Here is a 56,810-nt window from a genome sequence, read left to right on the forward strand (position 1 = left end):
GCCGCCCGCCCGAGGCGCTGGCCCGTGCAACTGGTGCTGAACACCCGCCGCATGGCCCGCCGTGCGCGAGCTGTTCGATCAGGGTCCGCCCTGCCTCTTGCCCCGCATTTCGCTGGTCACCGATCTGGGCGAAAGCGTCGATCTTGATCGTGTACCGCCCGCCGTACCGCCCTTGCGTCGCCGGCTGGAACTGACGCAGCTGGTGGCGCGACTGCTGGACCAGCAACCGGACCTGGCCGCGCGGTCATCGCTGTTTGACCTGTCCGACAGCCTCGCCGCCCTGATCGAAGAGATGCAGGGAGAAGGCGTCCCGCCCGAGGCGATCCGGCAGCTGGACGTGACCGACCTGTCGGGCCATTGGGCACGGGCGCAGGCCTTCATCGGCATCGCCGACCAGTTTCTGAAGACCGAGGATGGCAGCCTGGACGTGCAGGCCCGCCAACGCCGCGTGGTCGAGAACCTGATCGCCCGCTGGCAGGACGCGCCGCCGCAACACCCGGTGATCCTGGCCGGGTCCACCGGCTCGCGCGGGACCACGCTGATGCTGATGCAGGCGGTGGCGCGGCTGCCGCAGGGGGCGCTGATCCTGCCGGGGTACGATTTCGACCAGCCCGCCCATGTCTGGGAGCGGCTGGATTCGGCAATGACCTCGGAGGATCACCCGCAATACCGGTTCCGCAAGCTGATGACCGAACTGGGGATCGGGCCGGCCCAGATTGCAACCTGGACCCCGGACCAGCCCCCCTCGCCCGCGCGCAACCGTCTGGTTTCATTGGCATTGCGCCCGGCCCCGATCACCGATGCCTGGATGAGCGAAGGCCCGCAGATGCGCGATCTCGATGCCGCGACTCGCGACATCACCTTGGTCGAAGCGCAATCGCCGCGGGCCGAGGCGCTGGCCATCGCCCTGCGCCTGCGGCAGGCGGTCGAGACCGGCCAGACCGCCGCCCTGATCACCCCCGATCGGATGCTGACCCGCCAGGTCAGCGCCGCGCTGGACCGCTGGAACATCCTGCCCGATGACAGCGCCGGCCTGCCGCTGCAACTGTCGCCACCGGGCCGGTTCCTGCGCCATGTGGCCGGGCTGTTCGCGCGCCGTCTGGATGCCGAGGCGCTGCTGACCCTGCTGAAACACCCCTTGTGTCACAGCGCCGGCGACCGCGGCGCGCATCTGTTGCACAGCCGCGATCTGGAACTGCGCCTGCGTCGCAATGGCCCGCCCTTCCCCGACAGCGCCAGCCTGACCGGCTTTGCCGTTGAAAAAGACATACCCGACGCGTGGGTCCAGTGGTTGATCCGCCATTTCTGCGACCAGCAGATCAGCGGCACTCTGCCCCTGACCGGCTGGGTGCAGCGCCTGCGCGATCTGGCCGAGGCGATTGCCGGTGCCGGAACCGACGGCGCAGGCGAGTTGTGGGAGAAAAACGCTGGCCAAACGGCGCTGGCGGTGATCTCGGGCCTTGCGGACGAGGCCGAGCACGGCGGCGAGATGACGGCGCTGGATTTCGCCGATCTGCTGGGTGCGCTGCTGGCCGGACAAGAGGTCCGCGACCGCGACGCCCCCCAGCCGCGGATCATGATCTGGGGCACGCTCGAAGCGCGGGTTCAGGGTGCCGACCTGCTGATTCTGGGTGGGTTGAACGAAGGCAGCTGGCCCGAGGCTCCCGCGCCAGACCCCTGGCTGAACCGCCAGATGCGCGACCGTGCCGGCCTGCTGCTGCCGGAACGACGCATCGGCCTGTCGGCGCATGATTTCCAGCAGGCCATCGGCGCGACCGAGGTCTGGCTGACCCGCGCGGTCCGTTCGGATGATGCCGAAACCGTTCCGTCACGCTGGCTGAACCGATTGACCAACCTGTTGCAGGGCCTGCCGGATCAGGGCGGCCGCGCGGCGCTGGAACAGATGCGCGACCGGGGCAAGACATGGCTGCGCTGGTCCGAGATGCTGGAACAGGCGCCCCGGATCGCCGCCGCACCGCGCCCCTCGCCGCGCCCGCCGGTGGCCGCGCGCCCGCGCCGCCTGTCGGTGACCGAGATCAAGCGGCTGATCCGCGACCCCTATGCGATCTATGCCAAGCACGTTCTGCGCCTGAAACCGCTGGACCCGCTGGTACAGGCGCCCGACGCCCTGCTGCGCGGCATCGTGATCCACGAGATCCTGGAACATTTCGTCAAGGACAGCGTGTTGGACGGCGCGCTGCTGACCCGTGACAACTTCCTGAAACGGGCCGAGGCTCTGCTGGATCAGCATGTCCCCGGCCCACCGCCCGGAAACTGTGGCTGGCGCGGCTGGAACGGATCGCCGACGACTTTCTGCGCGCCGAGATCACCCGCCGCAGCGACGGCGGCCCGATCGCGTTCGAGGCAAAGATGCGCCTGACGCTGGAACCGCTTGGGTTCACCCTGAATGGCCGCGCCGACCGGATCGACCGCAACAGCCGCGGCGCGTTGACCATCATCGACTACAAGACCGGCACGCCGCCCTCGGAATCGCAGCAGGCCAAGTTCGACAAACAGCTGCTGATCGAGGCCGCGATGGCCGAACAGGGCGGGATCGACGGATTTGACCCGATGGCCGTGGCCAGCGCCGTGTTCATCGGTATGGGCGGCACCTACAAAGAGGTCCCGGCACCCCTGGACAAAGAGCCGCCCGACAAGGTTCTGGCCGAGCTGAAGGAGCTGATTTCCACTTATTTAGAGCCTGATCAGGGGTTTTCGTCGCGCCGGATGATGCACAAGGACAGCGACGTGGGCGACTATGACCACCTGGCGCGGTTCGGCGAATGGGACCGCACCGCCGAAACCAAGCCCGAGGATCTGACATGACCCCGCGCGACGAAGCGACCGAACGGCAGGTTCAGGCGGCGCGGCCCGATGCGTCGACCTGGCTGGCGGCCAATGCGGGCTCGGGCAAGACGCGGGTTCTGACCGACCGCGTGGCGCGGCTGCTGCTGGACGGCGTGCAGCCGCAGCACATCCTGTGCCTGACCTACACCAAGGCCGCCGCCAGCGAGATGCAGAACCGCCTGTTCAAGCGGCTGGGCGAGTGGGCGATGCTGGACGACGCGGCATTGCTGCGGCAACTGACCGAGCTGGGCGTCGAAGGGGTGATCGACCCCGACCGCCTGGCCCGTGCCCGCACCCTGTTCGCGCGCGCCATCGAAACGCCGGGCGGGCTGAAGATCCAGACGATCCACTCGTTCTGCGCCTCGTTGCTGCGGCGGTTCCCGCTCGAGGCCCGTGTCAGCCCGCAGTTTTCCGAGATGGAAGACCGCGCCGCGGCCCTTCTGCGCGAGGAAATCGTCGAGGATTTCGCCGAGGGCCCGCAGGCCCGCCTGATCGAGGACGTGGCCCGCCACATCACCGATACCGGCTTTGACAAGCTGACCGCCGCAATCGCCCAGAAGCGCACCCTGTTCACGCCCGCGCTACAATGGCCCGACCTGCTGGCCCGTTTTGACCTGCCCGAGGGGTTCGACGAGGACGCGCTGCTGGTGCAGGTGTTTCTGGGCGGCGAGGTCGAGTTGGTCCGGTCGATCCTTCCGGCGCTGGCGGGCGGCGGCAAGACCGACGCCAAAGCGGCCGAGAAACTGTCGGGCTTCACCGAACCGGCCTTGGGTCAGTTGCCGGTGCTGGAAGACGTGTTCCTGACCGGCAAATCCGCCAAAGAGCCCTTTACCGCCAAGATCAACAGCTTTCCCACCAAGGCGCTACGCGAGGGGGTTCTGGCGGGGCAGATGGATCCGCTCGAGGCATTGATGCGGCGGGTCGAAGCTGCAAGGGAAGGGCGACTGGCGCTGGCAGCCGCACGCAAATCTCTGGTGCTGCACCGCTTCGCGGCGGCCTTCCTGCCGGAATACGAGCGCCGCAAGCAACTGCGCGGCTGGCTGGATTTCGACGACCTGATCCTGCGCGCGCGCCTGTTGCTGAACGATCCGGCGGTGGCCGCTTGGGTTCTGTACCGGCTGGATGGCGGCATCGACCACATCCTTGTGGACGAGGCGCAGGACACCAGCCCCGATCAATGGGATGTGGTCGAGAAACTGGCGCAGGAATTCACCAGCGGCGAGGGCGCGCGGTCCGGGGTCGAGCGGACGATCTTCGTGGTTGGCGACAAGAAACAGTCGATCTATTCCTTCCAGGGGGCAGACCCGCAGGCCTTTGACCGGATGCAGGCCGAGTTTGGGCGGAAACTAAAGGAATCAGGCTCTAAACTGTGGGATTGGACGCTGGAATACTCGTTCCGCTCCTCCAGCGCCATCCTGTCGCTGGTCGATATCCTGTTCGAAAACCGCGCCGATGCGGGGTTTCAGAAAGAGTCCCAGCACCGCGCCTTCAAGGCCGATCTGCCCGGCCGGGTCGATCTGTGGCCGGTGGTGGAAAAGGTCGAGGACGCGGACGAGGGCGACTGGACCGACCCGGTCGATCGGCCCGCGGCGCAGCATCACACGGTGATCCTGGCCAACCAGATAGCCGCGCGCATCAAGGCCATGATCGACGCCGGCAAAACCATCCCCGAAGACGGCCCCACGCGCGGCACATTCGTGCGCCGCAAGGTGCGGCCGGGGGATTTCCTGATCCTGGTTCAGCGCCGCTCGGACCTGTTCGCCGAGATCATCCGCGCCTGCAAGGCCCAGGGTTTGCCGATCGCAGGGGCCGACAGGCTGAAGGTGGGCGCGGAACTGGCGGTCAAGGATCTGGCCGCGCTGCTGAGCTTTCTCGCCACGCCCGAGGATGACCTGTCACTGGCCACGGTGCTGAAATCGCCGCTGTTCGGCTGGTCCGAGCAGATGCTGTTCGACCGGCTCATCGTCGGCAGGAAAGGTACCTGTGGGCGGCGCTGCGCCAACGAGCCGGGGATTTTCCCGAAACGCTGGCGGTACTGAACGATCTGCGCGGGCAGGTGGACTTTCTGCGCCCCTATGACCTGATCGAACGGGTGCTGACCCGACATGACGGACGCCGCAAACTTTTGGGCCGTCTGGGTGCCGAGGCCGAGGACGGCATCAACGCGTTGCTGTCGCAGGCACTGGCCTATGAGCGGTCGGACATTCCCAGCCTGACGGGCTTCCTGGTGTGGATGCAGACCGACGACCTTGAGATCAAGCGCCAGATGACCGGCGTGGGCGACATGATCCGGGTGATGACAGTGCATGGCTCGAAAGGGCTGGAGGCGCCGATCGTGATCCTGCCGGACACCGGCAAGCGGCAGCCGCCCCGCGATGCCGAGATCATGGTCGCCGACGGAACGCCGCTGTGGAAGGTGCCCGCCGACCTGTCGCCCGGCCTTGTGGCCCGCGCCCGCGAAGACGCGCGCCAACGCGAGGAGAACGAGCGGCTGCGGTTGCTGTACGTTGCGCTGACCCGGGCCGAGAAATGGCTGATCGTGGCGGCTGCCGGCGATCTGGGCAAGGACGGGTCCAGCTGGTACCAGCTGGTCGAAGAGGCGATGGGCCGGGCAGGGGCCACCGAGATCCCCGGCACCGGCGTCCGCCGTCTGGCGCATGGCGATTGGGAGGATCTGCCACTGGACCATCGCCCGACCCCGGAACCGGTGCAGGATACCCTGCCGGACCTGTTCCACCGGCCCGCGCCCGAGCCGACGCCCGATCCCGAGACGCTCAGCCCGTCCGATCTGGGCGGGGCCAAGGCCCTGCCGGGCGAGACCGGACTTGAGGAAGAGGCCGCCAAACTGCGCGGCACCCGCCTGCACCTTCTGCTCGAACATCTGGCCCAGGCGCCACGCGACCGGTGGGATCAGCTCTGCGCCCGGCTTCTGCCCGATATGCAGGACGGTGACCGCCGCGACCTTCTGGCCGAGGCGGCGGGCGTACTGACCGCGCCGGACCTGGCCCCCGTCTTTGCACCGGCCGCGCTGGCCGAGGTGCCCGTCTCGGCCACTCTGGACGGTCGTCGGATCCACGGGGTGATCGACCGGTTGATCGTGACGGATGACGTGGTGCAAGTCATTGATTTCAAATCGAACGCCACGATTCCCGATCGGGCCGAGACCTGCCCCGAGGGCCTGCTGCGCCAGATGGGCGCCTATGCCGCCGCGCTGTCGCAGATCTATCCTGGCCGCGAGATCCGCACCGCGATTTTGTGGACCCGGACGGCGCGCCTGATGTGGCTGCCACACGATCTTGTGACAGATGCGCTGGTGCGGGCCCAGATATCTTGACCTCCCCAATGGGCGCACCTACGTTCGACTCCCAACCGCATGTCATTCAGGAGACAGAATATGTCGACCGTAGCCGTAACCGACGAAACCTTTGACGCCGAAGTCAAGAACTCGGACGTCCCCGTCGTGGTGGATTTCTGGGCCGAGTGGTGCGGACCCTGCAAGCAGATCGGCCCCGCTCTGGAAGAGCTGGCGGCTGAATATGGCGGCAAGGTCAAGATCGCCAAGGTCGACGTGGACAGCAACCCAAACTCGGCCGCAGCCATGGGCGTACGCGGTATTCCCGCGCTGTTCATCTTCAAGGACGGTCAGGTGGTTTCGAACCGCGCAGGCGCTGCCCCGAAGGCCGCCCTGCAAAGCTGGATCGACGAATCCATCTGATACCGAACGGAACTCAACAAAAAAGGCGCTCCTCATCGGGCGCCTTTTTTTGTGCATGGTCTGCGCAAAAATAAAAAGCCGCCCGGAAATCCAAGCGGCCATTCGTCTTTAGTCGAATTCGGTCTGAATTCAGATCTTGGCGATATCTTCGCGGACCAGACCGATATCTTCCAGCTGGGCATCGCTCAGTTGCGACAGCAGCTTGCGGGTCTTGCGGGCGGTGTTCCATTCGGCGACAGCTTCGAAAGCGTGCGAGATGCCGTCCACTACACGCAGGATGGTAGCTGCTCCGAGCGGCGCATGGATGTTTGCGGTGGTTGCCATTTGCGCATTCCTTTTTTGAAACAGCCGACCCTGTGTCGGTTGTAAGCCTCATCTAGTCTTGCGACAGGCGACTCACAATTGCTGGTCCGACAACCCCGTGATGCACGGATTGCATATCTTTGGGCAGTTTGAGAACGGGTTGCGCGGATCGCGCCTCCGGCCCATATAGGGCATCAACGGATACGGAGGCTTGAATGGCGGAGAACGACTTTCCCGGTTGGCACGGCACCACGATCATCGGCGTCAAGAAAGGCGGCCAGATCGTCATCGCGGGTGACGGGCAGGTCAGCCTGGGCCAGACCGTGATCAAGGGCACCGCCCGCAAGGTGCGGCGCCTGTCGCCCGGCGGGTTCGAGATCGTCGCCGGGTTCGCCGGCTCGACCGCCGACGCCTTCACACTGCTGGAACGGCTGGAAGCCAAGCTGGAGGCCACGCCCGGTCAACTGGCCCGCGCCTCGGTCGAGCTGGCCAAGGACTGGCGCACCGACAAGTACCTGCAGAAGCTTGAGGCGATGCTGATCGTCACCGACGGCCGTGACCTGTTCGTGATCACCGGGGCCGGGGACGTGCTCGAACCGGAACATGACGTGGCGGCGATCGGGTCGGGTGGCAACTTTGCCTGGCAGCCGCGCGCGCGATGATGGACAGCGACAAGTCGGCCGAGGAGGTTGCCCGCGAGGCCATGGCAATTGCCGCCGACATCTGCGTCTACACCAACGGCAACCTGACGGTTGAGAGCATTTCGGGCTAGGGGTCAGGCCAGCAGGGCCGAAATCTCCTTGCCCTTCCACCGCCGGTGCATCCCGATCAGCCCCAGAATGGCCGAGGCGATCACGATGTAATAGGGCAGGCGGATATCGATGCTCATCAACCCGCCGCCGATCAGCGACATGATTCCACCCGCCAGGCAGAACACGGCCGTGGTTACGCCCATGACCCAGCCCTGATCCGCCTCGCTGACCGACGAGGAGAACAGGCCCAGAAGGGTCGGGTAGGCCACGCCGAACAGGAAATAGAACAGGAACACCGGCACGTAGCTGAGCACGCCGCTGGGGCTGAAGGCAAAGGCAAAGCCGCAGATCACCATGACGATCAGCGAAACATATATGATGTTGTGCTTTCTGAACCGTTCCTGCGCGGGTTTCACGAGAAACGTACTGGAGAAGGCCAGCGCCACACCAATGACGACCATGGCCATGCTGCCGCCGATCACGCCGTAACCAAAAGCGCTGGTCAGGAAATTGTCCACAAACACGTAGAAGGTGACGTTCGCGATCATGAAGAACGCGTAGACGGGCAGGATCTTCAGAACCATGGGGTGGCCACGCACGGCGACCAGGCTGTCGGTTACGTCGCGTGGGCGAAAGACGAAGGGTTCGCGTTCGGTTCGGGTATCCTTGAAAAAGAACAGCACCAGCAGGATTGCGATAAGCACCAGGACAAACGCGCCGTAGAATGGGGTCTTGAGCGTGGCAACGCTGCCCAAAAGCGCCGCATCCGACAGGACCGCTCCGATGATCGGGCCGCCGACCAGGCCAAAGCTGACCCCTGTCACGATATAACCCATGTTCCGGTCACGATCGGCCGCATCCGTGCTGCCGTCGATCATGGCCGCCTGCGCAATAGGTTGGTTTCCGGCCGTGAACCCGGTGATCGACCGGCCCACGATCAACAGGATCAGGCTGTTGAGATACAGCGCCGCAATCGTGATCGCATAACCGGCCAGCGCTCCGCCCAGGCAGACCAGAAGTGCATTCTTGCGCCCGATGGAGTCCGAAACTTTCGAGACATAGACGACGCCCAGAAACCAGGACAGGAAGAAACACCCGATCACCAGACCGTAGTAGAAGTGACGGCTGCCCATGGACGTGCTTGCCGGCAGAAAGCCCGATTTCGTCTCCATGATCAGCGAGTTGATGATCGGAAAAACCAGCCCTTGGCCGATCAGGTCCACGAACACCACGAACAGCAGGGTAATCTTGGCAATCTTGGTCATTTCACGCTCCGGGTCCCGCGCACATTCCGCCAACCCTATCAGAGGACACCGAAATCTCCCAACACGGAGGTCAGGAAAAATTGCATTGGCGCCGGGTCATTGTTAACCAACGCGGCCAAATGTGCGGTCTCGGTTGTTTTTGCCGACCCCGTGCTTACCTAAGCCGCAGCTGACTGCCGACCATCGAAAGGACTGCCCTGTGACCGACCTGACCCCGCGCGAGATCGTCTCGGAACTGGATCGTTTCATCATCGGGCAGAAGGATGCCAAGCGCGCTGTCGCCGTGGCCCTGCGCAACCGCTGGCGGCGCAAGCAGTTGGCGGATGACATCCGCGACGAGGTCTATCCCAAGAATATCCTGATGATCGGGCCCACCGGCGTGGGCAAAACCGAGATCAGCCGCCGCCTGGCCAAGCTGGCCCGCGCGCCTTTCATCAAGGTCGAAGCGACCAAATTCACCGAGGTCGGCTATGTTGGCCGCGATGTCGAACAGATTATCCGCGATCTGGCCGATGCCGCGATCATCCAGACCCGTGAATACATGCGCGAAGAGGTCAAAGCCAAGGCGCATCAGGCTGCCGAGGACCGCGTGATCGAGGCCATCGCCGGCTCGGACGCCCGCGAGAGCACCCGAGAGATGTTCCGCAAGAAGCTGAAATCCGGCGAGCTGGACGACACGGTGATCGAACTTGAATTGGCCGATACGTCCAACCCGATGCCGATGTTCGACATTCCCGGCCAGCCGGGTGGACAGATGGGCATGATGAACCTGGGCGACATTTTCGGCAAGGCATTCGGCGGGCGCACCGTCAAGCGCCGCATGAGCGTTGCCGAAAGCTATGACATCCTGATCGGGGAAGAGGCCGACAAGTTGCTGGATGACGAGGCCGTCACCCGCGCGGCGCTGGAATCGGTCGAGCAGAATGGCATCGTATTTTTGGACGAGATCGACAAGGTCTGCGCACGGGCAGAAACCCGCGGAGGGGATGTCAGCCGCGAAGGCGTGCAGCGCGACCTGCTGCCGCTGATCGAAGGCACCACCGTCTCCACCAAGCACGGCCCGGTCAAGACCGACCACATTCTGTTCATCGCCAGCGGCGCGTTCCATATCGCCAAGCCTTCGGACCTGTTGCCGGAACTGCAGGGGCGTCTGCCGATCCGGGTCGAGCTGCGTGCGCTGACCGAAGAGGATTTCGTTCGCATCCTGACCGAGACGGACAACGCGCTGACCCGCCAGTATACGGCTTTGATGGGCACCGAAAACGTTACCGTCAGCTTTACCGAGGACGGGATCGCCGCGCTAGCCCGGATCGCCGCCGAGGTGAACCAGAGCGTCGAGAATATCGGCGCCCGGCGCCTGTACACCGTGATGGAGCGCGTTTTCGAAGATCTGTCCTTTGTCGCGCCGGACCGTGCCGGCGCGGAAATCGTGGTCAACGCGGCCTTTGTGGATGAAAACCTTGGTGAGCTGACCAAATCCACGGACCTGAGCCGTTACGTTCTGTAACATGATCAGCCGGTTTTTGCCGGTTGGTCCTGCGCAATTATCTGGACGCGTCGGCAGGTTACGCTATGCGTAGCACGTAACTGTTGGTCTGGGATCGTTCCGTGCTGCGCTATCTGATCATTTTCGTCACGGTTTCCGTTTTGGGAGGCTGCGTTGACCGATCCATCTCGGTCACCTTGCCCGAAGCGTTGGACGTCGGCACCGCGCAGACCGTGTTCGCGGCGACCACCCGCGCACGCGAGGCCGATGGCTCTTACGGGTATCGTCGTGCAGACCGCCTGCAATTCCTCGAAACCACCGTCTCGATCCCGCCGAACCACCGCCCCGGGACGCTTGAGTTTTCCTATTCGGACCCGAACCCGAGCCGGCAGTTCGTTTTGGCCGGTGTGCGCGAATTTCCGTCCGAGCAGGATCTGAAAGCACGGCTGAACGGCGCCAAGGAAGTCACAATCTTTGTTCATGGCTACAACGCCACCCAGACCGAGACCGTTTTTCGCGCGGCTCAGTTGGCTCACGATATCGGCCTGCCTGGCAAGACGTTGGTCTATTCCTGGCCCAGCCGAGGGTCCGGATCGGGCTATGCCTATGATCTGGACAGCATGCTGTTTGCCCGCGACGGTCTGCAACAAACCATCTCTACGCTGAAATCCCTGGGCGTCCCGCGCGTGCTGATCGTTGCGCACTCGATGGGAGGCGCGCTGACCATGGAGATGATGCGCCAAGCCGAGCTGCGCGAGCCGGGCTGGTCGCGGCGCAATCTGGAAGGTGTGTTGCTGATCTCGCCCGATCTCGACGTTGACGTGTTCCGGTCGCAGATGGCGGTAATCAAATCTCCGCCCGAGCAATTTGTGATCATGGTCTCGCGCAAAGACAAGATCTTGAACGTGTCCGGACGCCTGCGCGGAACTGCCAAGGGTGAGCGGCTGGGCAACATCAGCTCGACCGAGAAGCTGGCGCAGTACCCGGTCAGCATCATTGACACCACGGCCTTCAACAAGGATGCGGAATCCTCGCATTTCGTAGCCGCCACATCTCCGGCACTTCTGTCGATTCTCAACGCGGCGGGCCGGGTCAGCAGGACCTTTGGCCGGGATCAGGGTGGTATTGATCTTCTTGTGCCGCCGGCCGTGCGAAACGATGCCGGCGCGACTGAGGTTGTTCTGACCGAAACCGGGCAGGTGCGGGTCAGCACCCGTGATTGGGCGCGGGGTCCGCCTTTTCCTTGCGGACAATGCTCCGTGGTTGGGCGCGGGGTCTTGCTGACCTTTATGTCCAGTTTCGGGCAGACCTTTTTCATTTCGATCTTCGCCGGTCAGATCCGGGCCGAGTTCGGCCTCAGCCACGGCGCATGGGGCGGTCTTTATTCGTTGGGCACGACTGTTTCTGCGATCGTCATGATCTGGGCCGGAGGGCTGACAGACATCTATCGTGTCCGAGTGCTGGGCCCGGCTGTCCGGTTGGGCTTGCGTGCGCCGCTGGCGATGGCGGTCAATCACTGGGTGATCCTGTTGCCCGTAGTCATCTTTCTGCTGCGTCTGTTCGGCCAGGGCATGTGCAGTCACATTGCCATGGTTGCGATGGCCCGGTGGTTCACGGCCACGCGGGGCAGGGCGCTCTCTATCGCAACGCTGGGATTTGCCGTTGGCGAGGCCCTGCTGCCGGTGCTGTTCGTCGCCGCCATGGCCTTTGTCGACTGGCATTTTCTTTGGGCGCTCTCCGCCGCCATCGCGTTGTTGGGAATACCGGCGTTGATGCGAATGCTGCGTCAGGAACGGACACCACAAAGCCTAGCCCGGGAAACCAGCGCGACCGGGATGCTTGGGCGGCACTGGACCCGGCGCGAAACGCTATTGAACCCGCTTTTCTGGTTCATGATGCCGGCGCTCATGGGACCTTCGGCATTCATTACCGCGTTCTTCTTTCACCAGGTCCATCTGGCGCAGACCAAGGGCTGGGCCCACATCCAACTGGTTGCGTTGTTTCCGGTCTACACCGGAGTGTCGATCTTGGCGATGTTCGCCTCGGGCTGGGCGTTGGACAGATGGGGAACGGCGCGGATGATGCCGTTCTATCAGATTCCGATGGCTGCCGGGTTTGCCTGTTTGCGTTTGTCCAGACAATCCCCGGCGCCGTAATCGGTTTGTCCTGTCTTGCCATTTCGGTCGGCGCCAACAGCACGCTGCCCGCCGCGTTCTGGGCCGAGTTCTACGGCACCCGTCACATCGGCGCGATAAAGGCGATGGCTGCCGCCGTCATGGTGCTGGGGTCTGCTGTCGGGCCCGGCCTGACTGGCGGGCTGATCGATCTGGGCGTGCCACTCAGCACGCAGTTCCTGTGGATCGCCTGGTTTTTCGTGGCAACGTGCGGCATAGTCTGGATCGGTATTCACAGGGCCCGGCGGCTGCTTTAGCGGACCCGCCTCAGATACACGTAGTAAGCCCCATCACCGCCATGGCTGATATGGGCGGGACTGACCTGAAGAACCGCTTGGGCCAGCGGTGGCAAATGCAGCCACTGAGGCACCTGGTTGCGCAGCACGCCGCGGGGCGTCGGGATCGGGCCGGGTTCGTCTCTGTCCTTGCCTTTGCCGGTGACCACCAGAACCAGTCGTTTTCCCGATGCCTGCGCCGACAGGATGAACCGGATCAGAGCAGGATGGGCCGTATCGACCCGCATTCCGTGCAGATCCAGCTTGCCTTCGGGCTTCAGCTTGCCGCGTTTCATCCGCGCAAAGGCCTTGCTGTCCATCTGTACGGGTGCGGCGCGCAGGCTGTCGCCGATTGCGGGCTTCAAGCTGTGGCCGCGCCCATTTGTCGGTGCATTCTGACCCAGTTCAAAGGCGTCTATCCGCGCTTTTGGGGTTTTTCGCGGCTTGGGTTTCGGCAAGGTCGATGGGTGCACGGATTGGGGAATCTCCGGGTGCAGCCGCTCGGTCTGCCGGGTTACCTTGTGCCACAATTCGATCTCGTCTTCGGTCAGCTTGCGGCGGGTCATCAGAACTCATCCGGCAGCATGGCATAGGCGCGCTGGATCGGCAGCAGAACGATCATGCGACCGGGATCCTTGAGCTGGCCCGCCGCCTGTCCCGCGGCGTCCCCGGTTCCGAAAAAGATGTCGGCCCGTTGTGCGCCCTTGATTGCCGAGCCGGTGTCCTGTGCGATCATCAAGCGCCTCAGCGGAGTCTTACCGTCTTTTTCGACCCAGACTGGCGCGCCCAACGGGGTATAGGCCGGGTCAACGGCGATGCTGCGCATTGCGGTGATCGACCGGTTCATTGCGCCCAAAGGACCGCGGTCTGCAGCCACCCGCGAAACCTCGCGGAAAAATACGTAGGACGGGTTGTGCATCAAAGCTCGGCCCCAATCTCGGGGTTCTTGCGCACCCACGACTGGATCATCCGGGCGCTCATCATGCGCACCCAGAATACCGCGCCGGACCAGTTCAACCCCAACCGACCGATAGGGGTGGCCGTTGGCCCCGCCATATCCGACACGCACCGAACTTCCATCCGGCAAACGGATGCGCCCCGAGCCTTGAATCTGCAGAAAAAACAACTCGACCGGGTCATCGACCCAGGCGATTTCCAAGCCGCGGCCATTCATCACGTCACTGGTCAGCAACTCGCGTCGACTGAGCCATTGCCCAGCCGCCCGCGCCTCGGGCGGCATCTTGTAGACCGGGTATCTGTAGGTTTCAGTCCGCGTCCGCGAGCCGTTCAATTCCGGTTCAAAATATCCGGTGAACAGCGGGGCCTTTTCATCCTCGATCAGGATGGGCCGGAAGAACAGTTCGAAAAAGGCGCGCGCGGCATCGGGCTCGTATGTGCGGCTGCACACAACGAACGCCAGTCCGGATCGTCCAGATCCCCGCAAGTGTCCAGAAAAACGGACAAAGCCGCGCCGTGGTCATCCTCGGCCCAGCCATCAAGGTCAGCAAATGACAGGATGGATCGCGTCGCCTCAGCTCCGGCGGCATTGGCGGCGGTCAGAACCGCCACCAGCATCAGCGACCGGAGCGTTCCGATCATGCGTCCGTTGCGACAAGCAGCCAGTTCGGATCATCCGCGCCCATGACGCGGGCAAAGGTCCAGCTGTCCTTTTGGCGCTTGATCGTGTTGGGGCTGCCTTCGATGATGTCACCGCCCCGGTCACGCACGACCGACGTCAGCTCGCCGACGAACCGCACGGTGATCTCGGCGCGGTTTGAATCCTTATCGAATTGTGCATCCACCAGGCCCATCTCACGCACACCGATGAACTCGGCCTCGATCGTCAGGCCCTTGTCCTCGCGATCGGCGACAACCGAGACGAAGGTTTCGAACACTTCCTCGGACAGGAAGGGCTGGATTTCATCCAGGTTGCCCCGCTCGAACCCCATGACGATCAGCTCATAGGCGCCACGTGCGCCCTGCAGAAACTCGCTGACCGAAAAGCTCGGCTCGACACGCTTCATCGCAGCCAGCGTCTGCGCCAATTCGCTGTCTTCGGGAACATGGTCGGTAATGTCACGATCCGGACCGCCGTCGATCACTTCGAAATCACGACGCGACTTCCCGGTGTCGGGTTGCTGCGGCACCGGTGGTTTTCAAAGCCTTCGCGCGTGCCCAGCACGCTTCTGAGACGCAGGATCAGGAAGATGGCTATGCCAGCCAGCACCAGAAGCTGGATCAGGGGTGAATTCATTTCGTCCTCTTTTCAGCACCGAGACTTTGTACACGCGGCCTCGTGCCACTATGTAGGTGACAGTTGGTGGCAAGTCCACAGCCCGGCCTATGGGAAAGGATAGCGCATATGTATCTGTTCTTGGCATTTTTATTGGTGCCGATCATCGAAATCGCCCTTTTTATCCAGGTCGGCGGTCTGATCGGCCTGTGGCCGACGCTGGCGATCGTGGTTTTGACCGCCGTTCTGGGTACTGCGATGGTGCGGACACAAGGTCGCATGGCGATGGGTCAGCTGCAGCGCGCCTTTTCCGAACTGGACGACCCGACCGAGCCGCTGGCCAATGGTGCAATGATCCTGCTGTCGGGCGTTCTGCTGATGACTCCTGGGTTCTTCACCGACGCAATCGGCTTTGCGCTGCTGGTTCCCGGGGTGCGGGCCGCGGTTTTTCGGTATCTCAAATCACGGGTCACGATTACCCAGTTCCAGATGGGCCCCGGCCCGCAATACGGGGCGGCGCGCGATCCGTTCGGTGGGGATGACATCATAGACGGAGAGTATTCGGAAGTGCGCACAAAACCCGCACAACCGTCGAAATGGGTGGAAGGGCCGCACCAGCATTGAGGTGCCCGGCCCAACTTGATAAGCAGTGGCGAATTTAAATTTTGGAGCGGATCCATGACCGAAGAAACCGCCGCCGGCACAACCCAGCCCCAGGCAGCCCCCCAAATCCAGATGCGCATTCTGGGACAGTTCATCCGGGACATGTCCTTTGAAAACGTGATGGCGCAAAAAGGCGTCTCGGGCGACGTGCAGCCCGAGATCTCGGTCCAGGTGAACCTGGATGCGAAAAAACGCTCGGCCGACCACCAATACGAGGTGTCGATCAAGCTGAACCTCAAGTCCAAGGCCAAGGGTCTGGAGGACATCCTGTTCCTGTGCGAGATCGATTATTGCGGCCTGTTCCACGTGGAAGGCGTGCCGAATGATCAGTTGCACCCGTTCCTGATGATCGAATGCCCGCGGATGCTGTTCCCTTATCTGCGCCGCATCGTCAGCGACATCACCCGCGACGGTGGCTACCCGCCGGTCAACCTGGACAACATCGATTTCGTCGGTCTGTACCGCAACGAGTTGATGCGCCGTCAGGCCGAGGCGTCCGACAAGGCCGAAGCGTAATCAGGCAACCCGCATCTGACCCGGGTCAGGTGCGGGACCACAGGGCGTTTTCGCCCAGCTTTTCGACAAATGCATCATGCGCAGCACGCTCATCCTCGGTAATCCGGGGCTGCAGTGGGCTGGGCCGTGGACCGGGGCGCCAAATGTCGCCACCGGTTGAGCTTTCGGCAGACGCCGAAGACAGGCCAAAATCTGGTTGGCGTCCGCCGATCAGCTCCAGATAGACTTCTGCCAGGATTTCCGAGTCGAGCAACGCACCGTGCAGAACCCGGTTCGAATTGTCGATGTTGAACCGCCGGCACAGCGCATCCAGCGAGGCGGGCGAGCCGGGAAACCGCTTGCGCGCGATCGCCAGCGTGTCCAGCGCCTGCTCCATCGGAATCGGGGGCAGGCCCATCCATCCCAACTCGGCATTGAGGAACTTCATGTCGAATGAAGCGTTGTGGATCACCAGCCGTGCATCCCCCACGAAATCGCGGAAGGCCTGCCCGACCTTCGCAAAGACAGGTTTGTCCTTCAGGGTGATCTGGCCCGGTTCGGCAGGTTGCGGCGGCTCCAGCAGGTCAGGGCCGATGCCGTGCACGCCGAAGGCCTCGGCCGGCATCGAGCGTTCGGGGTTGATGTAGACGTGATAGGTCTCGCCCGTGGCGACGTGGTTCCACAGCTCGATAGCCCCGATCTCGACGATCCGGTCGCCGCTTTCGGGATCGAATCCGGTGGTTTCCGTATCCAGTACGATTTCACGCATCTGCCAATCCTGCCCTGATCTGCCTGACCACATCCTGCACCTGTGCGCGGGCATGGTCCAGAGTGTCGGTGACGATCACGAACTCCGACCGCGCGCATTTTTCGTCATTCGGCATCTGCTTGGCGCGGATCTGCTCGAACTGCGCCTCGGTCATCGTGCCCCGCGCCATGACGCGGCGCTTCTGCTCGTCTGGGGGAATTGACACACAAGCCACCGCATCCATCTGCGCCTCGCCGCCAGTTTCGAAAAGCAGAGGAATATCAAAGACAAGGATGTCCGACTTGGCCGCCTGTCGAAACGCTTCCCGATCTTGGGCCACCAGCGGGTGGACGATGGATTCGATCCGTTTCAACGCGGTCGGATCGGCGCTGATGATCCGTTTCAGGGCGTCACGGCTGACGGCCCCATCCTCGATCGCGTCGGGAAATGCCGCGCGGATCGGCACGACCGCCGCGCCGCCTTCCGCATACAGCCGATGCACGGCGGCGTCTGCATCCCACACGGCGCAGCCTTCCTGTGCGAACAGGTCGGCGGTGGTGCTTTTGCCCATTCCGATCGACCCGGTCAGACCCAGAGAGAAACTCATGCCAGAACCGCTGCGCGGGTTTCTTCCGTAACCTCGGGGCGCAGGCCGAACCACCGCTCGAACCCGGGCACCGCCTGATGCAGCAACATGCCCAGCCCGTCGACGACCGTGCAGCCCGCAGCCTCGGCCTGTTCCAGAAGGTGGGTCTTCAATGGCGTATAGACCAGATCGGTCACCACCGTTCCCGGCTGCAACCCGTCCAGCGGGACGCGCAGCTCGGGCTGACCCTGCATACCCAGCGACGTGGTGTTCACCACCAGTTCGGCGTTTTCGATCACGTTTCCGGCCTGCACCCAATCGACCACGGAGATGCGCTGGCCGAATTCCTCTTTCAGGTGGTCGGCGCGCGACCGCGTGCGGTTGGTCAGCAGGATTTCGGGCACGCCGGCCTCGGCCAGCGCCTGCAGCACCGCCCGCGCAGCACCGCCCGCGCCGAATACCACCGCCGGCCCATCCTGCGGCACCCAATCCGGCGCGCCCGCGCGCAGGTTCTGCATGAACCCGTACCCGTCGGTATTGTCCGCGTGGATCGAGCCATCGGCCCGGAACACCAACGTATTCGCCGCCCCGATCACCGAGGCACGGTCCGACACGTGATCAGCCAGGCGCAACGCGGCCTCTTTGTGCGGAACGGTGACATTGGCCCCGACGAACCCGGCTTTGGGCAAGCTGCGCAGGACCGTTTCAAGATCGGCGGGTGCAACATCCATCGGCACATAATGCCCCGGCAAACCATAAGTCTTCAGCCAATAGCCATGCAGGGCAGGCGATCGGGAATGGGCAATCGGGTGTCCGATGACTCCGGCCAGTGGAATGCGGTTGTCGGTCATTGTTCGATCACCCCTCGGACCGCAAGAAAATTGAGCAGCTCCAGCAGGGGCATACCCAAGACGTTAAAATAGTCGCCGTCAATGCTGCTGAACAGGCGCACACCTTCTTCTTCCAGCTTGTAGGCCCCGACCGCGTGGCGAATGCTGTCCCAGTTGCGCGCGACATAGCCCTTCAGATAGGCATCCGAACTGGCGCGCATCCGCAACCGCACCTGCCCGACATGGCGCCAGACCGGTTCGCCATTCTGATAGATCACCGCCGCCGACAGCAGCATGTGACGCTTGCCGCGCATCGCCTTCAATTGCGACAGCGCTTCTTCGGGCGTTTCGGGCTTGGACAGCAGACGTCCGTCGAAATCCAGAACCTGGTCACAGCCCAGAACCATCGCCCCGGGCGTCTTTTCACTGATCTTGCGCGCCTTGAGCTCGGCCAGTGCATCGGCGATGTCGCGGGGCGGGGCGCCCTCGGCCACAAGCGCGCGTTTGGCGGTATCCTCGTCCACGCGGGCGACCTGGACGGAAAACGGCACTCCGGCGTTCCGCAGCAACTGCGCGCGGATCTCGGACCCCGAGGCAAGAACGATGGGGACAGTCATGTGGAAAACCCCGTGGGCAAGTCGATCATTAGTCTTGAACGGTTTGTATGGTTTTCCGGTTGACACGCAAGCCCGCGGTTTCGGCCTGAAACTTCCCTGAGTCGCTCAAAGACTGTCCGATCGGGACAAGGATAACTCGGGATCTTGGGATTTCCTGTTCATCAAAAGATGTCCCTTGAGTTATCCCCAAGTCAGATCCGCGGTATTTAACTTAACTTCTTGTTTTTATTATGTAAAAGCTGAAATCACCAGAATCAACCAGTTTTGGAAATTATTCATCCACCTGGGGAAAACTGGCGGACAAAACAATAATCCACGGATTTTGCCCACCCTACAAAACCATCATCCTTTCTCTTTTCTATTTTTTTTATTAGGGAGGGTCCGACCAGTGCCGGGAAACCCGATGACCGATCTTCTCTTCACACTGTACCCTTGGGTGAAATCGCTGCACATCATGGCGGTTATCTCGTGGATGGCAGGGCTGTTCTATCTGCCACGCCTGTTCGTCTATCACGTCGAAAAGGCACAAGCCGTCGACGGCGCGCCTGAGATCTTCTTTGAAATGGAAGAAAAGCTGCTGCGCGTGATCATGCGACCGGCGATGATCGTGGCCTGGGTCTGTGGCCTCATCATGGTGTTCACTCCCGGCATCGTCGGGTGGGACTGGGCCTGGCCCTGGGTCAAGGGCGCCGCGGTGATCGGCATGACCTGGTTTCATCACTGGCTGATGGCCCGGCGCAAGGATTTCGTCGAAGGCCGCAATACGCTCACAGGGCGCCAGTACCGCATGATGAACGAGGTTCCGACCGTTTTGATGGTCATCATCGTTCTGGCGGTCATTCTGAAGTTCTGAGGGCTATTTCCGCACCGGTTTGACTCGGACGGCGACCGGCCTTATGGGGATCAACCCATCCGTCCGGATGGAGCATCTTCCTGTTTGAAATTCAACGCTGTGCCGCACCCTTGCGGCCAAGGTCCGTATCATCATGACAACCGAATCCCTGAATCTGGCCGATCTGAAGGCCAAAAGCCCCAAAGACCTTCTGGCCATGGCCGAAGAGCTCGAGATCGAAAACGCCTCGACCATGCGCAAGGGCGAGATGATGTTCCAGATCCTGCGCGAACGCGCGGATGAGGGCTGGACCGTGGGCGGCGACGGTGTGCTTGAGGTGCTGCAGGACGGCTTCGGCTTTCTGCGCTCGCCCGAGGCGAACTATTTGCCCGGCCCGGACGACATCTATGTCTCGCCAGAGATGATCCGCCAGCACTCACTGCGCACCGGCGACACGGTCGAGGGCGAGATCAAGGCCCCCGAAGAGAACGAGCGATATTTCGCGCTGACGAAGGTGACCAAGATCAACTTCGAAGACCCGGAAAAGGCGAAACACAAGATCGCCTTTGACAACCTGACGCCGCTGTATCCGGACGAGCGGCTGAAGATGGAGATCGAGGACCCGACCATCAAGGACAAGTCGGCCCGGGTGATCGACCTGGTTGCGCCGATCGGTAAGGGCCAGCGGTCGCTGATCGTGGCACCGCCGCGGACCGGTAAAACGGTGATCCTGCAGAACATCGCGCACTCGATCGAGCGCAACCATCCGGAGTGCTACCTGATCGTCCTGCTGATCGACGAGCGCCCCGAAGAGGTGACCGACATGCAGCGCTCGGTGAAGGGCGAGGTGGTATCTTCGACCTTTGATGAACCGGCGACCCGCCACGTGGCCGTGTCCGAGATGGTGATCGAAAAAGCCAAGCGCCTGGTCGAACATAAACGAGATGTTGTTATTCTTCTCGACTCGATCACAAGACTTGGTAGGGCATTCAACACCGTGGTCCCGTCATCCGGCAAAGTTCTGACCGGTGGTGTGGACGCCAACGCACTGCAGCGGCCCAAACGGTTCTTTGGTGCAGCGCGCAACATCGAAGAGGGCGGTTCGCTGACCATCATCGCCACCGCGCTGATCGACACCGGCAGCCGGATGGACGAAGTGATCTTTGAAGAATTCAAGGGCACCGGCAACTCGGAGATCGTTCTGGATCGCAAGATCGCAGACAAGCGGGTGTTCCCGGCGATCGACATCCTCAAGTCCGGCACCCGCAAAGAGGACCTGCTGGTCGACAAGGGCGATCTGGCCAAAACCTTCGTTCTGCGCCGTATCCTCAACCCGATGGGCACAACCGACGCGATCGAGTTCCTGTTGTCCAAGCTGAAACAGACCAAGACCAATTCCGAGTTCTTCGACTCGATGAATACCTAATACGGTCTTGTAACCGACGCGAGGCCTTCGAATGGAAACGATATTCGCCTTGGCCAGCGCGCAAGGCAAGGCAGGGGTTGCTGTGATCCGCCTGTCAGGACCGCAGTCGCACCACGCGGCAAAGGTTCTGTCGGGTGGAGATTTGCCGTTGCGTGGCATGTGCCTGCGTGAGTTACGGGCACCTGACGGGTCGCGTCTGGATGACGGGGTGGTCCTGACCTTCCACGGTCCGTCCAGCTTTACCGGCGAAGATGTGGCCGAGTTGCAGATCCATGGCAGCACGGCTTCGGTCAACGCGGTTCTTCGTGTCCTGTCCGAAATGCCGGATCTGCGACTGGCTGAACCGGGTGAGTTCACCCGGCGAGCTCTTGAAAATGGGAAGATGGACCTTGCCCAGGTCGAAGGCCTGGCCGATCTGATCGACGCAGAGACCGAGGCACAGCGCAAGCAGGCCCAGACAATCCTCGCCGGCGAATTGGGCGACCTGGCGGAACGGTGGCGGCGGGATTTGATCCGGGCGGCCTCGTTGCTGGAGGCCGTCATCGATTTTGCAGATGAAGACGTGCCAACGGATGTGTCACCCGAGGTCCGATCGCTTGTAACTGCTGTCATGGCGGATCTAGAGCGGGAGGCGAAGGGCGTGAGGATTGCCGAGCGAATTCGCTCCGGCTTTGAAGTGGCTATCGTCGGCCCACCGAACGCGGGCAAGTCGACCTTGCTGAATGCGCTTGCGGGCCGAGAGGCGGCAATTACTTCGGAATATGCAGGCACCACCCGCGATATTATCGAGGTGCGGATGGACTTGGCAGGTCTGCCGGTCACGCTGTTAGATACGGCCGGGTTGCGCGAAACCGAGGATCACGTAGAGGGTCTTGGGATCGCTCTGGCTAGAAAGCGGGCGGAAAATGCCGACCTTCGCGTATTTCTGACCGAGGACCCGAAAGCTTTGGGAATCGATATGCAATCCGGCGACATCCAGGTTCTGCCGAAGTCCGACCTTCGTTTAGATGGGACAGAAGGCGTGTCGGGAAGACAGGTCGAGGAATCGATCGCCTGATTCACAACATATCGGTAGTTTTGAGAGACAGAACCGCAAGTTCTGGTATTGCCACCCGGGAACGCCACCGTGTTGCAATGCTGAAATCCTCGGCCGCTCTCTCCGAAGCACTCAGGGTTCTGGATTCCGGCCCGGACCTGTACGATATTGCAGCAGAAGAGCTGCGGACCGCCATCCGCGCGTTGGGGTCTTTGGTCGGTCGAGTAGATGTGGAAAATCTTCTGGACGAAATATTCGCCAGCTTTTGTTTGGGTAAGTGAGGAGTGTTTCACGTGAAACATTCGGGTTTGACGTCGTCGTTATCGGAGCGGGGCATGCGGGGGCAGAGGCGGCTCATGCCGCCGCGAGAATGGGCGCGAATACGGCGCTGGTCACGCTGTCCGAGACGGATATCGGCGTCATGTCCTGCAACCCGGCAATTGGAGGGCTGGGCAAGGGTCATCTGGTTCGTGAGATCGACGCGCTGGACGGCGTTATGGGGCGGGTCGCAGACCGGGCAGGTATCCAGTTTCGCCTGCTCAACCGCCGCAAGGGGCCGGCCGTTCAGGGGCCACGCGCTCAGGCTGACCGGGCATTGTACCGGGCCGCCATGCAGGCGGAAACGCGGAAGCGTCAAAACCTGACCGTCGTGACCGGCGAAGTCGTTGATTTTCGGATGGACGGAAAGCGTGTTGCCGGGGTTGTGCTGGGCGATGGTTCGGAGATTCCTGCGAAGGCGGTGATTCTGACGTCAGGTACGTTCCTTCGGGGGGTGATTCATATCGGCGATGCCCAACGCCCTGGCGGACGCATGGGTGACCGGCCCTCGGTCAGGTTGGCCGAACGTCTTGACAGTTATGACCTTCCGATGGGCCGTTTGAAGACCGGAACCCCGCCGCGTCTGGATGGGCGTACAATTGACTGGAGTGGTCTGGAGCGCCAGGAAGGGGATGCCGATCCCACCTTGTTTTCTTTCCTGTCGAAGGCGGTAGAAGCGCCTCAGATCGCGTGCGGGATCACCCATACCAACAGCCGCACCCATGACATCATCGAGAAAAACCTGAAGCGCTCGGCCATGTATGGTGGTCATATCGAAGGCGTTGGCCCGCGCTACTGCCCTTCGATCGAAGACAAGATTGTTCGGTTTGCGGACAAGGACTCCCACCAGATTTTCCTGGAGCCTGAAGGGGTTAATGACCACACGGTGTATCCAAACGGGATTTCGACTTCGCTGCCTCAGGATGTACAAGTTGAGTATGTCCGATCCATCAAAGGCCTTGAGGCTGCAGAGATCCTGCAGCCGGGTTATGCTATCGAATACGACTATGTGGACCCACGTGCGTTGAACGCGTCCTTGGCCTTGCCGGAGATCCCAGGACTATATCTTGCGGGGCAGATCAACGGAACCACAGGGTATGAGGAAGCGGCCGCTCAGGGTCTGGTCGCGGGCCTGAATGCGGCGCTGGAAGTTCAGGGGCGAGACGTAATTCATTTTACCCGAGCCAATAGCTATATTGGTGTCATGATCGACGATCTGACCACACGGGGCGTAGCGGAACCTTATCGGATGTTCACCTCGCGCGCCGAGTTCCGTCTGTCCTTACGCGCCGACAATGCGGATCAACGCCTTACGCCGCAAGGCCTGGAAATTGGGTGTATATCGGATCATCGCCGCCTGGCTTTTGAAACAAAAATGGAAAAGCTGGGCGCTGCGAAGTCAGTACTAACCGAAAGGACTTATACCCCCAAGGAAATTCGCGCAGCTGGCATCGAAGTGAATCAGGATGGTAACCGCAGGGACGGAATGGCAATCTTGGCTTTTCCGAACGTGTGCTTCGAGGACCTTGTGCCGCTGATCCAGCAGCTGGAGGATGTCGACCAAGACACCCGTCGGCAGATCGAAAGGGACGCGCTATACACCAACTACATAGCTCGGCAACAACGAGATGTCGAAGCCATGAAGCGCGACGAAACCCATGCCATACCTGCGGATTTTGACTATTCCTCGCTCACAGGCCTTTCGAATGAGTTGAAGCAGAAGCTGTCAACCGCGCGACCAGCAAACATTGCCCAAGCGAGCCGCGTGGAGGGTGTTACACCTGCTGCTTTGACCTTGGTACTGGCGAAACTCAGAAGCAGTCAGAGAGCAAAAAAGGCATGAACGGCGACTCGTGCGCTTCGCCCGATGGCTTGAATGTTTCACGTGAAACATTCGAAAAGCTGTCAATCTTTGTCAATCTACTGCGAAAGTGGAATCCGAAGATAAACTTGGTTTCGCGCAGCACTCTGCCTGAGGTTTGGTCGCGGCACGTAAAGGACTCGATCCAGGTCTTTCATTTGGTTGAGCCAAAGAATCACTGGGTCGATCTGGGTAGCGGTGGCGGATTTCCCGGGCTGGTCTGCGCGATACTGGCCTCTGAAACATCGCCCGAGACGGAATTTACCCTGGTTGAGAGCGATCAGAGAAAATCGGCGTTTTTGCGGACCGTCATTCGAGAAACCAAGGCCAACTGCTCGGTGATTTCAAAGCGGATCGAGGTTGTGGATCCCTTGGGCGCTGATGTCCTGTCCGCAAGGGCGCTCGCGGACCTGACGACCTTATTGTCATTTTGTGACAGGCATTTAAAGGAAGATGGAGTGGCCGTGTTTCCCAAAGGCGCCACCTGGAAAAAAGAAATCGACGCGGCACAACGGGAATGGAGTTTTACCACGGAGCCGGCTAATAGTTTAACTGACCCCCAAGCTGTCATCCTGAAGATCAAAGGAGTCTCACGTGGTTGATCTGTCGCGCCCTGCAGGACCTCGTATCATGGCGGTTGCCAATCAGAAGGGTGGGGTCGGCAAGACTACGACAGCAATCAATCTGGCGGCGGGTTTGGCCGAGGCAGGATGCAAGGTTCTGGTCGTGGATCTGGACCCGCAGGGAAATGCGTCCACCGGGCTTGGGGTCGAGGATCGTGATTGGACCACGTATGATTTGATCCTGGACGAGGCGCCCTTGGAGGCCGTCGTGCAGGAAACCGAAATCGAAAACCTCAGTATCGTTCCGGCCACGGTTGACCTCAGCTCGGCCGATATTGAGCTGATCTCGAATGAAAAACGCAGCTACTTGCTGCACGACGCGCTCAGGCAACCGGCGATCGACAAGTTCGGTTTTGATTTCGTTCTGATCGACTGCCCGCCGTCCCTCAATCTGCTGACAGTCAACGCGATGGTGGCGGCGCACTCGGTGTTGGTTCCGTTGCAAAGCGAGTTCTTTGCGCTGGAAGGCCTGTCGCAACTGATGCTGACGATTCGAGAGGTTCGCCAGTCTGCGATCCAGACCTCAGAATCGAAGGTATTGTGTTGACCATGTATGACAACCGCAACAACTTGTCCCGGCAGGTCGAAAAGGATGCGCGTGACAATCTGGGAGAGATGGTATTTAAAACCAAGATACCCAGAAATGTCCGGGTCAGCGAAGCGCCGTCATTTGCACTTCCGGTCCTTCAATATGACTCGGGGTCTCTGGGGGCGATGGCGTACCGGCATCTGGCACGCGAAATCATGCAAAAGAACAAAAAAGTGGCTGCCTGAGCGGCTGTCAGGAGGGCGAAGTGAGCGCCAGAAAAGGAAAACCTCGCGGATTGGGGCGCGGCTTGTCCGCCTTGATGGCGGATGTATCACAGGATCCTGAAGGCCGGGTCACAGCTGAACCACGTCGGCCAGACATGAAGGTTCCGATCGAGAAGCTGCGGGCAAACCCGAATCAGCCGCGCCGCACATTTTCACAGGATCAACTGGACGAGCTTGCTGCCTCGGTCAAAGAGAAAGGGATCATCCAGCCCCTGATCGTTCGCCCGGTCGGCGGCGGCGAATATGAAATCGTCGCGGGTGAGCGCCGCTGGCGCGCCGCGCAGATGGCACAGTTGCACGACATTCCGGTCGTCGTGCGCGAATTTGACGACACCGAAGTACTTGAAGTCGCCATCATCGAGAATATCCAGCGCGCTGATCTAAACGCAGTGGAGGAGGCCGCTGGCTACAAGCAGTTGATGGATCGGTTCGGTCACACCCAGGAAAAGCTGGCCGAAGCCCTGGGTAAGAGCCGCAGCCATATTGCCAACCTTCTGAGGCTGCTTTCACTGCCAAGTGACGTTCAAGCCCTTGTTATTGAAGGTAAAATTTCGGCCGGACACGCGCGCGCCCTTATCACGGCGGATAATCCGTCCGAACTGGCGAAAATTGTCGTGAAAGACGGCTTGTCAGTCCGCGCGACCGAGGCGCTGGTCAAGAAGCAACAACAGGGCGACAAGGATCGTCCCGCACCGCGGTCGCGGGACCTCAATGCAGGTAAGGACGCGGATACGCGGGCTTTGGAAAAAGACCTTTCTGCGATTCTGGCGATGAAGGTGGTCATCAACCACAAGCCCGGAACCGAGACCGGGCAGGTGGTGTTGACCTATGAAAACCTGGATCAACTGGATGATCTGTGTGCCAAGCTCAGCCGTTAGGGCGTGACCAGATAAAGATCATCACCGCGCCCAAGGTCACGGCCTGAATAATCAGGACATGGCTGGGCACAGAGACCAAAACCGACAAACCAAAGACGGCGGCAACCGACAGGGTCGCCGCCTTTTTTGCGGCTGGCCGGATAGCGCCCGAGGTTTGCCAATCAAGGATCAACGGGCCGAAGGTTCGGTGAGACATCAGCCAGTTGTGCAGCCGGGAAGAAGAGCGCGCGAAACAGAAGGCGGCCAACAGTAGGAACGGAACGGTGGGCAGCAGGGGCAGGGCAACACCGATCATGGCCAACGCGACGCAGAGCAATCCCAATGTGGCCCACAAATAGTGCATGACTAATCCAGCAACTCACGGATCACCGCATTGAGAACCGCGCGGCCGTCAGCAGTGGCGGAAACGCGGGGGCCGTCTTGGGTGATCATTCCGATGTCTTGCAGATAGTCCAGTTTGGGTTGAGGCAAAGGGTGCCCGGACAGGCGATTGAAGCGGTCCATATCTAGACCCTCAGTCAAGCGAAGACACATCATGAGGTATTCATTCGCTTGTTCTTCGGCGGTCAGCGGGGTCCGCAGCTTTTCGCCATTTCCTTGCGTGGCGGCATTCAGCCATGCGGTCGGTGCCAAATGGGTTTCGGTTGCGATCCGCTGGCCATCCAACGTGATCCGCCCATGGGCGCCCGGTCCGATGCCGACATAATCGCCATAGCGCCAATAGATCAGGTTGTGCCGCGACTCGGCCCCGGGGACGGCGTGGTTCGACACCTCGTAGGCGGGCATGCCGTGGGCTTCGCAGATCTCTTGCGTGGCCAGATACATGTCGGCGGCGCTGTCGTCCTCGGGCAGGCCGCGCAGCTTGCCGACAGAATAGCGGTCGCCGAATGCGGTGCCGGTCTCGATAGTCAGCTGGTACAGCGACAGATGGTCGATCGCCATCGACAGCGCCTCGGTCAGCTCAGCGCGCCAGGCCTCAAGCGTCTGGTACTGGCGGGCATAGATCAGGTCAAAGCTGACCCGGTCGAAACAGGTGCGGGCAATGTCGAAGGCGGCGCGGGCCTCGGCCACGCTGTGGATGCGACCCAGCCGCCGCAAATCTTCGGCATTCATCGCCTGAATTCCCATCGAAACCCGGTTCACGCCCGCATCGCGATAGGCGGCGAACCGTCCGGCCTCGACCGAGCCGGGATTGGCCTCGAGCGTGATTTCCATATCATTGGCGGGCCGCCAAAGGCTGCGGGCGGTGTCGATCACGGCGGCGACGGTTTCGGGCGCCATCAGCGATGGGGTGCCGCCGCCGAAGAAGATCGTGTTCAGAACCCGGTCGGGGGTTTCGGCGGCCGAGCGCTTCAGCTCGGACAGATAGGCATCAAGCCATTGTTTTTGATCAATACTTCTGGAAACATGGCTGTTGAAATCGCAATAGGGGCACTTGGCCTCGCAAAAGGGCCAATGCACGTACAGGCCAAAGCCCCCGTTGCGCCAATCATCCGCCAAAGCAGCCTTTCACGAACAGTTCCACCGCGCGACCACGATGGCTGATCTTGTTCTTTTCCCAGCGATCCATCTCGGCAAAGGTAATGTCGAATCCATCAGGGACGAACATCGGATCATAGCCGAACCCGTCCTTGCCACGGATCGGCCAGACCAGATGACCGGGTGCGACGCCCTCGAACACCTCGTCATGGCCGTCGGGCCAGGCCAGAACCAACGTACAGCGGAACTGAGCGGTGCGTGGATGCGGAGCGTTGCGCGCCTCAAGCTCGGTGTGGGCGCGAGTCATGGCCATCAGGAAATCGCGACCATTTCCGGTTTCGGCCCAGTCGGCGGTGTACACGCCCGGCGCGCCATCCAGCGCATCGATGGTGATTCCGGAATCGTCGGACAGGGCCGGCAGGCCAGTGGCCTGTGCGGCCGCGTGGGCCTTGATGCGCGCGTTGCCGACGAACGTGTCCTCGGTCTCTTCGGGTTCGGGCAGGTTCATCTCGGCCGCGCCCACGACGGTCACGCCAAAGGGCTCGAGCAGATGGGCCATCTCCTCGAGCTTGCCTTTGTTGTGCGTGGCCACCAGCAGCCGATCACCTTCGAACCGGCGGGTCATGCGGTGGCGGCCTTTTGCGCGGCCACCAGCTCGGACACGCCTTTTTCTGCCAGTTCCATCAGCTGATCCATCTGCGCGCGGCTGAAGACCGAACCTTCGGCGCTCATCTGCACCTCGATCAGCTTGCCCGAGCCGGTCATGATGAAGTTTCCGTCAACGCCGGCCTCGCTGTCTTCGGGATAGTCCAGGTCCAGAACGGGCTGGCCGGCATAGATGCCGCACGATACGGCGGCGACCGGATCGACCAGCGGGTCCGTGATCACGTCGCCGGCCTTCATCAGCTTGTTCACCGCCAGCCGCAGCGCGACCCAGCCGCCGGTGATCGAGGCGCAGCGGGTGCCGCCATCGGCCTGCAGCACGTCACAATCGACGGTGATCTGGCGTTCGCCCAAGGCGACGCGGTCGACCCCGGCGCGCAGGGCGCGGCCGATCAGACGCTGGATCTCGACGGTCCGGCCACCCTGTTTGCCGCTGGCGGCCTCGCGCCGCATCCGGGTGTTCGTCGCGCGGGGTAGCATGCCGTATTCGGCGGTGACCCAGCCCAGGCCTGACCCCTTGATGAAAGGCGGCACACGATCCTCGATCGTGGCAGTGCACAGAACATGGGTGTCGCCGATCTTGATCAGGCAGGAACCTTCGGCGTGTTTGGTAAACCCGGTCTCGATTGAAACCGGGCGCATTTCGCTTAAATCTCGTCCAGAGGGTCGCATGAGATATCCTTTGTCTGCTGGCTTGGGGATAACGCCCGGCATGGCAGCGATGCAACCCCGATTGACCTTTCTGTTGGCAGCTATTTAATGGCCACCCAGCAAGGGAACCACCGATGAGTGAAGCGAGCAAAATTCTGGACGAGTTGAACGACCGGTCGCGGGAAGTGTTTCGCCTGATCGTCGAAAGCTATCTGGAAAGCGGTGAGCCTGTCGGCAGCCGCACCCTCAGCCGGTCGCTCAGCGAAAAAGTCAGTGCGGCAACGGTTCGCAATGTCATGCAGGATCTCGAATTTCTGGGCCTTTTGGGCAGTCCGCATGTCAGCGCCGGCCGGGTGCCCACACAGGTCGGGTTGCGCATGTTCGTCGACGGCCTGCTTGAAGTTGGCGACCTGGGCGAGGACGACCGCAAGAAGCTGGATGAAACACTGGGCAGCAATTCCGGTGATGTCAGCGGTATGCTGGATCGCGTCGGGGCTGCCTTGTCGAACGTCACGCATGGCGCGTCGCTGGTGCTGACACCCAAGCACGAATCCGAAATCAAGCATATCGAGTTCGTTTCCCTGGGTCATGACCGGGCCCTGGTGGTTTTGGTTTTCGCAGATGGCCATGTGGAGAACCGGCTGTTCACGCCACCTCCGGGTCAGACGCCCAGTTCAATGCGTGAGGCCGCCAATTTCCTGAACGCCCTGATCGAGGGACGGAAACTGTCTGATGTGCGCCGGATGATCCAGACCGAAATCGCAGCGCGCAGGCAAGAGATCGACGTGCTGGCCCGCGAGCTTGTGGAAAGCGGCCTTGCGGCCTGGGAGGGTGAGGCGTCGGACTCGGCGCGTCTGATCGTGCGCGGGCGGGCGAATCTGCTGGGCGAAACCGGTCAAGAAGAGGAGCTGGAGCGAATCCGGGTCTTGTTTGACGATCTGGAACGCAAGCGTGACATTGCCGAATTCCTCGAATTGACCGAGGAAGGCGAAGGTGTGCGCATTTTTATCGGTTCCGAGAACAAACTTTTCTCACTTTCGGGTTCCTCTTTGGTGGTGTCTCCTTATATGAACGCTGATCGAAAGATAATCGGCGCCGTTGGCGTGATCGGGCCGACCCGTCTGAACTATGGGCGGATCGTGCCGATCGTGGACTACACGGCGCAACTGGTTGGGAAGCTGATTTCCGATCGGAGCTAGAGGGTAAAAGATGGCAGAGCCGAAGAACGAAGACTTTCTGGACGACATTGCAACTGCCGAGGCGGAAGAACTGGCCGAGGAGATGGCCGAGATCAGCGAAGAAGCGCTGGAACTGGATGCCCTGAAGGCCGAGCGCGACGAGTTGCGCGACAAGTTCATGCGCGCCCTCGCGGATGCGGAAAACGCACGCAAGCGTGGCGACAGGGCCCGCCGCGAGGCCGAACAGTATGGTGGGTCCAAACTGGCGCGCGACATGCTGCCGGTCTACGACAACATGAAACGAGCGCTCGAGGCGGCTACGGACGAGCAGAAAGAGGTCGCAGCCGGCCTGATCGAAGGTGTCGAGCTGACCATGCGCGTGTTGAAGGACGTATTCCAGAAACACGGGATCGAGGTCATCACACCCGAGGTTGGCGACAAGTTCGACCCGAACCTGCACGAAGCCATGTTCGAAGCCCCGGTGCCGGGCACCAAGGCGGGCGAGATCATCCAGGTCTCGGCCGAAGGTTTCATGCTGCATGACCGCCTGCTGCGTCCGGCGCAGGTGGGGGTCAGCTCGACCCCGGCCAGCTGACGGGCCAGTGCTTCAGTGACAATTGAATGGGGCGGTCAGGATCTGGCCGCCTCTTTCAGTTTGTAGATCAGGTCCAGTGCTTCGCGGGGGGTCAGCTCGTCCGGCAGGATCTGGTCCAGCATGTCGGTGACCGGCGAGGCCTTCGCAACCGGTGGCGGCGGGGGCGGTGCGGCGGAAAACAGCGGCAGATCATCGATCAGCGCCTTTTGCTTGCCGCCCTCGCGCTCGGTCTTCTCCAACTGGTCCAGAACCACGCGTGCGCGCTCGACCACCGAGGCGGGCAGGCCGGCCAATTGCGCGACCTGCACGCCGTAAGAGCGGTCGGCCGCGCCCTTGTGAACCTCGTGCAGGAAGATCACTTCGCCCTCCCATTCCTTGACCGCGACGGTCGCATTTTCGACGCCCTCCAGCTTGCCGGCCAGCGCGGTCAGTTCGTGGTAATGCGTGGCGAACAACGCCCGGCAGCGGTTGGCGGCGTGCAGATGTTCCAGCGTGGCCCAGGCGATGGACAAGCCGTCATAGGTGGCGGTGCCGCGCCCGATTTCATCGAGGATCACCAGCGCCCGGTCATCGGCCTGGTTGAGGATCGCCGCGGTTTCGACCATCTCGACCATGAAGGTCGATCGCCCCCGCGCCAGATCGTCGGAGGCGCCCACGCGGCTGAACAGCTGGCTGACCAGCCCAATATGGGCGCGTTCGGCCGGAACGAAACTGCCCATCTGCGCCAGCAGCGCGATCAGTGCGTTCTGGCGCAGGAAGGTCGATTTACCGGCCATGTTGGGGCCGGTCAGCAGCCAGATGGCCGCACCGTCCTCGGCGCTGAGGTCGCAGTCATTGGCGATGAAGGCATCACCGGATTGCTGGCGCAGCGCATGTTCCACAACCGGATGACGCCCCGCAACGACATCAAAGGCGCGGGAGCCGTCCACCTGTGGGCGGCACCAGTTCTCGCCCCGCGCCAGATCGGCCAGCGCGGTGGTCAGGTCCAGTTCAGCCAACCCGCGCGCGGCCTGATTGATGCGGGCAGCCTGCGCCAGAATCTCGTCGGAAAGCCTTTGATAGAGCCGCTTTTCGATCTCAAGCGCCAGGTTGCCGGCGTTCAGGATGCGGGTTTCGATCTCGCTGAGCTCAACCGTGGTGAACCGCACCTGGTTGGCGGTGGTCTGGCGATGAATATAGGTCTCGCTGAAGGGCGGGTTCAGCATCTTTTCGGCATGGGTGGCCGTGGTCTCGATGAAATAGCCCAGCACGTTATTGTGCTTGATCTTCAGCGAAGCGATGCCGGTATGTTCCGCGTATTTTTGCTGAAACCCGGCAATGACCGAGCGGCCTTCGTCGCGCAGGGTGCGGGCCTCGTCCAGCTCGGCGTCGAAACCGGGGGCGATGAAGCCGCCATCGCGTGCCAGCAGCGGCGGATCGGCGACCAGCGCCTGATCCAGCAGGCCGAGCAGATCGTCGAAGCCCACGAGGTTCTGCACCGCGGTCGCCAGCAGCACCGGCAGATCCTGACCGGCACAGATTTCGGCAATCGCCTGCGCCTGCGCCAGCCCGTTGCGGATGGCAGCCAGATCGCGCGGACCGCCTCGCTCGAGCGACAGGCGCGACAGGGCGCGGTCCAGATCGGGCGTTTTGCGCAGCGCCTCGCGCAGATCGGCGGCGATCAGGCTGTCCTGGGCGGCAAAATCCACCGCATCCAGCCGGGCATGGATCACATCCAGATTGCGCGAGGGGCTGGACAGGCGTTGTTCCAACAGGCGCGCGCCGCCCGGGGTCACCGTCCGGTCCACCACCGACAGCAGCGATCCGGCCCGTCCGCCCGACAAGGACCGTGTGAGTTCCAGATTGCGGCGGGTGGCTGCGTCGATCTGCACGACGCGATCCTCGGATTCCTTCATCGGCGTCTGCAGCAGCGGCAATTTGCCCTTCTGCGTGATTTCCAGATAGTCGATCAGCGCGCCCATGGCGGAAATCTCGGCCCGCCCAAAGCTGCCGAACGCGTCCAGCGTGCCCACGTGAAACAAGCCGCAGATGCGTTTTTCTGCCGCAGTGCTGTCGAAACTGGCCCGCCCGATGGGGGTGAGCGCGATGCCCAGGTCTTGGACCGTGTCGCGCAGACTGGCCTCGGATCCATCGGCCACGATCAGCTCGGACGGGGCCAGCCGGGCCAGCTCGGGGCTGAGGCGGACCGAGGTCAGCGGCATCACGTGAAACGCCCCGGTCGAGATGTCGGCCCAGGCCAGCGCGGCCTCGTCGCGCACCTCGGCATAGGCGGCCAGAAAGTTGTGGCGGCGGGCCTCCAGCAGGGCGTCCTCGGTCAGGGTGCCGGGGGTGACAAGGCGCACGACATCGCGCTTTACCACCGATTTAGAGCCTCTTTTCTTAGCCTCGGCCGGGCTTTCCATCTGTTCGCAGACGGCGACGCGAAAGCCCTTGCGGATCAGCGTCAGCAGATAGCCCTCGGCCGAATGTACCGGCACGCCGCACATGGGGATATCTTCGCCATTGTGCTTGCCGCGCTTGGTGAGGGCGATGTCCAGCGCCTCGGCGGCGTTCACGGCATCCTCGAAGAACATCTCGTAGAAATCGCCCATGCGGTAAAACAGCAGGGCGTCTTTGTGGGCCTCTTTGATTTCCAGGTATTGCGCCATCATCGGCGTGACGTTGGACAAGGCTGCTCCCCTCTGGCGTATTCCGGCGCGACCTTACAAATCCCCCAACCGCGACGAAAGGTGAAATCGCATAGTCGTTGAGGCGCGCCCCCGGCTGCGGTATGAGGCGAAAAGCCCCCAAGTCATGGAACCGACCGTCACAATGCCCAAAGCGAAGATCACCAAAGAAGAGGCGCTGGCCTTTCACCTGGAACCCACCCCCGGCAAGTGGGAGGTGCAGGCCACCGTTCCCATGACCACGCAGCGCGATCTGTCGCTGGCCTACAGCCCCGGGGTGGCGGTTCCGTGTGAAGCCATCGCGGAAAACCCCGAGACCGCCTATGACTATACCAACAAGGGCAACCTGGTGGCCGTGATCTCGAACGGGACGGCGGTTCTGGGGCTGGGCAATCTGGGCGCACTGGGCAGCAAGCCGGTGATGGAGGGCAAATCCGTCCTGTTCAAACGCTTCGCCGACGTGAACTCGATCGACATCGAGCTGGACACCGAGGACCCCGACGAATTCTGCCGTGCAGTGCGGCTGATGGGGCCAACCTTCGGCGGCATCAACTTGGAAGACATCAAGGCGCCGGAATGTTTCATCATCGAGCAGCGCCTGAAGGAAGAGATGGACATCCCCGTCTTTCACGACGACCAGCACGGCACGGCGGTGATCTGCGCGGCGGGGCTGATCAACGCGCTGCACATCTCGGGCAAGAAGATTGAGGATGTGAAGATCGTCCTGAACGGGGCCGGAGCGGCGGGAATCGCCTGTATCGAACTGCTCAAGGCGATGGGTGCCCGGCATGAAAACTGCATCGTCTGCGACACCAAGGGCGTGATCTATCAGGGCCGGACCGAGGGCATGAACCAGTGGAAATCGGCCCACGCGATTTCGACCGAGCTGCGCACGCTGGAAGAGGCCATGAAGGGCGCCGACGTGTTCCTAGGCGTATCCGTCAAAGGCGCGGTCACGCAGGAGATGGTTGCCAGCATGGCCGACAATCCGGTGATCTTCGCCATGGCCAACCCCGATCCGGAAATCACCCCGGAAGAGGCGCACGAGGTGCGCGTTGACGCCATCGTGGCCACCGGACGCAGCGACTACCCCAACCAGGTCAACAACGTTCTGGGCTTTCCCTACCTGTTCCGCGGGGCGCTGGACATCCACGCCCGCGCCATCAACGACGAGATGAAGATCGCCTGCGCCCACGCGCTGGCCCGGTTGGCGCGCGAGGATGTGCCCGACGAGGTAGCACTGGCCTATGGCAAATCGCTGACCTTCGGGCGCGACTACATCATTCCCACGCCGTTCGATCCGCGTCTGATCCATCGGATTCCGCCCGCGGTTGCGAAGGCCGGGATGGACACAGGCGCGGCCCGGCGGCCGATCATCGACATGGAGGCCTATGAGCTGAGCCTCAAGTCGCGCATGGACCCGACCGCCAGCATTCTGCGCGGCCTGAACGCCCGGGCCCGTGCGGCACAAAACCGGATTGTCTTTGCGGAAGGTGACGACCCCCGCGTTTTGCGTGCGGCGGTGATGTATCAACGGTCAGGATTTGGCAAAGCCCTGGTGGTGGGCCGGCACGATGACGTGAAAGCCAAGCTCGAGGCCGCTGGTCTCGGCGACGCGGTGCGTGAATTGGAGGTGATCAACGCCGCCAACACGCAGCACCTGCAAACCTACAAGGACTTTCTCTACAAACGCCTGCAGCGGCGCGGGTTCGATGGCAAGGACGTACATCGCCTCGCGGCCCGCGACAGGCATGTGTTTTCCGCGCTGATGCTGGCCCATGGGCACGCCGACGGGTTGGTGACAGGTGCCACCCGGAAATCGGCGCATGTTCTGGATCAGATCAATCACGTATTCGACGCCGACGCCGCCCATGGCGCCGCCGGGATCACCGCGCTGTTGCACAAGGGCCGGATCGTGCTGATCGGCGACACGCTGGTGCATGAATGGCCCGACGAGAACGATCTGGCGACGGTTGCCGAACGCGCCGCCACGGTTGCCCGCCACATGGGACTGGAGCCTCGGGTGGCGTTTGTAAGCTTCTCGACCTTTGGCTATCCGGTGTCCGAACGGACCGAAAAGCTGTACAAGGCCCCGCAAGTGCTGGAAGCGCGCGGCGTCGATTTCGAATACGAAGGCGAGATGACCGTCGACGTGGCGCTGAACGCCCACCAGCAAGAGGCCTATCCCTTCTGCCGCCTGACCGGGCCGGCCAACATCCTGATCGTGCCCGCGCGGCACTCGGCCTCGATTTCCACCAAGCTGATGCAGGAAATGGCCGGAGCCACGGTGATCGGCCCGATCCTGACCGGCATCGACAAGCCGATCCAGATCTGTTCGACCGGCTCGACCGCGAATGACATCCTGAACATGGCCATCCTGGCCTCGTGCGACATGGCGTGATCCGATGGCAATCTGGAACCTGGGCTCGATCAATGCCGACATGGTCTATGCGCTACCGCACCTGCCGGCGCCGGGTGAAACCCTGGCGGCCAGCGGGTTGCAGCGGTTTCTGGGCGGCAAGGGCGCGAACATGTCGGTTGCCGCGGCGCGTGCTGGGGCGCATGTGCGCCACATCGGCGCCGTGGGGGCCGACGGGTTGTGGGCCCGCGACCGGTTGACCGAATATGGGGTCGACACGCGGCACATCGCGCAGGTCGATCAGCCCACGGGCCATGCGATCATCGCCGTGGATGCGCAGGGCGAAAACCTAATCATCCTGTACCCCGGCGCCAACCACGCGATCGGAGCCGGTCAGGTTTCCGCCGCGCTGGCAGACTCTGACACGGGCGATCTTCTGGTGTTCCAGAACGAGACCACCGCACAGGTCGAGGCCGCGAAGCTGGGCCGCGAGCGGGGTCTGACGGTGTGCTATGCCGCGGCCCCCTTCAGCGCGACGGCGGTGCAGGCGGTGCTGCCCTATCTGGATTTCCTGATCCTGAACGAGGTCGAAGCCGCCCAGCTGCAGCAGGCCACGGGGCTGGCCCCGGCCGATCTGGCGGTCGAGCATGTGATCGTCACGCTGGGGTCAAAAGGGGCCCGCTATCATCAACGCGGGCAGGCGGTGGCAGAGTTTCCCGCCCACAAGGTCAAGGCCGTGGACACGACCGGGGCCGGGGACACCTTTACCGGATATGTCCTGGCCGGAATGGACCGGGGGATGCCGATGGCGCAGGCCATCACCCAGGCCAATCGGGCTGCTGCGCTGATGGTGATGCGACCCGGCACGGCAGATGTCATTCCCGATCTGAAAGAGGTGCGCGAGGCCGCGCTGGATTAAGATCCGGCAAACGGCGCGGCGTTGCCCCACAATTGCCGGACCCGCGCATCGCGGCCGCAGGCCTTGCGATACGCCTTGTAGGCATTCAGCTGGCGTTTCGGCCCGAACCGGGTGAACACCAGCTTTTTGCCCTTGTAGTAATCCTGATGATAGTCCTCGGCCGGATAGAACGCCCCAAGCGGCAGGACCGGAGTCACGATGGCCTGACCCAGCGCACGCTGCGCTTCGGCTTTGCTGCGTTCGGCCAAAGCATTCTCGCCTGTGTTAGAGACAAAAATCGCGGTGCGGTAGCTGTCGCCACGGTCACAGAACTGCCCGCCAGCATCGGTGGGATCGACCGAGCGGAAAAACAGGTTCAGCAGCGTTTCACGGGAGACGCGGGCCGGGTCGAAGGTGATCTGCACCGCCTCGTAATGGCCGCTGCCTCCGCTCGTGACCTGGCTGTAGGTGGGGTTCGGAGTCGTGCCGCCGGTATAGCCGGAAACCGCCTCGATCACGCCGGGCACGGATTCGAAATCGGCTTCGACGCACCAAAAGCAGCCGCCCGCCACGGTCAGCGTTTCGGTCCCGGCCGCCGGGACCGGCTGAGCGCGCAGGATCAGCGCCAGCGCAATCAGTGCAAACAGAAGGGTCAGCTTGATCTGGTCGAGGCAACGGGTCATGGCGGACCTCCTTTCCGCCTCAGGCTGACGCGCAACGGGGCGGCTGGCAATCGGTTGAAACCGTTTGTCACGCGGTGGTGAGACGAGTTTATCGCCTAGCCCAGCAGCTGCCCCAGCTTCATCGCGACGCCCATGTCGCCCGAGATCTTGAGCTTGCCCATCATCACCCCTGTCATCGGGTTCAGCTTGCCGGTCAGCAGCTTGCCCAGGTTCTCGCGCGAGATGCGGATGGTGCAATCGGTCTCGCGGTCCTGGGTGGTGGCCGTGTTGTCGGCCAGCACGATCACGCCATCGGCGCCGCAATCGAATTTCAACGAGCCGTCAAAGCGCTTGTCGGCCAGTCCCTTCTGGATTCCCTCGGCGATCTCCTGCAGCATCCCTGCCTCCCTATTTCGCACTTGCGTTCGGGGTGACAGAGGGCAGGGGCCGGGGCAAGCGTGACCTTACGGGAAACCGCTCAGCCCAAGGCTTGTTGCGTGCGCGGGCAGGGCTGCCCGTCATAGAACGCATCCAGAACCGCCTGGAATTCGGGCGGAGCATCGGGCACGGCGGCGAACAGGGTCATGGACGACCGCAGCTTCTTGGCATCGACCTTGCCCAGAATCTCGGCCGGGTCCTTGCCTGCGTGGGTCAGCAGCAGCCGGGCCACCTCGGACAGGCGGCGGCGCAGTTCGGGGTGGGCAAGATAGGCGGCAGCCTCGCCCAGATCCTCGATCCCGTAGAGCTGCGCCATGTGCGACTGGCCCAACTCGGCCAGTTGCGGAAAGACGAACCACATCCAATGGCTGGTCTTCTGTCCCTGTTCCAGTTCGCGCAGGACATCGGACCAGACCGTGTCCTGCGCTTCGATGAACATTTCCAGTTCGTCGTCCAGGCCGTCATCCTCGGTCACTTGGACAACCGCTTGTCGCGTGCCGCCAGCAGCTTGAGCCGCAGTGCGTTCAGCTGGATGAAGCCGGCGGCGTCTTTCTGGTCATAGGCACCGGCGTCTTCCTCAAAAGTCACATGCGCCTCGGAATACAGCGAGTGATCCGACCAGCGGCCCACGGTCGAGGCCAGACCCTTGTACAGCTTCACGCGAACGGTGCCGGTGACGTGTTCCTGGCTTTTGTCGATGGCGGCCTGCAGCATCTCGCGCTCGGGGCTGTACCAGAAGCCGTTGTAGATCAGCTCGGCATATTGCGGCATCAGCTGGTCCTTCAGGTGCATCGCGCCGCGGTCCATGGTGATGGATTCGATGCCACGATGAGCTTCCAGCAGGATGGTGCCGCCCGGTGTTTCATAGATGCCGCGCGACTTCATGCCCACGAACCGGCCCTCGACAAGATCCAGACGACCGATGCCGTGCTTGCCGCCGTATTCGTTCAGCTTGGTCAGGATGGTGGCGGGGCTCATCGCCTCGCCATTGATGCTGACCGGGTCGCCTTTTTCAAAGCCGATCTCGATATATTCGGGCTCGTTCGGGGCGTCCTCGGGGTGGACGGTGCGCTGATAGACATAGTCGGGCGCCTGAACGGCGGGATCTTCCAGAACCTTGCCCTCGGACGAGGTGTGCAGCAGGTTTGCGTCCACCGAGAAGGGCGCCTCGCCGCGCTTGTCCTTGGCGATCGGGATCTGGTGCGCCTCGGCGAATTCCAGCAGCTTGGTGCGGCTGGTCAGGTCCCACTCGCGCCAGGGCGCGATCACCTTGATGTCGGGGTTCAGCGCATAGGCCGCCAGTTCGAACCGCACCTGGTCATTGCCCTTGCCGGTGGCGCCATGCGCCACCGCGTCAGCGCCGGTTTCCTTGGCGATCTCGATCAGGCGCTTGGAAATCAGCGGACGCGCGATCGAGGTACCCAGCAGGTACAGCCCTTCGTACTGCGCATTGGCGCGGAACATGGGGAAGACGAAATCGCGCACGAACTCCTCGCGGATGTCCTCGATATAGATGTTCTCGGGCTTGATCCCCAGCAGCTCGGCCTTCTGGCGGGCGGGCTCAAGCTCTTCGCCCTGACCCAGATCGGCGGTGAAGGTCACCACCTCGCAGCCATACTCGGTCTGCAGCCATTTCAGGATGATCGAGGTATCAAGGCCACCGGAATAGGCCAGAACAACTTTCTTGGGCGCGGACATCTGACTTCCCCTTATGCGTAAGACGATTGGCCCCTAGCGGGTTTTCGACGTGGGGGCAAGAAGCTGTGGATTGACCGGGCGGCGGAATTGCAGTCAAACGGTATCAACCGTGGATTGATTAAGGAAATTTCGGAATGCTCGGATGGAATATTTTTGCCCACTCGCTTCGGATGGTTTTTGGCAATCTCAAGCAGGTGGCGCAAATCGTTATCGGTCCGGCCGTAATTGGAACGGTTGCGATCATCGGCCTGTTCATGGTGTCCGGAATTCCACTCGAGGCATTCGATGACAATCCGAACGGGCTACCGCCGGGGGTGAATCCGGGGGCCCTTATTCTGTTCGCGTTTCTCCTATTCGTCGTGATGGTCCTCATCATGGGCTGGATCGCGGTGGCCTGGCACAGATACATTCTTCTGGAAGAGTATCCTTCCGGCGTGCTGCCTACCTTTCGGTTCGATCGCATTCTGGCCTATTTCGGACGCGGGCTGATGCTGGGGATCCTTATGGCATTTGCGTTCCTGCCGATGGGGATCCTGACAGGCATGCTCGGCGAAGGACTGATTGCCATTTCGATCATCCTGACCATCGGCTACCTGGTTTTCCTGGCTATTTGCTTCTATCGGCTGTCGATCATCCTGCCGGCTGCGGCAATCGGCCAGCCGATCACGTTGAGCGAGGCATGGAACAACACTCTGGGTACCGCTGGAACAATCGTCGTTCTTATCGTGGTCTCGTTCCTGTTTCAGTTCCTGGTTCAGCTGGCGATCGGAGTTTTGTCGATCATTCCGGTACTGGGTGTATTGATCGCCCTGTTTTTCGGGATCCTGATCCTGCCGATGATCAACGTCAGCATCCTGACCACGATGTACGGCGTGTTCATCGAAAAGCGCGAACTGGGCTGAGAACCCGTACACCGATGTATTCCTTGCCCTTGTCGGCCTGATGGGGCAGGGAATGCGGCATGAGTGATTTCATGACCCGCGCCCGCGCCGCCGAACAGGCGATGCGCACCGTGTTTCCTGCAACACCGTTGCAGCGCAATGCCCATCTGTCCGAGAAATACGACGCCGACATCTGGCTGAAACGCGAAGACCTCAGCCCGGTGCGGTCCTACAAGATCCGTGGTGCGTTCAACGCCATGCGCAAGCAGCAGGGACAGGACCTGTTCGTCTGCGCCAGCGCTGGCAACCACGCGCAGGGCGTGGCCTTTATGTGCAAGCACATGGGGGTCAAAGGCGTGATCTTCATGCCGGTGACGACACCTCAGCAAAAGATCCAGAAGACCCGAATCTTTGGTGGCGACAACGTCGAGATCCACCTGACCGGCGACTATTTCGACCACACGCTTGCCGCGGCTCAGGACTGGTGTGCGCAGCAGGGCGGGTATTTCCTGTCGCCGTTCGACGATGACGACGTGATCGAAGGGCAGGCCTCACTGGCCGTGGAGATCGAAGAACAGCTGGGCCGCCTGCCCGATCACGTGGTGCTGCCGGTGGGCGGGGGCGGCATGTCCTCGGGTGTGGCGACGTGGTTCGGCGACCGTACCCATTGCCTGTTCGTCGAACCCGCGGGCGGGGCCTGTCTGCGCGCGGCGCTGGCGGCGGGCCATCCGGTGGCGCTGGACAAGGTGGACAATTTCGTCGACGGCGCGGCGGTGGGCCGGATCGGCGACAAGCCGTTCCAGCTGTTGCGTGACCGGCACCTGTCGGACGTGATCGTTCTGTCCGAGGACCGCATTTGCACCACCATGATCGAGATGTTGAACGTCGAAGGCATCGTGCTGGAACCCGCCGGCGCTCTGGCGATCGAGGCGGTGGGCGACGTCCAGAGCTTTGTGCGCGGCAAGACGGTCGTCTGCGTCACCTCGGGCGGGAATTTCGATTTCGAGCGTCTTCCCGAGGTCAAAGAGCGGGCGCAGCGCTACTCGGGCGTCAAGAAGTACTTCATCCTGCGCCTGCCGCAGCGTCCCGGAGCACTGAAGGAATTTCTGAACATCCTCGGCCCCGAAGATGACATCGCCCGGTTTGAATACATGAAGAAATCAGCGCGCAATTTCGGTTCAGTCCTGATCGGGATCGAGACCAGCAAGCCGGACAATTTCCTGCGCCTGTTCGCGCATCTCGACGATGCCGGGTTCGTCTATACCGACATCACCGAGGACGAGACGCTGGCGCAGTTTGTGATCTGACCGATTACAGGTTGTCCTTTAAGCCGGACATGAATTCCGCGCGCGAGCGGTCAAAAGCCGCGATGACCGCGTCCAGATCGACTTCCGCCCCATGGCCCGCAGAAGCGCGCCGTTCGCCATCCTGACAGAGTTTGGACAGGCTCTCAAAACCAAGGCTCAATGCACTGCCCTTGAGGAAATGCAGGTTCTGCTCAAGCGCGGATCGGTCGGTGTCCGACGTCAAGCGGCCCATGACCTCACCGACTTCATCCAGAAAAATCCGGACGACCTCGTCGAACTCCTCGGACCCGACTTCATCACGCAGCTGGCGCACCCTTGGCCAGTGTATCATCACCGTCCTCCACCTTGACCGAAACCGTCTCTGAATACCGGTCCGGGGTAAAATCCGGGTTAAGCCACTGCGGTGAACAGCTTTCATCGGTTGTTAAGCCGAGCGCCGTAGCTTTGCCCCACCCCAGTTGGAAAATACGCAGAGGTTTCGCGTGCGAGTGTCCAGCCAAATTGAGGCCAAGGCTGACCTGGATTTTGGAGCCATCCGGACTGTGCTGGTGGTCGATGACAGCCGCCTGCAACGCCGTATTCTGGTGGCGTCGCTGAAGAAATGGGGATTCACGGTTGTCGAGGCCGACAGCGGTGAAGAAGCGATCGAGATCTGTAAAAAGGCCCTGCCTGATCTGGTGCTCAGTGACTGGGTGATGCCGGGCATGGGCGGGCTGGAATTCTGCCGCGCGTTTCGCGCGTTGGAGAACGACCAGTATACCTATTTCATCCTTCTGACCTCAAAAAGTGAGAAGCAGGAAGTCGCGCGCGGTCTGGATGCCGGTGCGGATGATTTCCTGATCAAACCGCTTGAAGCAGACGAGTTGCGGGCCCGCATTTCGGCAGGGGCCCGCATTCTTGATATGCAGCGCGAGCTTTCGGACAAGAACCGGTTGATCGAAACCGCATTGTCCGAACTGCGCCTTGCGCATGACGCCATCGACAGGGATCTGATCCAGGCGCGCAAGATACAGGAATCACTGGTGCCGGAACTCTATCGGGAATTTGGCAGGTCCCGGGTCAGCCTGCTGCTCAAACCCTGCGGCCACATCGGGGGTGACCTGGTGGGGATTTTTTCGCCGGGCGCGAACCGGATCGGGTTCTACAGCATCGATGTCTCCGGCCACGGTATCACGTCAGCAATGATGACGGCGCGGTTGGGCGGGTATCTGACCAGCCAGCATTTCGATCAGAACGTCGCAATGGAGAAGCGGTTCAACAAGTTCTACGCCTTGCTGCCACCCGAGCAGGTGGCCGCCATCCTGAATGCCCGCCTGATGGCCGACACGGGGATCGAGGAGTATTTCACCATGGTCTACGCCATCGTGGACCTGCGCAACGGCCACCTGAGGATGGTTCAGGCTGGGCACCCCCATCCACTGCTGTTGCGCCGGACCGGCCGGGCAGAGTTCCTTGGGGATGGCGGCCTGCCCATCGGATTGCTGCCCGATGTGGCGTTCCAGCAGACCGAAACCTATCTGCAGCGCGGTGACAAGCTGCTGTTGTACTCGGACGGCTTCACCGAATGCCGTGTCAAAAACGGTGATCTGCTCGATGAGGACGGGCTGCAACGGATGGCGCTGGAATGTCTTGGTGCGAACAGCGGGCCTGAGTTTCTGGACGACATGTTCTGGCGATTAACTCAGGGTATGCCGCCGGGTGCCGGGATGGAGGATGACGTTTCAGCCGTGTTTTTCGAGTACAACGGAAACTAAAGCCCAGATAGATGCAGCCGCGCGAAGTGCCGGTCGCCTGCATTGCCCAACATGTGAACCGCATCGCCGGTGTTCATCCAAACCGCCTCGTGAAAGGGTTCGGTCGGTGGTCCTTTGCGTTGAACCGGGCGAGCGCGGTAGATCAGACAGACCTTCTCGGCCCACAAATCATATTCGGGCATGTAGGTGAATCGCCGAAACGCACCAACCCGCCGCGGGTCCGCGATCGACCATCCGGTTTCTTCGAACACTTCGCGATGCAGGGCGACTATTGGCGACTCGCCGGGGTCGATCCCGCCACCGGGCAGCTGCAAGTCGGGTCCGGGTTCGGTCTGGCAGGTCAGCAGCAGGCTGGCCCCGCGCGGCAGCAGCGCATAGACGCCGACCCGGCGCGTGTATTTCCGTCCCGGTTCCGGGGTTTCGCCGAACCGTCTGATCATGTAAGGACCCTTTCAACCCCGAATGTACGACCTATATGGTGGCGATATGCCAACTTGCGGCGCTTAAGGAAACCCCATGTCTCTTGGAACGAAAATCGCGTGGGACGATACCGTCCTGCCCTTTCAACTTGATGTATCGGATATGCGTGGCCGCGTGGCCCGGCTGGACGGGGTGCTGGACGGCATCCTGAAGCAGCACAACTACCCCGCACAGGTCGAGGCGCTGGTGGCCGAGATGGCCTTGCTGACCGCGCTGATCGGCCAGACCGTCGCGCTGCGCTGGAAGCTGTCGCTGCAGGTTCAGTCCAAGGGGCCCGTGCGGATGATCGCCACCGACTATTACGCCCCGCGCGAAGAGGGTCAGCCCGCGCAGATCAGGGCCTATGCCAGCTTTGACCGCGACCGTCTGACCGAAGGTGCTCCCTTTGATCAGGTGGGCGAGGGATACTTTGCGATCCTGATCGACCAGGGCAAGGGGACGCAACCCTATCAGGGGATCACGCCGCTGGCCGGAGGATCGCTCAGCGCCTGTGCCGAGGCGTATTTCGCGCAGTCCGAACAGCTGCCGACCCGCTTCTCGCTCAGCTTTGGCCGGTCGACCGAGCCGGGTGTGGGCGAACGCTGGCGCGCCGGCGGCATCATGCTGCAGCACATGCCAAAGGCGTCTCCGTTTGTCGCCAGCGGCGAGGGTACGGGCGAAGTTCTGACAGCCGCCGATCTGGTCGATGGTCAGGAAGAAGAGAACTGGGGTCGGGTCAACATTCTTCTGGACACGGTCGAGGATCTGGAAATGATCGGACCATCCGTGGCGCCGACCGATCTGCTGGTGCGCCTGTTCCACGAGGAACAGCCCCGCGTGTACGAGGCCCAGTCGGTGCAGTTCGGCTGCACCTGCTCCGAGGACCGCGTGCGTCAAAGCCTGTCGATCTACTCGGCCCAGGACATCGAGAAGATGACCACGGATGAAGGCACCGTGACCGCCGACTGCCAGTTCTGCGGCGCGCATTACGTGCTGGATCCGAAATCCGTCGGGTTCGAGGCAGAAGATCCGGATGCCGGCTGACCTGATCCCGCGTCTGAGCGCGGCGCTGGCCCGTCCCGGTGACGGGTCCAGCGACTTCGACCTCAATCCCGGGACGGTTCTGCCTGCGGGGCGCAAGCTGCGCCCCGCGGGTGTTCTGATCGCCGTGGACCTGGCCCGCGACGATCCGCGCCTGATCCTGACCAAGCGGTCTTCGGCCCTGAAACACCATCCGGGGCAGATCGCCTTTCCGGGTGGCAAGCAGGATGACACCGATGCGGATGTGACCGCAACCGCCCTGCGCGAGGCGCAGGAGGAGATCGGCCTGCCGCCGGACCTGCCACGCATTCTGGGTACCTTGCCGGTGCATGAAACCGTCACGTCATTCGCCGTGACACCGGTGGTGGCGGTTCTGGAGCGCGGCTTTGACCCGGTGGCCGAACCGGGCGAGGTTGACGAAGTATTTTCGGTTCCTCTTGCGCATGTGCTGAACCCTGCGAATTATGTGGTTGAATCGCGCATCTGGCGCGGAACACGGCGGTATTACTTCGCGGTGCCCTTTGGCCCCTACTACATCTGGGGCGCCACGGCCCGCATGTTGCGCGGGCTGGCGGCACGGATGAGCGAATGATGCGGATCACCGAAGACTGGATCACCAACCCGGCCACGCAGAACGTGTGTGCGGCGCTGACCGAGGGCGGCGCGCTGGCGCTGTTCGTTGGGGGTTGCGTCCGCAATGCGCTGCTGGGGGCCCCGGTCTCGGATCTCGACATCGCCACCGATGCCCGCCCGCAACAGGTGATGGACCTGGCTGAACGGGCCGGGCTGAAGGCGATTCCGACGGGGATTGATCATGGCACCGTGACCGTGGTCAGCGACGGCAAACCACATGAGATCACAACCTTTCGCCGCGACGTCGAAACCGACGGGCGGCGCGCGGTCGTGGCCTTTTCGGACCAGGTGGAAGAGGACGCCGCCCGCCGCGATTTTACGATGAACGCGCTCTATTCCCGCCCCGACGGCACCATTCTGGATCCGCTGGGCGGCCTGCCCGACCTGCAGGCGCGGCGCGTGCGGTTCATCGGTGCGGCCCAAGATCGCATCCGCGAGGACTATCTGCGCTCGTTGCGGTATTTCCGGTTTCACGCCTGGTATGGCGATGCGCAGGCCGGGATGGACCCGGATGCTCTGGCGGCGATTGCGGCCGATCTGGACGGGCTCGACCGGCTGTCGCGCGAACGGGTCGGGGCCGAGATGCTGAAACTGCTGACCGCGCCCGACCCGGCCCCATCGGTGGCCGCCATGCGCAGCATCGGCGTTCTGGCCCATCTGCTGGCCGGCGCCGACGATCGGGCGCTGCCGATCCTGATCCATCTTGAATCGCAGGCCGGACTTGCCCCCGACGCGCTGCTCCGTCTGGCAGCCATCGCGGGGCCCGAGGTTGCCGGGACTCTTCGCCTCAGCAAGGCGCAACTGGCCCGCCTGACCCGGATCCGGGACGGCGCGCAGGGCGGTTCCGGGGCGGCCGAATTGGGTTATCGGCTGGGTCTGCAAGACGGGCAGGACGCGGCCCTGCTGCGCTGTGCCTTTCTGGAACAGCCCTGGACGGCTGAGACAGGCGCGGCCATTAAAAAAGGGGCCTCGGCGACATTCCCGGTCAAGGCCGCCGATCTGCTCGGGCGCTACTCCGGCCCTGCGCTGGGCGCGAAACTAACCGAACTGGAAAGCCGCTGGATCGCCTCGGACTTCACGCTGGACCGGGACGCGCTGCTGCAAGTTTGACGGGAAGTCTCAAAAGGGGATGACAAGCCTTTGGGTTTCCGGCTAGGGTGCGCCTGTCACATGGATGGAGGACTGCGAATGTATTACGGGATCTGGTTCGGCTAAAGCCAGAACACCTGACCCGTACGGGTGGTGTTTTGGCGCCATCTGCTTTCGCATTTTCAATTTTTCTGCTCAATCGGAGCACCTCCATGTTTCGCTTTTTCGAAAACCTTGTAGACCCTTTTGTTGCCTATGAAGAGGTCGACCGGCCGCCGACACGGCTGTGGCCCTTCATGCTGGATTATTCCCGCCCTTTTCGGCGTGTCTTCTTCTGGGCCGCGCTGATGTCGATCATCGTGGCCGCGGTCGAGATCGGGCTGATCTATTACATGGGCCGGGTCGTCGACCTGCTGGGCGGATCACCGTCCGAGGTCTGGCAGGCCCACGGGACCGAGCTGGTCCTGGTCGCGCTGTTCATCCTGTTCCTGCGACCTATCCTGCATGTGCTGGACGTGTTGCTGCTGAACAATGCGATCCTGCCCAATTTCGGCACGCTGATCCGCTGGCGGGCGCACAAGCACGTTCTTCGCCAGTCGGTCGGCTGGTTCGAGAATGACTTTGCCGGGCGCATCGCCAACCGCATCATGCAGACCCCGCCCGCCGCGGGCGAGGTGGTGTTCCAGGTGTTCGATGCGATTTCGTTCTCGCTGGCCTATCTGATCGGCGCCGCGATCCTGCTGGTGGCTGCTGATCCGCGCCTGCTGCTGCCGCTGCTGATCTGGTTCGCGCTTTATGCGCTGCTGGTGCGCTGGACGGTGCAGCGGGTGGGGCCGGCGTCGCAGGCCGCGTCCGATGCGCGGTCTACGGTGACGGGCCGGGTGGTGGACAGCTATACCAACATCCATTCGGTCAAGATGTTCGCCCATGCCCGGCAGGAACTCGATTATGCGCGCGAAGCGATCGAAGAGACCCGGCGCACCTTCCAGATCGAAATGCGCATCTTCACCATCATGGATGCCGTTCTGGTCGCGCTGAACGGCGTGCTGATCATCGGTGTGGTCGGCTGGGCCATTTACCTGTGGATGCAGGGCAGCGCCTCGGTCGGGGTGGTGGCGGCGGCCACTGCGCTGACGCTGCGGCTGAATGCCATGACCGGGTGGATCATGTGGGCGTTGACAAGCTTCTTCCGCCAGCTGGGCGTCGTGGCCGAGGGGATGGAGACCATCGCCCAGCCTGTCGACCTGCTGGATGCACCGGGCGCCAAGCCATTGCAACTGACCGATGGCCGGATCGAGATCCGCGACCTGTCGCACCACTATGGCCGCGAGACCGGCGGGCTGGATCATGTCAATCTGACCATCCAGCCGGGCGAAAAGGTCGGGTTGATCGGGCGCTCGGGGGCCGGGAAGTCGACCTTGGTCAAGCTGCTCTTGCGGTTCTACGACGTGGAAAGCGGCGCGATCCTGATCGACGGGCAGGACATCCGCATCGTTACCCAGGACAGCCTGCGCCGCAATATCGGCATGGTTCAGCAGGACGGCGCGCTGCTGCACCGCTCGGTGCGCGACAACATCCTGTATGGCCGCCCCGATGCCACCGAAGACCAGATGATCGCCGCCGCCAAACAGGCCGAGGCGCATGACTTCATCCTCGACCTGCAGGACCCGCAGGGCCGCACCGGCTATGACGCCCATGTGGGCGAGCGCGGCGTCAAGCTGAGCGGTGGACAGCGGCAGCGGGTGACGCTGGCGCGGGTGATCCTGAAGGACGCGCCGATCTTGTTGTTGGACGAGGCCACATCCGCCCTAGATTCCGAGGTCGAAGCCGCAATCCAGGAGACGCTGTACGGCATGATGCAGGGCAAGACCGTGATCGCCATTGCGCACCGCCTCAGCACCATCGCCCAGATGGACCGGATCCTTGTGATGGACGGAGGCCGGATCGTCGAGGAAGGCACCCATGCCGATCTTTTGGAGCAGGGCGGTCTTTACGCCCAGTTCTGGGCGCGCCAATCTGGTGGCTTCATGAACCCCGAGCCTGCGGAAGAGGCAGCAGAATGACGGTCGCAGACCTGATCAAACCATTTGAACCCACCCAGACGCCCCCGCCGCAAAGGCTGGGGGCGTTCATTCGCTGGTGCCTGACAGGTGCCTGGCCCATTTTGTTCGCCGCCGCGCTGTTTTCCGCGCTGGCAGGTGCAATGGAGGCCGGAACCGCCTGGATACTGGGCTGGGTGATCGACATGGCGACCGCCAGCGGACCCGAGAACTTTCTGACACCGCGAAACCTGTGGATGATCCTGGGCGCTGTGGCGTTCTTCATGCTGATCCGGCCGCTGCTGTTCGGGCTGTCCTCGGTTTCGAACAACTATATCGTCATGCCCAATATCCCGCCGCTGGTGCTGGCCAAGCTGAACCGCTGGACGCTGGGCCAGTCGGTCACCTATTTCGACGACGATTTTGCCGGTCGCATCGCCCAGAAACAGATGCAGACGGCCAATGCGCTGACCTCAGTCGTGTCCGAAACCATCAGCGCCATCGTCTTTGCCCTCGCCTCGCTTTTGGGGTCTTTGCTGTTGTTAGGGTATATTCATCCTCTGGTCATGCTGCCCTTCGTGGCTTGGCTGGCGGTGTATTTCCTGCTGGTGCGCTGGTACCTGCCACGGATCCGCACACGCTCGGCCGCGCGGGCCGGGGCACGGGCGATGGTGTCGGGGCAGGTTGTTGACACGATCACCAACATCAAGACGGTCAAGCTGTTTGCCCATTCCGAATTCGAGGATCAGGCCGCCCGCGACTCGATGGTTGCGCTGCGCGACAAGTCGCTGGCCTTTGGCAAACTGTCGGCCAGTTTCCGGTTCATTTTGATGACACTGGCGGGGCTTCTGCCGGTTCTGCTGTTGGGCGCCACCTTGTGGCTGTGGCAGGCGGGGTCGGCGACCACCGGGGATATCGTGGCGGCGGGCGCCATTTCGATCCGCATCGCGCAGATGACGGGCTGGGTAAGCTTTACTCTGATGGGGATCTACGCCCATGTGGGCGAGATCGAGAACGGCATGAAAACCCTGGCGCGGCCTGACCGGGTCGAGGATGCGCCGGACGCCACCGAGTTGACGGTGCCCGAGGGCCGGATCGAGTTTCGCGATGTCAGCTTTGCCTATGGTCGCGACGTGGGCGGGGTCTCGGACCTGACACTGACGGTGCAGCCGGGCGAAAAACTGGGAATCGTCGGCGCCTCGGGGGCGGGAAAATCCACTCTGGTTTCGCTGCTTCTCAGGCTCTACGACAGGGAAAATGGGCAGATTCTGATCGACGGGCAGGACATTGCCCGCGTCACGCAGGACAGCCTGCGCCGCCAGATCGGCATGGTCACGCAGGAAACCGCGATGTTCAACCGCTCGGCCCGCGACAACATCCTGTACGGCCGGCCCGATGCCACCGAAGACCAGATGATCGCCGCGGCCAAAAAGGCCGAAGCGCATGATTTCATCCTCGATCTGCAGGACGGGCAGGGGCGCAAGGGCTATGACGCGCATCTGGGCGAGCGCGGCGTCAAGCTGAGCGGCGGTCAGCGTCAGCGCATCGCGCTGGCCCGCGCAATCCTGAAGGACGCGCCGATCCTTGTGCTGGACGAGGCGACCTCGGCGCTGGATTCCGAGGTCGAGGCCGCGATCCAGACCGCGCTGCACCGGGTGATGGAGGGCAAGACCGTTCTGGCCATCGCCCACCGCCTGTCCACGCTCAGCGAGATGGACCGGATCATCGTTCTGGATCACGGGCGCATCGTGGAGAGCGGGCCGCATGACACCCTGCTGGCGCAGGGCGGGCTGTATGCGCGGTTCTGGCACCGCCAGTCGGGCGGGTTCATCCAGACCGAGGCCGCCGAATAAGGGTTTTGTTGGCGCATCAGCCCGGCTATCAGGCAGGCCATGACGCAGGAATACACCATTCTCCGCCTCGGGCATCAGGGCGACGGCATCGCCGAGGGCCCGGTCTATGCCCCCCGAACGCTGCCTGGCGAGCGGGTCAGCGGCCTGCTGGACGGCTCGGAGCTGACCGATATCAAGGTGCTGACGCCGTCGGACGATCGGGTCAAACCGCCGTGCCGCCACTACAAAAGCTGCGGCGGCTGCCAGTTGCAGCACGCCTCGGACGCCTTCGTGGCCGATTGGAAGGTCGAGGTGGTGCGTACCGCGCTGGCTGCTCAGGGGCTGCAGGCCGAGATGCGCCCGATCCTGACGTCGCCGCCGCAGTCGCGTCGCCGCGCCACCATCGCGGTGCGCCGCACCAAGAAGGGCGCGCTGGCGGGGTTCCACGGCCGCGCCTCGGACGTGATCACCGAGATTCCTGATTGCCAGCTGCTGGATCCTGCGCTGACCGCCGTCATCCCCGTGGCCAAGGCGCTGGCCGAACTGGGCGGCAGCCGCAAGGGCGTGTTGTCTGTCACCCTGACCCTATCCGAAGCCGGGCTGGACGTGGCGGTGCAGGGCGGCAAACCTCTGGACGGCCCGCTGGAACTGGCGCTTGCGCAGGCGACCGAGCAGCACGGCTTGGCGCGGCTGGCCTGGGATGGCGAGGTGATCGCCATGCGCAACCCACCCGCACAGCGTTTTGGTCCGGCCACGGTGGTCCCGCCGCCGGGGGCTTTCCTCCAGGCCACAAAAGATGGAGAACAGGCTCTAACACTGGCAGTTTTGGAGATTGTCGGCCCGGCCAAACGGGTGGTTGATCTGTTCGCGGGCTGCGGCACGTTCTCGTTGCCGCTGGCGCAACGGGCCGAGGTTCATGCCGTTGAAGGCGCGGCCGACATGACCCGCGCGCTGGATCAGGGCTGGCGCAAGTCCACGGGATTGAAACAGGTCACGACCGAGGCGCGCGACCTGTTCCGCCGCCCCTTGATGCCGGACGAACTGCGCCGCTTTGACGCCGTGGTTCTGGACCCGCCGCGCGCCGGCGCCGAGGCCCAGGTGGCCGAGCTGGCTCAGGCCCGCCGTCCGGTCATCGCCTATGTGTCCTGCAACCCTGTGACCTTCGCGCGGGATGCAAAAAATCTTGTTCAGGCGGGCTATGCCCTTGAATGGGTCCAAGTGGTTGACCAATTTCGATGGTCATCCCACAGCGAATTGGTGGGCGGCTTCAAACTGGCAGAGAATCCATGACCCGACAGGAGACCCTTCGCATGACGATCCGGCAGCGCCTGCAGGACTTTGTCGAAAACCCGCGGTTTTCGCAATTCATCACCGGCGTCATCCTGGTGAACGCAGTTCTGCTGGGCATGGAAACCTCGGACGGCCTGATGGCGAAATTCGGGCCGGTGATCGTGCTGCTCGACACCATCTGCCTGACCATCTTCGTGGCCGAGATCGCGATGAAACTGGTCGCCAACGGGCGCCGTTTCTTCCTCAATGGCTGGAACATTTTCGATTTCGTGATCGTCGGCATCGCGTTGGTGCCCGGCGGTGCGGGTATTTCAGTGTTGCGTGCGTTGCGGATCCTGCGGGTGCTGCGGGTGATCTCGGTTGCGCCGCGTCTGCGCCGGGTAGTCGAGGGGTTCATCCAGGCGTTGCCGGGCATGGGCAGCGTGTTCCTGCTGATGGCGATCCTGTTTTATATCGGCGCGGTGATCTCGACCAAACTGTTCTCGGACAGCTTTCCGGAGTGGTTCGGTGATCTGGGTCTGTCGGCCTATACCCTGTTCCAGATCATGACGTTGGAAAGCTGGTCGATGGGCATCGTGCGCCCGGTGATGGAGGTCTATCCCTACGCCTGGCTGTTCTTCGTGCCCTTCATCATGGTCACGACCTTCGCGGTCGTGAACCTGCTGGTCGGTCTGATCGTGAATTCGATGCAGGATGCCCACCACGCCGAGGATGAAGTCAAGACAGATGCCTATCGGGACGAGGTGCTGGACCGGCTTGAATCGATCGAACGCCGCCTGACCGAGCATATGAACAGCAAAAAGTGATTTCCGTTTCTGCCGGATTTTGGCATTATGCGAAAAAACGAGCAGGCAGTGAAATCATGGATCGTCGAGCATTTGGATTGGGTGCACTGGCAACACTGAGCCTTTCGGCTTGTGGAAGTGCGGGCCCCCGGTTTCTAACCTACAACGGACCCGAGGTGACATCCATCGTGGTGAACAAGGGCGCGCGCAAGATGTACCTGCTGCATCACGAGCAGATCTTGCGCGAATATGATGTCGAGCTTGGGTTCGCTCCAAGCGGCACAAAGGTCAAGCGCGGAGACGGTCGCACACCCGAAGGCAGTTACCTGATCGACCGCCGCAACCCTCGCAGCCGATATCACCTGTCGCTGGGGATTTCCTATCCCAACAGCCAGGATATCGCCAAGGCAAAGGCGATGGGCTTCGACCCGGGTGGAGACATTTTCATTCACGGCCAACCGAACCTGCGCAAGGAATTCAAGCGCGCGAAGAAGACGCCGGATTGGACCGCTGGCTGCATCGCCGTCAAGAACGAAGAGATCGAAGAGATCTATGCGATGGTGAACGAAGGGACGTTGATCACCGTGCGGCCCTGATAGGCCGCCATTTTCCGAATCCGAACTGCAGATAGTCGCGCTGATAGGCTTCCTCGGCCAGCGCCTCGAGCTTGTCATCGTAGATCTGATCCAACGAATAGGGCTGGTCCGGCGCGGGCACGCCGGGCTTCGGCGGGGCATTGTGCCCTAGGCCGCGGGCCAGATCCGGTAGCGCGGCGGCCATCTCTTCCTCGCGCAGTATGAGGTCGGGCAGGGCAAAGCCCGCGATCCCTTCCAACATGCGGGCTTGTGAACACCACAACCCGTCGACCCGGATCGGGGTCTGGCCAGAAAGATTCAGCTGCAGAAACTCAAGAAACGCCGAAAACGCCTGATAGTGCTGCTCGAGCGAATAGTTTCCGTCGCGCACCTGGCCCGGGATAGGCAACTTGAACCCGTTGCGCAGCCGGTTGCGGATTCCGGTATATGCGCCGGGCCCGGTGCCGAGGATCCGTTCGCAAAACACCGAATGCGCCCGCGCCAACGGGTGCCGCAGGACCGTGAATTTCCGGTGACCCGGATGCGCCTTCATCCAGCGGCGCACCTGTTTCTGGTTTCGGTCGGTGATCAGCTCGCCGCCATCCAGATCGGACATCCATTGGGCCACGATCTGTTCCGGTCCACCACGGATCGGCAGATACATCAACGGCGTTTCCGCGGCCGCGATATGACGCGAAACGGCCGGGCCCCGTCGTGGTTCGAAGTTCGGCGTTCGGTGCAGGTTGAACCGGTCCAGCGCCGCAAGGGCCGCATCCATGGCTTCGGGATTGGTCACTTTGGACAGGGCCGGTTCCGGGTTCTGAGGTTTGAGATCCGGGGCCAGTTGATCCAGACGCGCCTCAACCCCCAGCCACGCCGCCAGTCCGTTCAGAACATCCAGTTGGGTCAGATCCTCGTAACCGATGTAAAATGCGGTCTGGCCCGTTTTTTGCAGCTGATTGACCAAACTCAGCTGAAACGCCTGCTGCTCATCCACGTAGTCCCGAAACTCGTCCGCATCAAACGCAACCTTGGTGGCGCGCCTGCGTTTCACGTTGGTCAGCATCCACTGCTGAGTCTCCCGCGCAATCTTGAGTGAGATGTAGCTGTCCAACGGGTTGCGGTTGAGAATGATCTTTGCGCAGCGCGGATCGTTCAGCGCCATCGTCAGGGCCCGCGGGTCGTGCGAGTGAAAAAACCTAAACCCGTGCAGACCCTCCGGCGCGAAACGCATCGCTTCAATCAGGCGGTCCGGCGCAGCATCCCTGTCTTCCAGTGAGAAACCCAGCACTTCGGTTGCTTTCGGGTATCCGATGAAGTGCGGATTGAACGCCTCGCCATGACACTGCACGCCGTCCAACGCATTCAGGTTTGCCTCCAGCAGGTTCGACCCGGTGCGCATTTCGGCAAGAATGATGAAATAGTCAAAGTCGGTCGGCATGCGGGGTCATTGCACCAGGTAGGGCTTGCGATACGGGCGGGTCTGATTGCCGAATACATCGTCGGCAGGAAAGTCGCCCATCAGGTGAGGGTGCATTCCCTGGTTCTTGAGGTTTTGCAGGAACTTTCCAAACCCGGCCAGATCAACCATCGTCGGCGCCTCGATCAGATGGCTGGGCTGCGTCGCGCCCATCTCTTCAAGAACGGTTTGCAGATGTTCCATCGGAGACTCAACGAATTCGGCCATTGACCAAACATGCACGCGCGCTTTGGTCCACACGGAATCCAGCACCTCAAGCTGTTCGGTCTCGATCTTTTGCAGGCGGGCCGCTTCGGCGCGGATGTCGGCGAAATTCATGTTCGACCGAAACAGCGGAACAGCCCAGGCACCGGTGACCACGCAGACCTGTGCGTTCTTGTCTCTCGCCAGAAACCAATTGATCTTCTGGGTGTCAGCGGGGCCGAATTGAAAACACTGGCGTTCGCCCCGGGTGTTCCAGATCAGGTTCGAAAGAAAAGCCGTCGGATTGTAGTCGCGTAAAACGGCGTTGTCGCTGAGGGACCCGTTCAGGATGGTCTCGCCTTCGGCAAACTCGGCACGCGTGGGGTTGAACAGATGCCCATGGACGCGGGCGCCTGACGCATTGCCCAGCCAGCTTTCAAAGCCCTCAAACAACTCGGAAAAACCCTGAAACACGGAGTAAGGAAACGCGGTCAGGCCGTTTTCGCTGCCATGGCGGGGAAAACGACTTTGCATGTACAGGCCGTCGCGGCCGCGGGTACGACGCTCGACCGCTTTGGAAAAAACGCGGTCGATCTTGCCGGGATTGGGCTCGGCGGGTTTTCCGGCGAGATACTGATCGTTCAGAAACGCCTGATACAGCCGGTCGGCGCGCGGCCAGATCTTGCGGGCGACAAAACAATCGGATCGGCGCAGCAACTGCAGGTGATCGTCATAGAAGATGTGCGGGCGGCCCTGATAGTCGAATTTCGACAGGGTCAGCGATCGGCTTTCGATCTGGGTGGAATAGAGCCGCGCCAGCGTCTGGAAATAGCTTTCGTCGGGGATCCAGACATGCCGGAAGTATCGATCATAGACCTCTCTCTTGGGGTCTTGCAGGATCGCGGTCAGGGTCTGCCGAGTCAGGCACCACCACTGGCTGCCCATATGCGGGATCAGTCCGTTGGGGATTGTCCGCCGATATCCGACCGCGCGCTGAAGCTTGACGAAGCGGTCAAACAGCTTGCGGTGTTTGCGCCACGAGAAGGGAAACCGAAGGGTAAAGCGTTCAAGGTCCAGCCCGCCCACGGTCCAACTGACATCGGCGGTGGTGGCGCTTTCAATGAAATCCACGCGAGGCCGGTCGCTCAGGTAATCGATCAGGTCCTGAACCGGGCGCAATGGCAGACAAGAGCCCGATGACAGAAAGACATGGCGTACGTCGGGAAAGCGCTCCAGCATCAGCGTCGCGGCAGATTGCGAAGCCGCAACGATACCCCAGCCGCCCCACTCGCAGGCCTGGCGGTCGCAGAACAGGATCAGCGGATCATCACCACAGGCCGCGACAAAATCTTCGAACACGGCCGGGTCGACTTTGCGGTCGACGTGGATGACCACCGGA

45 protein-coding genes and 9 pseudogenes (1 of these 54 running past the window's edge) are annotated in these 56,810 nt (G+C 62.1%); 31 read left to right on the plus strand and 23 right to left on the minus strand.

What is annotated here, in order from left to right; translation table 11 throughout:
* The 3 genes and pseudogenes from addB to trxA all read left to right on the plus strand — a co-directional run.
* A pseudogene (gene addB / locus ACR3EL_RS00005) lies at positions 1-2,826 on the plus strand (double-strand break repair protein AddB); the annotation flags it as partial.
* A pseudogene (gene addA, locus ACR3EL_RS00010) lies at positions 2,823-6,181 on the plus strand (double-strand break repair helicase AddA). The pseudogenes addB and addA, both read left to right, overlap by 4 nt.
* Before the next feature lie 60 nt (positions 6,182-6,241).
* Positions 6,242-6,562 (plus strand): thioredoxin, encoded by a 321-nt coding sequence (trxA, locus tag ACR3EL_RS00015; protein ID WP_093963876.1) that lies wholly within the window; start codon positions 6,242-6,244, stop codon positions 6,560-6,562.
* Positions 6,563-6,691: 129 nt separating this feature from the next.
* Here the strand turns inward: trxA and ACR3EL_RS00020 are convergent, their stop codons facing one another.
* Positions 6,692-6,886, minus strand: a complete 195-nt coding sequence (locus tag ACR3EL_RS00020) for a DUF1127 domain-containing protein (RefSeq protein ID WP_093963877.1) — start codon at positions 6,884-6,886, stop codon at positions 6,692-6,694.
* Between the two features lie 194 nt (positions 6,887-7,080).
* On the opposite strand from ACR3EL_RS00020, the pseudogene hslV reads away from it, so the two are divergent.
* Positions 7,081-7,637: pseudogene (gene hslV, locus ACR3EL_RS00025) on the plus strand (ATP-dependent protease subunit HslV).
* 3 nt (positions 7,638-7,640) lie between these two features.
* On the opposite strand, the gene ACR3EL_RS00030 reads toward hslV, so the two are convergent.
* The gene (locus ACR3EL_RS00030) at positions 7,641-8,882 is read right to left on the minus strand and encodes an MFS transporter (protein WP_480719924.1); all 1,242 of its coding nucleotides are present in this window, start codon (positions 8,880-8,882) and stop codon (positions 7,641-7,643) included.
* Between the two features lie 199 nt (positions 8,883-9,081).
* On the opposite strand from ACR3EL_RS00030, the gene hslU reads away from it, so the two are divergent.
* From hslU to ACR3EL_RS00045, 3 genes and pseudogenes are all read left to right on the plus strand, one after another.
* Positions 9,082-10,389 (plus strand): ATP-dependent protease ATPase subunit HslU, encoded by a 1,308-nt coding sequence (gene hslU, locus ACR3EL_RS00035; protein ID WP_170340657.1) that lies wholly within the window; start codon positions 9,082-9,084, stop codon positions 10,387-10,389.
* 101 nt (positions 10,390-10,490) lie between these two features.
* Positions 10,491-11,582: pseudogene (locus ACR3EL_RS00040) on the plus strand (alpha/beta hydrolase); the annotation flags it as partial.
* Between the two features lie 4 nt (positions 11,583-11,586).
* Positions 11,587-12,799: pseudogene (locus ACR3EL_RS00045) on the plus strand (MFS transporter).
* On the opposite strand, the gene ACR3EL_RS00050 reads toward ACR3EL_RS00045, so the two are convergent.
* The 4 genes and pseudogenes from ACR3EL_RS00050 to ACR3EL_RS00065 form a co-directional block, all read right to left on the minus strand.
* Positions 12,796-13,383, minus strand: coding sequence for a Smr/MutS family protein (locus ACR3EL_RS00050; protein WP_170340663.1), 588 nt, complete (start codon positions 13,381-13,383; stop codon positions 12,796-12,798). The pseudogene ACR3EL_RS00045 and the gene ACR3EL_RS00050 overlap by 4 nt on opposite strands.
* The gene (mltA, locus tag ACR3EL_RS00055) at positions 13,383-14,225 is read right to left on the minus strand and encodes a murein transglycosylase A (protein WP_480719927.1); all 843 of its coding nucleotides are present in this window, start codon (positions 14,223-14,225) and stop codon (positions 13,383-13,385) included. Before mltA ends, ACR3EL_RS00050 begins: the two co-directional genes overlap by 1 nt.
* Positions 14,156-14,416 (minus strand): hypothetical protein, encoded by a 261-nt coding sequence (locus ACR3EL_RS00060; protein WP_480719929.1) that lies wholly within the window; start codon positions 14,414-14,416, stop codon positions 14,156-14,158. Before ACR3EL_RS00060 ends, mltA begins: the two co-directional genes overlap by 70 nt.
* Positions 14,413-15,071, minus strand: a pseudogene (locus tag ACR3EL_RS00065) (Tim44/TimA family putative adaptor protein). Before ACR3EL_RS00065 ends, ACR3EL_RS00060 begins: the two are co-directional and overlap by 4 nt.
* A 108-nt stretch (positions 15,072-15,179) precedes the next feature.
* Here ACR3EL_RS00065 and ACR3EL_RS00070 point away from each other — a divergent pair.
* Both ACR3EL_RS00070 and secB read left to right on the plus strand, forming a co-directional pair.
* Entirely contained in the window at positions 15,180-15,674 is a 495-nt protein-coding gene (locus ACR3EL_RS00070) for an FxsA family protein (RefSeq protein WP_170340668.1), read from the plus strand.
* 54 nt (positions 15,675-15,728) lie between these two features.
* Positions 15,729-16,229, plus strand: coding sequence for a protein-export chaperone SecB (gene secB / locus ACR3EL_RS00075; RefSeq protein WP_170340670.1), 501 nt, complete (start codon positions 15,729-15,731; stop codon positions 16,227-16,229).
* A 25-nt stretch (positions 16,230-16,254) separates the two neighbouring features.
* Here secB and dnaQ read toward each other — a convergent pair whose 3' ends face one another.
* Genes dnaQ through ACR3EL_RS00095 form a run of 4 tightly spaced genes read right to left on the minus strand, consistent with a single transcriptional unit; the run spans position 16,255 to position 18,989 of the window.
* Positions 16,255-16,977: a DNA polymerase III subunit epsilon gene (gene dnaQ, locus ACR3EL_RS00080; protein ID WP_170340672.1), complete on the minus strand. Its 723-nt coding sequence runs from the start codon at positions 16,975-16,977 to the stop codon at positions 16,255-16,257.
* A complete protein-coding gene (coaE, locus tag ACR3EL_RS00085) occupies positions 16,970-17,563 on the minus strand; it encodes a dephospho-CoA kinase (RefSeq protein ID WP_170340675.1) in 594 nt (197 codons plus the stop codon). Before coaE ends, dnaQ begins: the two co-directional genes overlap by 8 nt.
* On the minus strand, positions 17,560-18,393 hold the full coding sequence (locus ACR3EL_RS00090) for a shikimate dehydrogenase (RefSeq protein WP_480719932.1): 834 nt from the start codon (positions 18,391-18,393) through the stop codon (positions 17,560-17,562). The genes coaE and ACR3EL_RS00090 overlap by 4 nt, the downstream gene beginning before the upstream one ends.
* Positions 18,390-18,989, minus strand: coding sequence for a Maf family protein (locus ACR3EL_RS00095; protein WP_480719934.1), 600 nt, complete (start codon positions 18,987-18,989; stop codon positions 18,390-18,392). Before ACR3EL_RS00095 ends, ACR3EL_RS00090 begins: the two co-directional genes overlap by 4 nt.
* Positions 18,990-19,392: 403 nt before the next feature.
* Here ACR3EL_RS00095 and ACR3EL_RS00100 point away from each other — a divergent pair, with 403 nt between their 5' ends.
* The 7 genes and pseudogenes from ACR3EL_RS00100 (at position 19,393) to ACR3EL_RS00130 (ending at position 26,776) form a co-directional block, all read left to right on the plus strand.
* On the plus strand, positions 19,393-19,842 hold the full coding sequence (locus ACR3EL_RS00100) for a CopD family protein (protein ID WP_149774104.1): 450 nt from the start codon (positions 19,393-19,395) through the stop codon (positions 19,840-19,842).
* A gap of 133 nt (positions 19,843-19,975) precedes the next feature.
* Positions 19,976-21,247, plus strand: a complete 1,272-nt coding sequence (rho, locus tag ACR3EL_RS00105) for a transcription termination factor Rho (RefSeq protein ID WP_093963893.1) — start codon at positions 19,976-19,978, stop codon at positions 21,245-21,247.
* A gap of 31 nt (positions 21,248-21,278) precedes the next feature.
* A pseudogene (gene mnmE, locus ACR3EL_RS00110) lies at positions 21,279-22,564 on the plus strand (tRNA uridine-5-carboxymethylaminomethyl(34) synthesis GTPase MnmE).
* A 3-nt stretch (positions 22,565-22,567) separates the two neighbouring features.
* Positions 22,568-24,444 (plus strand): annotated as a pseudogene (mnmG, locus tag ACR3EL_RS00115) (tRNA uridine-5-carboxymethylaminomethyl(34) synthesis enzyme MnmG).
* Positions 24,441-25,064 (plus strand): 16S rRNA (guanine(527)-N(7))-methyltransferase RsmG, encoded by a 624-nt coding sequence (rsmG, locus tag ACR3EL_RS00120; RefSeq protein ID WP_170340683.1) that lies wholly within the window; start codon positions 24,441-24,443, stop codon positions 25,062-25,064. The pseudogene mnmG and the gene rsmG overlap by 4 nt, the downstream one beginning before the upstream one ends.
* A pseudogene (locus ACR3EL_RS00125) lies at positions 25,057-25,859 on the plus strand (ParA family protein). The gene rsmG and the pseudogene ACR3EL_RS00125 overlap by 8 nt, the downstream one beginning before the upstream one ends.
* A 20-nt stretch (positions 25,860-25,879) precedes the next feature.
* Positions 25,880-26,776, plus strand: a complete 897-nt coding sequence (locus ACR3EL_RS00130) for a ParB/RepB/Spo0J family partition protein (protein WP_170340687.1) — start codon at positions 25,880-25,882, stop codon at positions 26,774-26,776.
* On the opposite strand, the gene ACR3EL_RS00135 is transcribed toward ACR3EL_RS00130, so the two are convergent.
* From ACR3EL_RS00135 to rph, 4 genes are read right to left on the minus strand one after another with little or no spacing between them, the layout of a single operon-like run.
* On the minus strand, positions 26,766-27,119 hold the full coding sequence (locus ACR3EL_RS00135; RefSeq protein WP_093963898.1) for a YbaN family protein: 354 nt from the start codon (positions 27,117-27,119) through the stop codon (positions 26,766-26,768). The genes ACR3EL_RS00130 and ACR3EL_RS00135 overlap by 11 nt on opposite strands.
* A gap of 2 nt (positions 27,120-27,121) precedes the next feature.
* Complete coding sequence (gene hemW, locus ACR3EL_RS00140; RefSeq protein ID WP_480719938.1) at positions 27,122-28,276, minus strand: radical SAM family heme chaperone HemW; 1,155 nt, start codon at positions 28,274-28,276, stop codon at positions 27,122-27,124.
* Positions 28,266-28,880 carry an RdgB/HAM1 family non-canonical purine NTP pyrophosphatase gene (gene rdgB / locus ACR3EL_RS00145; protein WP_093963900.1) on the minus strand — a complete coding sequence of 205 codons (615 nt, stop codon included), beginning with the start codon at positions 28,878-28,880 and terminating at the stop codon, positions 28,266-28,268. Before rdgB ends, hemW begins: the two co-directional genes overlap by 11 nt.
* Positions 28,877-29,590 carry a ribonuclease PH gene (rph, locus tag ACR3EL_RS00150; protein WP_005979825.1) on the minus strand — a complete coding sequence of 238 codons (714 nt, stop codon included), beginning with the start codon at positions 29,588-29,590 and terminating at the stop codon, positions 28,877-28,879. The genes rdgB and rph overlap by 4 nt, the downstream gene beginning before the upstream one ends.
* A 113-nt stretch (positions 29,591-29,703) precedes the next feature.
* Between rph and hrcA the strand changes: the two genes are divergently transcribed.
* Together hrcA and ACR3EL_RS00160 are read left to right on the plus strand one after the other, a co-directional pair.
* Positions 29,704-30,768 (plus strand): heat-inducible transcriptional repressor HrcA, encoded by a 1,065-nt coding sequence (gene hrcA / locus ACR3EL_RS00155; RefSeq protein ID WP_093963901.1) that lies wholly within the window; start codon positions 29,704-29,706, stop codon positions 30,766-30,768.
* Positions 30,769-30,778: 10 nt separating this feature from the next.
* On the plus strand, positions 30,779-31,342 hold the full coding sequence (locus tag ACR3EL_RS00160) for a nucleotide exchange factor GrpE (protein ID WP_093963902.1): 564 nt from the start codon (positions 30,779-30,781) through the stop codon (positions 31,340-31,342).
* 35 nt (positions 31,343-31,377) lie between these two features.
* On the opposite strand, the gene mutS is transcribed toward ACR3EL_RS00160, so the two are convergent.
* Positions 31,378-33,993, minus strand: a complete 2,616-nt coding sequence (mutS, locus tag ACR3EL_RS00165; protein ID WP_170369245.1) for a DNA mismatch repair protein MutS — start codon at positions 33,991-33,993, stop codon at positions 31,378-31,380.
* Positions 33,994-34,153: 160 nt separating this feature from the next.
* On the opposite strand from mutS, the gene ACR3EL_RS00170 reads away from it, so the two are divergent.
* Together ACR3EL_RS00170 and ACR3EL_RS00175 are read left to right on the plus strand one after the other, a co-directional pair.
* Entirely contained in the window at positions 34,154-36,409 is a 2,256-nt protein-coding gene (locus tag ACR3EL_RS00170) for an NADP-dependent malic enzyme (protein ID WP_170340692.1), read from the plus strand.
* A gap of 4 nt (positions 36,410-36,413) precedes the next feature.
* Positions 36,414-37,286: a ribokinase gene (locus ACR3EL_RS00175; protein ID WP_480719941.1), complete on the plus strand. Its 873-nt coding sequence runs from the start codon at positions 36,414-36,416 to the stop codon at positions 37,284-37,286.
* On the opposite strand, the gene msrA is transcribed toward ACR3EL_RS00175, so the two are convergent.
* The 4 genes from msrA to ACR3EL_RS00195 all read right to left on the minus strand — a co-directional run bounded on the left by msrA (position 37,283) and on the right by ACR3EL_RS00195 (position 40,063).
* The gene (msrA, locus tag ACR3EL_RS00180; protein WP_480719943.1) at positions 37,283-37,948 is read right to left on the minus strand and encodes a peptide-methionine (S)-S-oxide reductase MsrA; all 666 of its coding nucleotides are present in this window, start codon (positions 37,946-37,948) and stop codon (positions 37,283-37,285) included. The two genes, ACR3EL_RS00175 and msrA, sit on opposite strands and share 4 nt — an antisense overlap.
* Before the next feature lie 95 nt (positions 37,949-38,043).
* Positions 38,044-38,325 carry an SCP2 sterol-binding domain-containing protein gene (locus tag ACR3EL_RS00185; RefSeq protein WP_005979840.1) on the minus strand — a complete coding sequence of 94 codons (282 nt, stop codon included), beginning with the start codon at positions 38,323-38,325 and terminating at the stop codon, positions 38,044-38,046.
* Between the two features lie 80 nt (positions 38,326-38,405).
* Entirely contained in the window at positions 38,406-38,804 is a 399-nt protein-coding gene (locus tag ACR3EL_RS00190; protein WP_170341448.1) for a DUF1810 domain-containing protein, read from the minus strand.
* A 32-nt stretch (positions 38,805-38,836) separates the two neighbouring features.
* On the minus strand, positions 38,837-40,063 hold the full coding sequence (locus ACR3EL_RS00195) for an argininosuccinate synthase (protein WP_093963907.1): 1,227 nt from the start codon (positions 40,061-40,063) through the stop codon (positions 38,837-38,839).
* Positions 40,064-40,197: 134 nt separating this feature from the next.
* Between ACR3EL_RS00195 and ACR3EL_RS00200 the strand changes: the two genes are divergently transcribed.
* Positions 40,198-40,965 carry a hypothetical protein gene (locus ACR3EL_RS00200; protein WP_170340697.1) on the plus strand — a complete coding sequence of 256 codons (768 nt, stop codon included), beginning with the start codon at positions 40,198-40,200 and terminating at the stop codon, positions 40,963-40,965.
* Between the two features lie 59 nt (positions 40,966-41,024).
* The gene (ilvA, locus tag ACR3EL_RS00205) at positions 41,025-42,251 is read left to right on the plus strand and encodes a threonine ammonia-lyase IlvA (protein ID WP_170340699.1); all 1,227 of its coding nucleotides are present in this window, start codon (positions 41,025-41,027) and stop codon (positions 42,249-42,251) included.
* A gap of 4 nt (positions 42,252-42,255) precedes the next feature.
* Here the strand turns inward: ilvA and ACR3EL_RS00210 are convergent, their stop codons facing one another.
* Entirely contained in the window at positions 42,256-42,582 is a 327-nt protein-coding gene (locus ACR3EL_RS00210; RefSeq protein ID WP_170340701.1) for an Hpt domain-containing protein, read from the minus strand.
* A gap of 157 nt (positions 42,583-42,739) precedes the next feature.
* Here ACR3EL_RS00210 and ACR3EL_RS00215 point away from each other — a divergent pair, with 157 nt between their 5' ends.
* The gene (locus ACR3EL_RS00215) at positions 42,740-44,005 is read left to right on the plus strand and encodes a PP2C family protein-serine/threonine phosphatase (RefSeq protein ID WP_480719945.1); all 1,266 of its coding nucleotides are present in this window, start codon (positions 42,740-42,742) and stop codon (positions 44,003-44,005) included.
* Here ACR3EL_RS00215 and ACR3EL_RS00220 read toward each other — a convergent pair.
* Positions 44,002-44,445, minus strand: coding sequence for an NUDIX hydrolase (locus ACR3EL_RS00220; RefSeq protein WP_170340705.1), 444 nt, complete (start codon positions 44,443-44,445; stop codon positions 44,002-44,004). The two genes, ACR3EL_RS00215 and ACR3EL_RS00220, sit on opposite strands and share 4 nt — an antisense overlap.
* Positions 44,446-44,521: 76 nt before the next feature.
* On the opposite strand from ACR3EL_RS00220, the gene hslO reads away from it, so the two are divergent.
* From hslO to ACR3EL_RS00260, 8 genes are all read left to right on the plus strand, one after another.
* Entirely contained in the window at positions 44,522-45,508 is a 987-nt protein-coding gene (hslO, locus tag ACR3EL_RS00225) for an Hsp33 family molecular chaperone HslO (protein WP_093963913.1), read from the plus strand.
* On the plus strand, positions 45,498-46,097 hold the full coding sequence (locus ACR3EL_RS00230; protein ID WP_170340707.1) for a CoA pyrophosphatase: 600 nt from the start codon (positions 45,498-45,500) through the stop codon (positions 46,095-46,097). The genes hslO and ACR3EL_RS00230 overlap by 11 nt, the downstream gene beginning before the upstream one ends.
* Positions 46,094-47,248: a CCA tRNA nucleotidyltransferase gene (locus ACR3EL_RS00235; protein ID WP_170340709.1), complete on the plus strand. Its 1,155-nt coding sequence runs from the start codon at positions 46,094-46,096 to the stop codon at positions 47,246-47,248. The genes ACR3EL_RS00230 and ACR3EL_RS00235 overlap by 4 nt, the downstream gene beginning before the upstream one ends.
* A 191-nt stretch (positions 47,249-47,439) precedes the next feature.
* Positions 47,440-49,290: an ABC transporter ATP-binding protein gene (locus tag ACR3EL_RS00240; RefSeq protein ID WP_170340711.1), complete on the plus strand. Its 1,851-nt coding sequence runs from the start codon at positions 47,440-47,442 to the stop codon at positions 49,288-49,290.
* Positions 49,287-51,119, plus strand: a complete 1,833-nt coding sequence (locus tag ACR3EL_RS00245; protein ID WP_480719949.1) for an ABC transporter ATP-binding protein — start codon at positions 49,287-49,289, stop codon at positions 51,117-51,119. Before ACR3EL_RS00240 ends, ACR3EL_RS00245 begins: the two co-directional genes overlap by 4 nt.
* Positions 51,120-51,158: 39 nt before the next feature.
* On the plus strand, positions 51,159-52,388 hold the full coding sequence (locus ACR3EL_RS00250) for a class I SAM-dependent RNA methyltransferase (protein WP_170340714.1): 1,230 nt from the start codon (positions 51,159-51,161) through the stop codon (positions 52,386-52,388).
* Between the two features lie 20 nt (positions 52,389-52,408).
* Positions 52,409-53,194, plus strand: a complete 786-nt coding sequence (locus tag ACR3EL_RS00255; protein ID WP_480722451.1) for an ion transporter — start codon at positions 52,409-52,411, stop codon at positions 53,192-53,194.
* 56 nt (positions 53,195-53,250) lie between these two features.
* The gene (locus ACR3EL_RS00260) at positions 53,251-53,769 is read left to right on the plus strand and encodes a L,D-transpeptidase family protein (protein WP_170340715.1); all 519 of its coding nucleotides are present in this window, start codon (positions 53,251-53,253) and stop codon (positions 53,767-53,769) included.
* On the opposite strand, the gene ACR3EL_RS00265 is transcribed toward ACR3EL_RS00260, so the two are convergent.
* Together ACR3EL_RS00265 and ACR3EL_RS00270 are read right to left on the minus strand one after the other, a co-directional pair.
* Positions 53,753-55,189, minus strand: a complete 1,437-nt coding sequence (locus ACR3EL_RS00265; RefSeq protein ID WP_480719952.1) for a nodulation protein NodH — start codon at positions 55,187-55,189, stop codon at positions 53,753-53,755. The genes ACR3EL_RS00260 and ACR3EL_RS00265 overlap by 17 nt on opposite strands.
* 6 nt (positions 55,190-55,195) lie before the next feature.
* Positions 55,196-56,810, minus strand: partial view of a DUF5927 domain-containing protein gene (locus ACR3EL_RS00270; RefSeq protein WP_480719954.1) — the 3' portion only. It continues 89 nt past the right edge of the window; only the last 1,615 of its 1,704 coding nucleotides appear in the window; its start codon lies beyond the right edge, outside the window; its stop codon occupies positions 55,196-55,198.

This window comes from Ruegeria sp. BJ3, from assembly GCF_056535665.1.

Excerpts from the sequence above, each read along its gene's own strand:
- trxA (WP_093963876.1), top strand. The coding sequence starts at position 6,242 with ATGTCGACCGTAGCCGTAACCGACGAAACCTTTGACGCCGAAGTCAAG.
- ACR3EL_RS00020 (WP_093963877.1), bottom strand. The coding sequence starts at position 6,886 with ATGGCAACCACCGCAAACATCCATGCGCCGCTCGGAGCAGCTACCATC.
- ACR3EL_RS00030 (WP_480719924.1), bottom strand. The coding sequence starts at position 8,882 with ATGACCAAGATTGCCAAGATTACCCTGCTGTTCGTGGTGTTCGTGGAC.
- ACR3EL_RS00050 (WP_170340663.1), bottom strand. The coding sequence starts at position 13,383 with ATGACCCGCCGCAAGCTGACCGAAGACGAGATCGAATTGTGGCACAAG.
- ACR3EL_RS00060 (WP_480719929.1), bottom strand. The coding sequence starts at position 14,416 with ATGATCGGAACGCTCCGGTCGCTGATGCTGGTGGCGGTTCTGACCGCC.
- ACR3EL_RS00070 (WP_170340668.1), top strand. The coding sequence starts at position 15,180 with ATGTATCTGTTCTTGGCATTTTTATTGGTGCCGATCATCGAAATCGCC.
- secB (WP_170340670.1), top strand. The coding sequence starts at position 15,729 with ATGACCGAAGAAACCGCCGCCGGCACAACCCAGCCCCAGGCAGCCCCC.
- dnaQ (WP_170340672.1), bottom strand. The coding sequence starts at position 16,977 with ATGCGTGAAATCGTACTGGATACGGAAACCACCGGATTCGATCCCGAA.
- coaE (WP_170340675.1), bottom strand. The coding sequence starts at position 17,563 with ATGAGTTTCTCTCTGGGTCTGACCGGGTCGATCGGAATGGGCAAAAGC.
- ACR3EL_RS00090 (WP_480719932.1), bottom strand. The coding sequence starts at position 18,393 with ATGACCGACAACCGCATTCCACTGGCCGGAGTCATCGGACACCCGATT.
- ACR3EL_RS00095 (WP_480719934.1), bottom strand. The coding sequence starts at position 18,989 with ATGACTGTCCCCATCGTTCTTGCCTCGGGGTCCGAGATCCGCGCGCAG.
- ACR3EL_RS00100 (WP_149774104.1), top strand. The coding sequence starts at position 19,393 with ATGACCGATCTTCTCTTCACACTGTACCCTTGGGTGAAATCGCTGCAC.
- rho (WP_093963893.1), top strand. The coding sequence starts at position 19,976 with ATGACAACCGAATCCCTGAATCTGGCCGATCTGAAGGCCAAAAGCCCC.
- rsmG (WP_170340683.1), top strand. The coding sequence starts at position 24,441 with ATGAACGGCGACTCGTGCGCTTCGCCCGATGGCTTGAATGTTTCACGT.
- ACR3EL_RS00135 (WP_093963898.1), bottom strand. The coding sequence starts at position 27,119 with ATGCACTATTTGTGGGCCACATTGGGATTGCTCTGCGTCGCGTTGGCC.
- rdgB (WP_093963900.1), bottom strand. The coding sequence starts at position 28,880 with ATGACCCGCCGGTTCGAAGGTGATCGGCTGCTGGTGGCCACGCACAAC.
- rph (WP_005979825.1), bottom strand. The coding sequence starts at position 29,590 with ATGCGACCCTCTGGACGAGATTTAAGCGAAATGCGCCCGGTTTCAATC.
- hrcA (WP_093963901.1), top strand. The coding sequence starts at position 29,704 with ATGAGTGAAGCGAGCAAAATTCTGGACGAGTTGAACGACCGGTCGCGG.
- ACR3EL_RS00160 (WP_093963902.1), top strand. The coding sequence starts at position 30,779 with ATGGCAGAGCCGAAGAACGAAGACTTTCTGGACGACATTGCAACTGCC.
- mutS (WP_170369245.1), bottom strand. The coding sequence starts at position 33,993 with ATGATGGCGCAATACCTGGAAATCAAAGAGGCCCACAAAGACGCCCTG.
- ACR3EL_RS00170 (WP_170340692.1), top strand. The coding sequence starts at position 34,154 with ATGCCCAAAGCGAAGATCACCAAAGAAGAGGCGCTGGCCTTTCACCTG.
- ACR3EL_RS00175 (WP_480719941.1), top strand. The coding sequence starts at position 36,414 with ATGGCAATCTGGAACCTGGGCTCGATCAATGCCGACATGGTCTATGCG.
- msrA (WP_480719943.1), bottom strand. The coding sequence starts at position 37,948 with ATGACCCGTTGCCTCGACCAGATCAAGCTGACCCTTCTGTTTGCACTG.
- ACR3EL_RS00185 (WP_005979840.1), bottom strand. The coding sequence starts at position 38,325 with ATGCTGCAGGAGATCGCCGAGGGAATCCAGAAGGGACTGGCCGACAAG.
- ACR3EL_RS00190 (WP_170341448.1), bottom strand. The coding sequence starts at position 38,804 with ATGTTCATCGAAGCGCAGGACACGGTCTGGTCCGATGTCCTGCGCGAA.
- ACR3EL_RS00195 (WP_093963907.1), bottom strand. The coding sequence starts at position 40,063 with ATGTCCGCGCCCAAGAAAGTTGTTCTGGCCTATTCCGGTGGCCTTGAT.
- ACR3EL_RS00200 (WP_170340697.1), top strand. The coding sequence starts at position 40,198 with ATGCTCGGATGGAATATTTTTGCCCACTCGCTTCGGATGGTTTTTGGC.
- ilvA (WP_170340699.1), top strand. The coding sequence starts at position 41,025 with ATGAGTGATTTCATGACCCGCGCCCGCGCCGCCGAACAGGCGATGCGC.
- ACR3EL_RS00210 (WP_170340701.1), bottom strand. The coding sequence starts at position 42,582 with ATGATACACTGGCCAAGGGTGCGCCAGCTGCGTGATGAAGTCGGGTCC.
- ACR3EL_RS00220 (WP_170340705.1), bottom strand. The coding sequence starts at position 44,445 with ATGATCAGACGGTTCGGCGAAACCCCGGAACCGGGACGGAAATACACG.
- hslO (WP_093963913.1), top strand. The coding sequence starts at position 44,522 with ATGTCTCTTGGAACGAAAATCGCGTGGGACGATACCGTCCTGCCCTTT.
- ACR3EL_RS00230 (WP_170340707.1), top strand. The coding sequence starts at position 45,498 with ATGCCGGCTGACCTGATCCCGCGTCTGAGCGCGGCGCTGGCCCGTCCC.
- ACR3EL_RS00235 (WP_170340709.1), top strand. The coding sequence starts at position 46,094 with ATGATGCGGATCACCGAAGACTGGATCACCAACCCGGCCACGCAGAAC.
- ACR3EL_RS00240 (WP_170340711.1), top strand. The coding sequence starts at position 47,440 with ATGTTTCGCTTTTTCGAAAACCTTGTAGACCCTTTTGTTGCCTATGAA.
- ACR3EL_RS00245 (WP_480719949.1), top strand. The coding sequence starts at position 49,287 with ATGACGGTCGCAGACCTGATCAAACCATTTGAACCCACCCAGACGCCC.
- ACR3EL_RS00250 (WP_170340714.1), top strand. The coding sequence starts at position 51,159 with ATGACGCAGGAATACACCATTCTCCGCCTCGGGCATCAGGGCGACGGC.
- ACR3EL_RS00255 (WP_480722451.1), top strand. The coding sequence starts at position 52,409 with ATGACGATCCGGCAGCGCCTGCAGGACTTTGTCGAAAACCCGCGGTTT.
- ACR3EL_RS00260 (WP_170340715.1), top strand. The coding sequence starts at position 53,251 with ATGGATCGTCGAGCATTTGGATTGGGTGCACTGGCAACACTGAGCCTT.
- ACR3EL_RS00265 (WP_480719952.1), bottom strand. The coding sequence starts at position 55,189 with ATGCCGACCGACTTTGACTATTTCATCATTCTTGCCGAAATGCGCACC.